We start from the raw sequence: 56,298 nt of genomic DNA, 5'->3' as shown, positions 1-56,298 counted from the left end.
CGAGATAAAAGGCACGTTTTCACTGGCGCTCACCAGGGCGTTGATGGGTGAAATATGCGGCATTTCAGACATGAAGCCCTGCAAATCCCCGATCACCAGCGCCGGTTTCCACTGCAGGATATGTTCCCTGGCAAGGTAGAGATTATTGAGGCCTGTTACCAGTAAAGAAAAAGGGAACAGACCGGAATGATTGAGCCATGCTTCTAAACCCATGCGGGTGTAATGACATCGGTCAATCAACAGAATTTTGAACATATTTTTTTCGCAGTTGGCAAAGGGTGATCGCTTCCTGCTTTCAGGAAACATCCCATAATAAGGAAGTCGGATGAGTTATAAATGCCTGAACTTCGCTGCTAACTGCGCCTATTTCTTGCTTTTAATCTGCCAAGTGTTACCTAAAAGAAATTCGTTGAAAAAAGCGTTACTGCTCATCACAATATGAAGTTCATCTGCCTTACAGGACGGCCTGTAAGCGCTTCTCTCATCGGGGACGGCCCCAGACTGTTAGTTAAGTTAAGGAGCCCGTAATGCCCTGGATTATTCTTTTGATTGCCGGTTTACTCGAAGTGGTATGGGCCATCGGCCTGAAATACACCCACGGGTTTACCCGTCTTACGCCAAGCATCATCACCGTTGCCGCGATGATCGTCAGTATTGTTCTGCTCTCCTGGGCAATGCGCTCGCTGCCGGTGGGCACGGCTTATGCCGTGTGGACGGGGATTGGCGCGGTGGGCGCGGCCATTACCGGCATTTTATTGCTGGGTGAGTCGGCGAGCCTGGCGCGTATTGCCAGCCTCGCACTGATTGTCGCCGGGATTATCGGGCTGAAGCTCAGCACCCATTAATGGGGCTGCTCAACCCAGATGAATTTGCTGACATCAAATCCCTGACGCGTCGCTGTATCCAGAAGCTGCTGTTTGACGTCATCTGAAATCGTCGGTGTGCGGGAGAGGATCCACAGATAATCATGGTCCGGCCCGCACACCAGCGCGTGTCGATAGGCGCTGTCGAGAGCGATTACGTTATACCCGCCATAGAAGGGACCAAAGAAAGAGACTTTCAGCGCGGCGCTATTGGGGCTACCCGTAAAGTATGCTTTTCCCGTGACCTTTTGCCACATACCACGCTCCGGGTTATAGCCCCGGTTGATGACCTGAATGCCGCCATCGCTCATGGGGCTATAGTTTGCTGTCACCTTCTGTAAACCGCGCTCAAAACGGTGGTCGAAGCGGGCAATTTCGTACCAGCTTCCGAGGAACTTCTGAGCATCAAAAGGGGTGACGACGGTTACGCCAGGAGGGGGCGTGGGGGAGCTACAGGCAACAACCAGAAACGCAGCGGCAACGGCGGCGATGACAGGCAGGATGCGCATAGGAGTTTCCTTACAGGCTTTTTGTTAAGTGTAGAGCCTGCGAGGAATTTTGCTCTCCTGCCGATGAGCAGGAGAGCGAGAGTTATTACATAAAGACGACGGCAACCAGTGTGACTACGCTCAGAATGGCCGCCAGACCATAGAACACCCATTTACCATTAGGGACATGGATCTTCAGGTCATGCATCGCGTGATGCATACGGTGCAAACCACACCACAGCGGCAGCACAATCATCAGGAAGATGAACACCCTGCCAACAAAGCTATGGGCGAAAGCCAGCACCCGCTCGTAGCTCAGTGCATCACCTGGATACAGGCCCAGCGGCAGCATAATGCCCACCAGCAGAATAATGACCGGCGCGATAATGGCGCACCACATGCCGCCTGCGCCAAAGAGTCCCCAGAAAACCGGTTCATCAGAACGTTTTGGATTTGGATTAATCACCGTGGTCTCCTTACCAGAACAAGGCTATGCCAAGAATCACGACGGTCACGACCGCAGTTACCACCCAGAGTCCTTTAATAATCGGCTCTGGCCCCAGTTTTTCGCCTTTCACAATAATATTTGCCGCTTTCGGCGCCAGCTCAAACCACGTTTTGGTGTGCAGTAACGCTGCCGCCAGCACGATGATATTGAGGATCACCACCACCGGATTTTGCAGAAATCCGACGAAACCCATCCAGGTCTCCGGGCCATGTTTAAGAGCAAACAGGCCATACATCAGCTCGATACTGAACCACACCGCCGGCACCGCCGTGCCTTCACGCAGCATATAGAAGCGATAAAACGGCAGATTCTTCCACCAGGTGGATGGCATCGGCCGGACATAGGCTTTGCGTTTAGTCGTCATCATGCACTCCTTAGCGTGGTTTCAGGGTGGCGATAAGAAAGTCTTTCGAGCTTTCCACTTTGCCCTGTTGGATCGCGGCGGCGGGATCGACGTGCTTCGGACACACTTCCGAGCAGTAGCCGACGAAGGTACAGGTCCAGACGCCGTTCTGGCCGTTAAGCTGGGCCATACGCTCTTTCTTACCCTTGTCGCGGCTGTCTTCGTTATAGCGATGCGCGAGGGTAATGGCTGCCGGCCCGATAAATTCTGGATTCAGACCAAACTGCGGGCAGGCGGAATAGCACAGACCGCAGTTAATGCAGCCGGAGAACTGGTGATACTTGGCCATTTGCGCCGGCGTTTGCGTGTTGGGTCCCTGGTCCGGGGTGCGTGAGTTGCCAATAATGTACGGCTTAATGGCTTCCAGGCTTTCGATAAAGTGGGTCATGTCGACCACCAGATCGCGCTCAATGGGGAAGTTCGCCAGGGCTTCGACCTTCATCCCTTTCGGGTACTCGCGCAGGAAGGTTTTACAGGCCAGCTTAGGTACCTTGTTGACCATCATGCCGCAGGAACCGCAGATTGCCATTCGGCAGGACCAGCGGTAGCTCAGGTCCGGTGCCAGATTGTCTTTGATGTAGCCGAGCGCATCCAGTAGGGAGGTCTGCTCGTCATAAGGCACATCATAGAACGTGCTGTGTGGCGCGCTGTCGACTTCCGGGTTATAGCGTACCACTTCCACTTTCAGGTTTTGCATTTCAGCCATGGGTCGTCTCCTTCTTCTCGGCGGCTTCCGCTTCTGCACCGTACACGCGTTTAGCCGGTGCCAGCGTGGTGATTTTCACGTCGCTGTAGTCCAGACGAGTGGAACCATCCGCGTCACGATACGCGAGGGTATGTTTGAGGAAGTTGACGTCATCGCGCTCCGTGCAGCCTTCGTCCAGACGCTGATGCGCGCCGCGCGACTCTTTCCGCGCCAGGGCGGAGTGTGCCATACATTCGGCCACGTTCAGGCCATGACCCAGCTCAATGGTGTAGAGCAGGTCGGTGTTGAACACGCTGGAGGTGTCAGTAATGCGCACGCGTTTGAAGCGTTCCTGCAGTTCAGCCAGCTTGTCGATGGTTTTCTGCATCAGTTCCGGCGTACGGTATATGCCGCAACCTTCCTCCATGGAAAGCCCCATCTCGTCGCGGATCGCCGACCATTTCTCATTGCCCTCCTGATTGACCAGTTTTTTCAGGCGCTGTTCGACATCCGCAACCTGCGCATCCAGCGCGGCGCTGTTGGCTGTACCGGCAGTCGCGGCGCGCGCCATGGCTTGTTCACCCGCCAGACGACCAAACACCACCAGCTCAGCCAGCGAGTTTGAGCCCAGACGGTTAGCGCCATGCAGGCCGACGGAGGAGCATTCACCCACTGCAAACAGGCCTTTGATACGGGTTTCACACTGCTGATCGGTTTCAATCCCACCCATGGTGTAGTGCGCGGTTGGGCGCACAGGGATCGGCTCTTTTACCGGATCCACGCCGACATAGGCTTTGGACAGCTCGCAGATAAACGGCAGGCGTTCCAGCAGTTTCTTCTCACCCAGATGACGCAGGTCGAGATAGACCACATCGCCGCGTGGGGTAGGGACAGTGTTACCTTTGCGCCACTCATGCCAGAAGGCCTGAGACACTTTGTCGCGCGGGCCAAGTTCCATGTATTTGTTCTTCGGCTCGCCCAACGGAGTTTCCGGGCCCATGCCGTAATCCTGCAGATAGCGATAGCCATCTTTATTGACCAGAATCCCGCCTTCGCCGCGGCAGCCCTCGGTCATCAGGATGCCGGAACCCGGCAGACCGGTTGGGTGATACTGAACGAACTCCATATCGCGCAGTGGGATCCCGTGCTGCAGCGCCATGCCCATCCCGTCGCCGGTGACAATCCCGCCGTTGGTGTTATAGCGGTAAACGCGTCCTGCACCGCCGGTGGCCATTACCACCGCGTTAGCGCGGATCTGAACCAGCGAGCCTTCCATCATGTTCATCGCCACCAGACCGCGCGCCTGGCCGTCATCCACCAGGATATCCAGCACGAAGTGCTCGTCAAAGCGTTGGATTTGCGGGAACTGCAGCGAGGTCTGGAACAGGGTATGGAGCATGTGGAAGCCGGTTTTATCGGCAGCAAACCAGGTGCGCTCAATTTTCATGCCGCCGAAACGACGCACGTTCACGCTGCCGTCTTCACGGCGGCTCCACGGGCAACCCCACTGCTCCAGCTGGGTCATTTCCGTCGGGCAATGATGGACGAAATAATCGACGACATCCTGTTCGCATAGCCAATCGCCACCGGCGACGGTGTCGTGAAAGTGGTAATCAAAGCTGTCATGATCCTGCGCAACGGCAGCAGACCCCCCCTCCGCGGCAACCGTATGGCTGCGCATAGGATAGACTTTTGAAATCAGGGCGATTTTAGCGTTTGGATTAGCCTGAGCTGCAGCAATTGCTGCGCGTAATCCCGCTCCGCCAGCGCCAATTATGGCAAGATCGGCTTGAAAGGTTTGCACGACATTCCTCCAGATTTTTGATATTTCGCATCCCGACACTCAACGGTTGTTCACCGCCTGGGAGGCCAAATGCGAAAGGGGTTCCACTGCTCCTTTATGGGTAACGCAGTATAGCCGTAGGGAGCTTAGGGAAATTTGACGTGTTCGATTTTTTTGCGGTTATTTGGTGGTGATTATCATCATAATTGATGAATTGCCTCGTGAAATTATTAGAGGTTATAAAAGCCACAAAATTACCTGCGCAAAATTTGTCTCTGTCCGGGGTTACGCGTAGACTTCGTCCCCTTGTCTGAAATCGGAGAAATTCACATGAGCGAAACGGCCACCTGGCAGCCGAGCGCATCCATCCCCAATCTGTTAAAACGCGCAGCAATTATGGCGGAAATTCGCCGCTTTTTTGCCGATCGCGGTGTGCTGGAGGTGGAAACGCCCTGCATGAGTCAGGCGACGGTAACGGATATTCATCTGTTCCCGTTTGAAACCCGTTTTGTCGGCCCTGGTCACTCCCAGGGGATGAATCTCTACCTGATGACCAGCCCGGAATACCACATGAAGCGCCTGTTGGCCGCGGGCTGTGGGCCGGTTTACCAGCTGTGTCGTAGCTTCCGTAATGAAGAGATGGGTCGCCACCACAATCCGGAATTCACCATGCTGGAGTGGTACCGCCCGCACTATGATATGTACCGCCTGATGAATGAGGTGGACGATCTGCTGCAGCAGGTACTCGAGTGCCCGGGAGCTGAAACGCTCTCGTACCAGCAGGTTTTCCAGCGTCATCTGGACATTGATCCGCTCTCGGCGGACAAAACTCAGCTGCGCGAAGCGGCGGCAAAGCTGGATCTCAGCAATATTGCCGATACCGAAGAAGACCGTGACACCTTGCTGCAGCTGCTCTTTGCGATGGGCGTCGAGCCGCACATTGGCAAAGACCGTCCGACCTTTGTGTACCACTTCCCGGCAAGCCAGGCGTCACTGGCGCAGATCAGCACGGAAGATCACCGTGTGGCGGAACGCTTCGAGGTTTATTTTAAAGGTATTGAGCTGGCAAATGGTTTCCACGAGTTGACCGATGCCCGTGAACAGCAGCAGCGTTTTGAGCAGGATAACCGCAAGCGTGCTGCCCGCGGCCTGCCGCAGCAGCCCGTTGATCACAATCTGCTGGGAGCGTTAAAAGCCGGTCTGCCCGATTGCTCCGGCGTGGCGCTGGGGGTTGATCGTCTGGTGATGCTGGCGCTGGGCGCTGAGCAGCTGGGCGACGTGATTGCGTTTACTGTCGATCGCGCCTGATAATTTGCCGGGTGGCGCGGCGCTTACCCGGCCTACAAAAACGTAGGCCCGTGCAAGCGCAGCGCCGCCGGGAACAAGCCGACTTACAAACTTCCCGCCGGGCGCTTCTTCGCCCCTGACGTTAAGGTTCTTCCCGTCTTACGCCCATCCAGTGTTTCCAGACGCATCTGGAACGGTGGGAATGGCAGATCGATACCGTGTTCACGGAAGCCCGCCAGGATCAGCTGGTGGATTTCGTGGCGCAGCGGCATGCGATGGCCCATTTCGGCCGCATAAATACGCAGCTCGAAAATCTGGATCCCCTGCTGGAGATCCACCAGGAACACTTCCGGCTCTGGGGTGTTGATCACCAGCGAGCAGCGCTCGGCCGCTGTATAAAGGATCTGCGTCACCTCTTCGCTGTTGGCATCAGACGGCGCAGGCACGGTTAGTACCACACGCGTGACGGAATCCGACAGCGACCAGTTTATAAACTGCTCGGTGATAAAAGCCTTGTTGGGGACGATGATCTCTTTGCGGTCCCAGTCGCTGATGGTAGTGGCTCGGGTATTGATTTTGGTGATGCTTCCGGTCAGATCGCGAATTGTCACGGTATCGCCAATACGAATCGGCTTTTCAAACAGGATGATCAGGCCGGAGATAAAGTTGGCGAAGATCTCCTGCAAACCAAACCCAAGGCCGACACCGAGAGCGGCAACCAGCCACTGCAATTTCGACCACTCAATTCCGATCATCGAGAAGCCCACCAGCCCGCCAAGCAGCAGCAGCAGGTATTTGGTGATAGTGGTAATGGCGTACCCGGTACCCGGTGTTAAATCCAGATGCTGCAACACGGCCAGCTCCAGCAGCGCCGGGAAGTTGCGGATCAGCTGCGTGGTGATGATAAAGACCAGAATCGCAATCAGCACCGCCCCGAGCGTGATCGGCTCCAGGCTCTCTACGCCCTGTACCGTCGAGGTCACGTCCCAGAGGGTGATATTTTCCAGGAAGCCAAACGCGGAGTGAATTTCAGACCACAGCACAATCACCGACAGCAGGGCGATCAGCATGAGAATAGAGCGGACCAGGCGCAGGGACTGGGTACTGATGGCATCCAGATCCAGCTCGGTATCATCGACATCCACCGTGCCTTCCGTGCTGAGCGAATGCGGCGGTTCTTCCTCACCGCGCGCACGCTGAGCGAGGATTTCTGCCCGGCGGTTTTTCGCCCTGTCGAAGGCCAGACGACGACGCTGAATCAGCATCCAGCGCCGAATCACGTGGTACACCACCAGCAGCAGGAACCAGATCGCTACCGAGGTTTCGAGACGCGCCAGCAGCGCCTGAGCGGTAGCCAGATACCCAACGGCGGCCGCCAGAATCCCCGCCAGCGGAGCGCTCAGCAGTAAATTCCACAGCATGCGGTTGGCCATGTTATCGCCGCTGCCCTCTTTATCGAGATACAGCGGGATCCCGGCTTTCTTCAGGCTCAGGGTCACCACTGCCAGCGCGCCGCAAATCAACATAAAGCACAGGCGGCCGAGCGATCCGGAAAACTCCCGATCGTTCAGGTTATCAAACATGATCAGCGCCATGATCAGCGGCACGATAAGCCCGATGCTCATCAGGTAATAGCGCATGGCCCGCGCCACGCGGTTACGCGGCCAGCCGAAGTGGGCAACAAACAGGCCGTTCGGACGGGCGAAGGTTGCACAGATCATTACCACCCACAGCAGCGGCACGGTGGCCGTCACTCCTGCGCCAATAGCGACCGCCAGCGGATAAGGCCAGGCTTCGCGCAGGCCATAGCCAAGCGTCATCCACAGCACCGGTAGTGGGGAGGCAACCAGAATTGACCAGAAGACCGTGCGCAGCGTGAGCCAGAAATGGTCCTGGGTCACTTTACCCACGCGGGCGCTGGAGCGGTCGAGGAAGCGGGTGAAATGCCTGCGCGAGTAGATGCTAAACCCGACCAGGATCAGTGCCCCCAGCAGCGGGAAGATGGTCTCTTTGTTGGTGAGCATCATCACGCTGGCTTTGCCTAACTGGCTGAAGGTATCCAGTGAAATCAACCGGCGCAGATCCTGCACAATATCAATCGGCCAGGAAATCGAGACCGGGCGCACGTCTGAGGTCCAGAACAGATAGCGGTGAGTCGCTTCATTGACCTCTTTTAACGCATCTTCCAGCTGGCTGTTGGAGACTTTCAGTTTGGTCAGTTCCAGCAGCAGGGTATCGCCACCCTGCAACAGCGAATTGAGCAGTTCACGCTGGGTGCGCAACTGAGCTTCCAGAATCCGGTTTTGCTCGGCAGTGAGCGCTTTGCCGTCCAACTGGTGGATCTGACGCAGCTGCGGCTGCTTGTTCAGCAGATCTTCAAAGCGCAGACGCTGCACGCGCAGCTGCGCCATTTCGGTATCGAGCTGCTGCGGTTTTGGCATCTCGGGCAGGCGTGCCACCTGGGCGCGCAGGGCCTCGCCAAGCAGGTTGGACGATCCCAGCCACTGCGACTGCTCGCGCAGCGTATTCAGCGCCTGTCTTACCTGCAGGGTTTGATTGGTGGCCTGACGCTGCTGCGAGGCCACCAGATCCATGCGCTGTGCCTGCTGGTTAAGCGCGGCAGAGAGTTCACGGTTGATCTTGAACTGATCGACGATGCCGGAAGGCAGGTTCTCGCTGTTTTCAGCCAACAGCTCGGTGCTTTCCAGCGCTTTCTCGGCTTCACGCTGGCGCTGGCTGTTAAGCTGATTGCGCAGGGCCTGCAGATACGCATCCAGCTGTTCGCCCTGTTTCTTCGCCAGTTCAGAGCGCATACGCGCCAGCTCCTGGCGGTTGTTGGCAGAGAGCTGCGCCAGTTCCAGCTCATCGACCAGTGCTTTCAGCCTGGCCGATTCAGCCTGCAAACCAAGATTTTGCGCCTGGTTGAGCGGGGTATTGCCGGTTTGTGCCCCGGCGCGTCGCTCAACGTCATTCAGCTGACGACGGGCATCGGTTTGCTGTTGCGGAAGCTGGTTCAGCGAGTCGGCTATTTCACGGGCGCGCTCCTGCTCCTGCTGGGCCTGGCGGGTTTTTTCCAGCAGTTGGCTGCTGACCTGCAGGATCTCCTGGTTAAGCGTGTCAGAGGTCATGCCGACAGGCACCTGACGCGGCTCTTCGCGCAGATCGTTGAGCTGCGCGCGGAGGGTTTGCGAGAGTTTGGGGAAGTTATCGATAACCTGCTGATACTGTGTCGCACGTTCGAGGGAGCCTTTACGCTCCTCAAGGGCGTTCAACGCAGCCTGGAGCACCTCTACGGTTTCGGGCTGGGCGGGTTTTGCCGCCTTTGCCTGCTCCAGTTCTTGCGAGATTTGTTTTGCATTGGGGGCGGTCGCTGCGTACGCCCCCATACTGAGGCACCAGGCCATCAGTAAAGTGATAATCAGGCGCACGTCAGTATACCTTTTGGTTAGCCTTGGTCTTTTTTGTCGTCAACCAGCGGACTGGCGTCGAGTTCTGCGGCGATCTCTTCTGCCGGCAGCGGGGCAGGCTCTGCATCCACGGTCACAAACGGCTCCGTCGACACCGCCAGCGGTTGGCCAAGTTTGGTCACCGACAGGCTTTCGAGTTGCTCAACCAGCTTCACTGAATTTGGTGCAAACAGGTTGATAACGGTCGAGCCCAGCTTGAAACGGCCCATTTCCTGACCTTTCAGCAGAGCGATAGAACCTTCGCTCTCGCCAGCAGGCCAGGTCCAGCGTTTGATCACGCCTTCACGCGGCGGGGTAATGGTGCCCGCCCAGACGGTCTCAATGCTGCCCACAATCGTAGCACCAACCAGAATCTGTGCCATCGGGCCAAACTCGGTATCAAACAGGCAGATCACGCGCTCGTTACGGGCGAACAGGTTAGGAACGTTCTGCGCGGTCAGGTGGTTTACTGAGAACAGATCGCCCGGCACGTAGATCATTTCGCGCAGAATACCGTTGCACGGCATATGTACGCGGTGGTAGTCGCGCGGTGACAGGTAGGTGGTGGCAAAAGAGCCGTTGCGGAACAGGTCCGCCATCAGGTAGTTACCTGCCAGCAGGGCTTCCAGGCTGTAGTTATGGCCTTTGGCCTGCAAAATCTTATCGCCTTCGATTTTACCCAACTGGCTGATAACGCCATCGGCAGGCATAACCAGCACGTTCGGGTCGGTATCCAGCGGCCGCACTTCATCGCGCAGTGGACGGACAAAGAAATCATTGAAAGTGCGGTAGCTGGCGGTGTCCGGCTTCTGCGCTTCTTTCATGTCGACCTTGTAGTACTTCACGAACAGGTCGATAACCAGCTTGGTCAGCCAGCCCGCTCGTTTGCTCGCGCCCCAGCCCGCCAGGCGAGTGAGCCACAGTTTTGGCAGAATGTATTGAAGCGAAAGTTTAAATGAGTTTAACAAGGTAGCCTCCAGGCCATTGTTTTGTCGTTCCTGATCCGGCTGTGAGCCGCCGGAACCTGAAAAAAGGGGACGATTTTAGCGACGCTTAGCTTAGTTGTCAGTTGTCAGAATCAGAAAAGTTTTTACGCGTCTTTACCTGGTCCATGCTTTCGAGAATGCGGTGATAGTTATAAAAACGGGTTTCAGCGATTTCACCGTTTTCTACCGCTGCGCGAATGGCACAGCCAGGGTCGTTATCGTGTTTACAGTCACGATATTTGCACGCGCCTAAATAGTCATGGAATTCGACAAAGCCGTTAAAGATTTGTTCCGGTTCGAGATGCCAGAGGCCAAATTCACGTACGCCAGGGGAGTCGATCACATCGCCGCCGTGCGGGAAGTGATACAGACGTGAAGCGGTAGTGGTGTGCTGGCCAAGACCCGAGTTATCAGAGACCTCATTGGTGAGGATCTCTTTTTGCAAACCAAGAAGGTTGTTCAGCAAACTGGATTTACCGACGCCTGACTGTCCGGCAAAAATGCTGATGCGGTCGGTGAGCGCTTCTTCAAGCGGCTGCAGACCATCTTTCTTATGGCTGGACACCATCAACACGCGATAACCAATCTTGCGGTAGATATCCATCTGCTCATTCACGAAGGCCATGCTGTCGTCGTCAAGCAGATCGATTTTATTCAGAACAATCAGCGGTTCAACCTCAAGGGTTTCGCACGCGATGAGATAACGGTCGATAATATTCAGCGACAGTTCGGGGAGGATTGCAGACACAATCACGATCTGATCGATATTGGCGGCAATCGGTTTTACACCGTCGTAGAAGTCAGGACGCGTCAGGACCGACGTGCGCTCATGCACGGCCTCAACGATGCCTTTAACCTTGACGCCTTCTGCTGCGGCTTTACCGGGACGCCAGACCACGCGGTCACCGGTGACCAGCGAGCGTATGGTGCGACGGATATTGCAGCGGTGAATCTCGCCACTGGCGGTTTCTACATCGGCATGCATACCAAAGCGGCTAATCACTACGCCCTCAGTGGCTTCGCCAAACAGATTGTCGTCGTAGTCAGGCTTATCCGCAGCGGTTTTAAGACGGCGCTCGTGGTTGGCACTCACACGGCGCTGTTGACCTTTGGAGAGTTTATTTTTACTCAATCGTGCTGGCTCCTGGTCGCCCATATCGGGCAAAACCTCTATGATACACACTAATTAATACTAGTTAACCTGCCACGGCCGGTTAAGCGAGAAGGGTGGAAAATAACATGAGCGCAGATGAAAACAACCTGATTTGGATCGATCTGGAGATGACCGGACTGGATCCCGAGCGCGATCGCATTATTGAGATCGCCACGCTGGTGACCGATGCGAACCTGAATATCCTGGCGGAAGGGCCGACGATTGCCGTTCATCAGTCTGACGCGCAGCTGGGGCTGATGGATGAATGGAACGTGCGTACCCATACCGGCAGCGGGCTGGTGGAACGCGTCAAAGCCAGCACCCAGGGCGATCGTGAAGCCGAGCTTGCCACGCTGGAATTCCTCAAGCAGTGGGTACCGCAGGGCAAATCGCCGATTTGTGGTAACAGCATCGGCCAGGATCGTCGCTTCCTGTTTAAGTACATGCCGGAGCTGGAGTCATACTTCCACTATCGTTATCTCGACGTGAGCACCCTGAAAGAGCTGGCACGCCGCTGGAAACCAGAGATGCTGGACGGGCTTAAAAAGCAAGGCACCCACCAGGCCATGGATGATATCCGTGAATCGGTGGCGGAGCTGGCTTACTACCGTGAACACTTTATTAAGTTATAAGAAAAGTGCCCGGCAGCACGCTGCCTGCCGGGGTATACGAGTGGAATAGGCGTAAAAGTGCGCAATGTGATCAATATTCAAGCGATTGAATTAAATTTCTAAAAAATCGCTTTCGGGGGGGTTGCAGCAGGTCGAATTTCTCGTATAATGCGCCTCCCGTAACGACAGAGAATTACACGTTACGACAGCACAGATTTTTGCGGGAATAGCTCAGTTGGTAGAGCACGACCTTGCCAAGGTCGGGGTCGCGAGTTCGAGTCTCGTTTCCCGCTCCAAATTTGAATATGCTAAGCAGTAAGACCACCCAAGCGGGAATAGCTCAGTTGGTAGAGCACGACCTTGCCAAGGTCGGGGTCGCGAGTTCGAGTCTCGTTTCCCGCTCCAAAATTTGAAAGGTATCGCAAGATACGCACCACCAAAATCGCAGGATTTCAAGTTGCAACAAGGCGGCAACTGAACGAATCCTTGGGAACTTGCTTAAGTAAGTGACTAAGGTGAGTGAAGGCAGTCAACGCAGTGGCAGCTTGAAAGACGAAGATTAAGCGGGAATAGCTCAGTTGGTAGAGCACGACCTTGCCAAGGTCGGGGTCGCGAGTTCGAGTCTCGTTTCCCGCTCCAAATTTTTTCTCCCCCAAACAGATATCCACAGCGGAAAGCCTCGCTGGGGACGAATTATTTCATTTCTGACAAACTCTTCTTAACAGACTTATCCACAGGTATGCGCCTGCCCTTGCTCTCTCTCAAAACTTCGCATGATGAATAGTATCTGCGTAACCATTTGAAATTAATGAATTAAATTTGATTTAAAACTGTTAAGTTGATCACTTGACCTCCCCGCCAGGCTTGATGCTTCCTGCCTCTGTAATTTTATTCACAGCCTGTGGAAATATCATGCGTCTCGGGGAAGGCCTTTTTCAATGACGCGTACCAGCCTGTTTTTCTGGGGTAATTGCACGTCCACCGCGCAGGCGTTTCGCTTCTCAATCTGCTGCGCAATCGCCCATTCTATGTGTTCATCAAGAAGTGGGTGCTCACCTCGGCGACTTTCCAGTGCCTGCAAATGGGCTTCATCCCAGGGGGCATTTCCCAGCGCGACGGCAATATTACGCAGCCAGCGCAGATGTCCGATGCGGCGAATCGCCGATCCCTCGGTCACTTTAAGGAACCAGGCTTCGCTCCAGGCAAACAGTTCGGTAAGCGGTGGGGCATGCAACGCCTTACGCGGGCTGAAGTCATCCTCTTCCGTGAGCTGCGAGTAGCGGTTCCACGGGCAAATCAGCTGGCAATCATCACAGCCGTAAATGCGGTTGCCTATCAGCGGGCGGAACTCTTCCGGGATTGCCCCTTCAAGTTCGATGGTGAGATACGAAATACAGCGGCGGGCATCGACGGTGTACGGTTCGACAATCGCCCCGGTGGGGCAGATAGTCATACACGCCACGCAGCGTCCGCAGCCATCTTCAACCGGGCCATCCACCGGCAGCGGGATATCAATCAGCAGTTCACCGAGGAAAAAGAACGAGCCTGCGTCGCGGCTGAGGATAAGTGAGTGCTTACCCGTCCAACCAAGCCCCGCTTTTGCCGCCAGCGGGCGCTCAAGAACAGGCGCGGAATCGACAAAGGGTCTAAAATTCAGCGTGGTGCAATGCTGCTGAATCATCTCCCCCAGCTTTTTGAGTCGGTTACGCAGTAGTTTGTGATAATCACGGCCCAGCGCGTAGCGGCTGACGTAGCCCAGAGACGGGTTTTTCAGCGTACTGGCAAATGCCGCACCGGCGGGGAGATAGTTCATGCGCACGCTGATGACGCGTAAGGTACCCGGCAGCAGCTCATGCGGACGGGCGCGCATCATGCCGTGCCGTGCCATCCACTCCATTTCGCCGTGATATTGATTATCCAGCCAGGCCTGCAGTTTCGGCTCGCTGGCAGAGAGATCGGTATCGGTAATACCCACGTGCTGAAAGCCTAGCTCGGCGCCCCATTGTTTAATGTTTTGCGCTAACTGATTGAGATCGAGGGGCTGTGACATGACGGACCATACTGTGAAGAAAAACCCTGCAAGTATACCACATTCCATCTGGCCTGCGGAGGCGCTGCGGCGCGCGGAAAAAGAGGCGGCGGATAGTCTCGGGCTCACCCTTTACGAACTGATGCTGCGTGCCGGCGATGCGGCATTCTCGGTGGCCCGCGCGGCTTATCCGCAGGCTCACCACTGGTTGATCCTCTGCGGGCACGGCAACAATGGCGGGGATGGTTATGTCGTCGCCAGACGGGCAGTCGCAGCAGGGATCCACGTGACGTTGCTGGCGCTCGAGAGCGACAAGCCCCTGCCCGAAGAGGCCGCCAGGGCACGAGACGCCTGGCTGGAGGCAGCAGGGACCCTTCATGCCGCCGATATCCCCTGGCCCGAAGGGGTAGACCTGATTGTCGACGGCCTGCTCGGCACCGGGCTGCATAGCGCCCCGCGCGAGAGGGTCAGCAACCTCATTACGCACGCCAACCATCATCCGGCGCCGGTTTTGGCGCTGGATATTCCGTCGGGGCTGATGGCCCAGACGGGTACGGCCCCTGGGGCGGTGATTCACGCTGACCATACGGTGACCTTTATCGGGCTAAAACCCGGTCTACTGACGGGTAAAGCGCGCGATGTGGTTGGCAGGTTGCACCATAACGCGCTGGGGCTGGAAGGCTGGCTGGCCGGACAGACAACGGCGATAACGCGATTTGATGCATCGCAGCTACCGGAGTGGTTTCCCCCTCGCCGCCCGACTTCGCATAAGGGCGATCACGGCAGGCTGGTGATTATCGGCGGCGACCACGGTACTGCAGGCGCCATCCGCATGACCGGCGAAGCGGCGCTGCGGGCGGGAGCGGGGCTGGTGCGGATTCTGACGCGCAGCGAAAATATTACGCCGATCGTCACCGCCAGACCTGAACTGATGGTGCACGCGCTCACGCCGCAGGCGCTGGACGACAGTCTGGAATGGGCGGATGTGGTGGTGATTGGACCGGGTCTGGGTCAGACGCCGTGGGGCAAGCAAGCCTTGCAGAAGGTCGAACAGTTCCGCAAACCGATGCTGTGGGATGCCGACGCGCTGAACCTTCTGGCAATCAATCCGGATAAACGTCACAATCGCATCCTGACGCCGCACCCCGGCGAGGCCGCGCGGCTGCTTAACTGCAGCGTTGCAGAAATTGAGAGCGATCGCTTACATTCTGCTCAGCGTCTGGTAAAACGTTACGGTGGTGTTGCGGTTTTGAAAGGGGCAGGCACTGTCGTCGCCAGTGAAACCGGCTGGCTTGGCATCGTGGATGCGGGCAATGCTGGCATGGCGAGCGGCGGAATGGGCGATGTGCTTTCCGGTATTATCGGCGCGTTGCTCAGCCAGAAGTTGGCCCTTTATGATGCCGCCTGCGCAGGCTGCGTGGCGCACGGCGCAGCAGCCGACCACCTGGCTTCCCGCTACGGTACGCGCGGGATGCTGGCAACCGATCTTTTTGACACGCTGCGGCGTGTCGTTAACCCGGACGTAATTGACCTAAAAAATGATTAATCGAGTGATTCCTCTACCCGACGAACAGGCAACGTTAGATCTCGGCCAGCGCATGGCGCAAGCCTGCGAGGGCGCGACCGTCATCTATCTGTATGGCGATCTTGGCGCGGGTAAAACCACCTTTAGCCGGGGCTTCCTGCAGGCGCTGGGTCATCAGGGAAATGTGAAAAGCCCAACCTATACGCTGGTTGAGCCCTATACCCTGGATAACCTGATGGTGTACCACTTCGATCTCTACCGCCTGGCGGATCCTGAGGAGCTGGAGTTTATGGGGATCCGCGATTATTTTGCCAACGATGCCATTTGCCTGGTTGAGTGGCCGCAACAGGGGACAGGCGTACTGCCTGAACCGGATGTTGAAATTCATCTGGAGTATCAGGCGCAAGGGCGTGAGGCCCGCGTCACTGCTGTCTCCTCATCAGGACATTCCATACTGGCGCGTTTAGCCGGTTAAGCTAAGAGACGACGGGATGATTAATCGCGTTAAAAGTTGGTTGATAGCTGCAACGGTGCTGTTTTGTTCGCAGGTCGGCGCGGCAAGTTTGTCCGATATCCAGGTCTCCAACGGGGACAATCAGGCCCGCATCACCTTTAGCTTTATGGGCGATCCGGAATACGCGTTTTCACAGGACGATAAGCGCAGCGTGGCGCTGGATATCAAACAGACGGGCGTCATCAAGGGTCTGCCGCTCCAGTTCAGCGGCAATAACCTGGTGCGCAGCATTCGTTCCGGCACGGCAAAAGACGATCAGTCCCTGCGTCTGGTGGTTGACCTGACGCAGAACGGCAAAACCCGGGCGGTGAAGCAACAAAATGGCGCGAATTACATGGTGATTTTTACCATTAACGCCGATGCCCCACCGCCGCCACCTCCACCACCGGTAGTGGCGAAGCGGGTAGAGGCACCGGTTATGACGCCGCGTCCGAGCGAGCCCGCGCGTAACCCGTTTAAATCCGGGAGCGATCGCATTACCAGCGTCACCAGCAGCAACACGGTGACGCGTCCGGCGGCGCAGGCGCGTGCGGTGAACGGCGAGAAAGTGATTATTGCCATCGACGCCGGACATGGCGGCGACGATCCCGGTGCGATCGGCCCTGGTGGCACGCGTGAGAAAAACGTGACCATCGCGATTGCCCGTAAGCTGCGAACGTTGCTGAATGACGATCCGATGTTTAAAGGTGTCCTGACCCGCGACGGTGACTATTTCCTGTCGGTGATGGGCCGCTCTGACGTGGCGCGCCAACAGAATGCCAATTTCCTGGTCTCTGTACATGCCGATGCCGCGCCGAATCGCGATGCGACTGGCGCATCCGTCTGGGTGCTCTCTAACCGTCGCGCCAACAGCGAAATGGCCAGCTGGCTGGAACAGCACGAGAAGCAGTCCGAACTGCTGGGCGGAGCGGGTGATGTGCTGGCGAACAGCCAGTCCGACCCCTACCTGAGCCAGGCGGTACTGGATTTACAGTTCGGCCATTCTCAGCGCGTCGGGTATGATGTGGCGACTAACGTATTGAATCAGCTGCAAAGCGTGGGTTCCCTGCACAAGCGTCGCCCGGAACATGCCAGCCTGGGCGTGCTGCGCTCGCCGGATATCCCGTCCATTCTGGTGGAAACGGGCTTTATCAGTAACAACGGTGAAGAGCGGCTGCTTAGCAGCGACAGCTATCAGCAGCGGATTGCCGAAGCAATTTACAAGGGGCTGCGTCAGTATTTTGATGCCCATCCGCTCCAGTCGGCACCGCAGGGTGGCGCGGGGCAGACCGCCAGCGCAGTGTTACCGGGCGAGTCAACCTCGACCAATTAAGGAGATCACATGCCGATTCAGGTTCTGCCGCCGCAGCTTGCGAACCAAATCGCCGCCGGCGAGGTGGTAGAACGTCCTGCGTCGGTGGTGAAAGAGCTGGTGGAAAACAGTCTCGATGCGGGTGCTACCCGGATCGAGATTGATATTGAGCGCGGCGGTGCGAAGCTTATCCGTATTCGCGACAACGGCTGTGGCATCAAAAAAGACGAACTGGCGCTGGCGCTGGCACGTCATGCCACCAGTAAAATTGCCTCCCTTGACGATCTGGAAGCCATCATCAGCCTCGGTTTTCGCGGCGAAGCGCTGGCCAGTATCAGCTCCGTCTCCCGCTTAACGCTCACCTCCCGCACGGCTGAACAGCCGGAAGCGTGGCAGGCTTACGCCGAAGGTCGGGACATGGACGTAACGGTCAAACCCGCCGCGCATCCGGTCGGCACCACGCTGGAAGTGCTGGATCTGTTCTACAACACGCCCGCCCGACGCAAGTTTATGCGTACTGAAAAAACCGAATTCGGCCATATCGATGAGATTATTCGCCGCATCGCGCTGGCGCGCTTCGATGTCACCATCAACCTGAGCCATAACGGCAAGGTGATGCGTCAGTACCGCGCTGTGGCCCAGGATGGGCAGAAAGAGCGTCGACTGGGTGCCATCTGCGGTACCCCTTTTCTTGAGCAGGCGCTGGCGATTGAGTGGCAGCATGGCGATTTGGCCCTGCGCGGCTGGGTTGCCGATCCAAAAGTCAGCAGTGCTGCCTTTGCTGAGATCCAGTACTGCTACGTCAACGGGCGCATGATGCGCGACCGCCTCATCAACCATGCGATACGTCAGGCCTGTGAAGATAAGCTGGGTGTCGGGCAGCAGCCCGCCTTTGTGCTCTATCTGGAGATCGACCCGCATCAGGTAGATGTCAATGTGCATCCGGCCAAGCATGAAGTCCGTTTTCATCAGTCGCGGCTGGTGCATGACTTTATCTACCAGGGCGTGCTGAGCGTACTGCAACAGCAGGACGACCCCGCACTACCGTTGAACGAAGAGATCAGCACTGCGCGTCCCATTCCGGAAAATCGCGTAGCGGCCGGGCGCAACCAGTTTGCTGAACCGGCTGTTGCGCGTGAACCTTCTGCCCCGCGCTACGCGAGCGGTGGCAGTACACCCCGACCTACGGGCGCTAACTATCCGCATGCGCAGCCAGGCTATCAAAAGCAGCAGGGGGCGGTGTATCGCAAACTGTTGGATACCCCAACAACCGAGCAGCGTGCGGACGATGTCACCCCGGCCACGGAAACGCTGGCCGGACACAGCCAGAGTTTTGGTCGGGTGTTGACGATCGTGGCCCCGGACGCCGCGCTGCTGGAGCGCGACGGCCAACTGACCTTGCTGTCTCTGCCGGTGGCCGAACGCTGGTTAAAGCAGGCGCTCCTGACGCCCGGCAGCCATCAGGCCTGTGCGCAGCCGCTGCTGATCCCGGTGCGGATAAAAATTACGCCGGAAGAAACCCAGGTTTTACAGCGTAATCAAGCTTCGCTCGCTGAAATGGGCATTGAAGTTGTGGTTGAGGCCCAGCACGTCACGCTTCGTGCGGTGCCTTTACCCTTACGCCAACAAAATTTACAAAACTTGATTCCTGAACTGATAGGCTACCTGGCGCAGCAAACGACGTTTGATGCCGCCAATACCGCGCAGTGGATCGCCCGCCATCTGGCCAGCGATCACCCTGTGTGGAGCATGGCGCAGGCCATCACCGTGCTGGCAGAGGTTGAACGCCTTTGTCCGCAGCTGGTGAAAGCGCCGCCGGGTGGTTTATTACAACTTGTCGATTTACAAACGGCTAAGAACGCCCTGAAAAATGAGTGACATAAGCAATACTAGCCTGCCAAAGGCGATTTTTTTGATGGGGCCAACGGCCTCGGGCAAGACCGCGTTAGCCATTGAGCTACGTAAAGTTTTGCCAGTAGAGTTGATTAGCGTTGATTCCGCCCTTATTTATCAGGGGATGGATATTGGTACGGCAAAGCCTAACGCAGACGAGTTACGCGCGGCTCCGCACCGATTATTGGATATTCTTGACCCAGCGCAGGCCTGGTCGGCGGCAGATTTTCGCCGCGATGCGCTGGCGCAGATGGCAGAGATCACCGCAGCAGGGCGCATTCCCCTGTTAGTGGGTGGAACAATGCTCTATTTCAAGGCCTTACTGGAAGGGTTGTCGCCGTTGCCCTCGGCGGATCCGGCGGTAAGAGCTAAGATTGAGCAACAGGCGGTAGAGCAGGGATGGGGGGCGCTGCATCAGCAACTGGCCGACGTCGACCCGGTTGCAGCAGCCCGGATTCATCCAAATGATCCGCAAAGGCTTTCCCGGGCACTGGAAGTTTTTTTCATTTCGGGTAAAACTTTAACGGAACTGACCCAAACGTCAGGAGAGGCTCTGCCGTATCAGGTGCATCAGTTCGCCATCGCCCCGGCGAGCCGTGAACTGCTCCATCAGCGAATTGAGCAGCGTTTTCATCAGATGTTGGCTTCAGGTTTTGAAGCAGAAGTGCGGGCGCTTTTTGCCCGTGGAGATTTGCATACGGATATGCCTTCCATTCGTTGTGTGGGTTATCGCCAGATGTGGTCATACATTGAAGGCGAGATTTCACATGATGAAATGGTTTATCGAGGTATTTGCGCCACGAGACAGTTGGCGAAGCGCCAGATAACCTGGTTGCGCGGTTGGGACGGTATTCACTGGTTAGACAGTGAAAAGCCGCAGCAGGCGTTACATGATGTATTACAGGTTGTTGGTGATATCGCAGACTGAATGTGTACAATTAAGCCGTATCGTGCGCAATTTTTCAGAATCGCAAGGTTCTAAGTACAAAACAAGCATATAAGGAAAAGATAGAATGGCTAAGGGGCAATCTTTACAAGATCCGTTCTTGAACGCACTGCGTCGTGAACGTGTTCCAGTTTCTATTTATTTGGTGAATGGTATTAAGCTGCAAGGTCAGATTGAGTCTTTCGATCAGTTCGTGATCCTGTTGAAAAACACGGTCAGCCAGATGGTCTACAAGCACGCAATTTCTACTGTTGTTCCGTCTCGCCCAGTCTCCCATCACAGCAATAACGCTGGCGGCGGCACCGGTAGTAACTATCATCATGGCAGCAACGCGCAGGGCTCTTCTGCTCCTGCGCAGGACAGCGAAGAAACCGAATAAGGTTACGGGCTGTTTATCCACACGGGGAGCCTGGTTTCCAGCGTTCCCCGCTGATTTATTTTGAGGATTATACGCTTGTTTGACCGCTATGATGCCGGTGAACACGCGGTGCTGGTACACATCTATTTTATGCAAGACAAAGATATGGAAGACCTCCAGGAGTTTGAAGCTCTGGTCTCTTCCGCTGGCGTCGAAGCATTGCAGGTGATTACTGGTAGCCGTAAAGCACCGCACCCGAAGTATTTTGTTGGTGAAGGTAAAGCAGTTGAAATTGCGGAGGCCGTAAAAGCAACCGGTGCGTCCGTCGTGCTGTTTGATCATGCGCTCTCTCCTGCTCAGGAACGTAACCTGGAAGCGCTGTGCGAATGTCGTGTCATCGATCGCACGGGTTTGATATTAGATATTTTTGCTCAACGTGCCCGTACCCACGAGGGGAAACTGCAGGTTGAGCTGGCGCAGTTGCGCCACCTGGCGACGCGTCTGGTACGCGGCTGGACTCACCTTGAAAGACAGAAAGGCGGGATTGGTTTGCGTGGCCCGGGTGAAACCCAGCTCGAAACTGACCGTCGCTTACTGCGTGGGCGTATAACCCAGATCCTCTCACGGCTCGAAAGAGTTGAGAAACAACGTGAGCAGGGACGTCGTTCCCGACAGAAAGCGGACATCCCAACGGTGTCGCTGGTCGGTTATACCAACGCCGGTAAATCCACCCTGTTTAACCTGATAACCGAGGCCCAGGTGTATGCCGCAGACCAGCTGTTTGCGACCCTGGACCCGACGCTGCGCCGCATTAACGTGACGGACGTAGGTGAAACTGTGCTGGCGGATACCGTAGGTTTTATCCGTCATCTGCCGCACGATCTGGTGGCTGCCTTTAAAGCCACCTTGCAGGAAACGCGTCAGGCGACGTTGCTGTTACACATCATTGATGCCGCCGATGTACGCGTGCAAGAAAATATTGACGCAGTGAATATCGTGCTGGAAGAGATAGATGCGCACGAAATCCCAACGCTGCTGGTGATGAACAAGATCGATATGCTAGATGACTTTGAGCCGCGTATCGACAGGGATGAAGAGAACATACCGATTCGGGTCTGGCTTTCTGCCCAGACCGGTGTCGGTGTACCACTGCTTTTCCAGGCTTTAACAGAACGACTTTCTGGTGAAGTGGCACAGCATACGCTGCGTCTACCGCCTCAGGAAGGCCGACTGCGCAGCCGTTTTTATCAGCTTCAGGCGATAGAAAAAGAGTGGATGGAGGATGACGGCAGCGTGGGGTTGCAAGTACGTATGCCAATCGTTGACTGGCGTCGCCTCTGTAAACAAGAACCTGCGCTGGTCGACTACGTCGTCTGACCGGAAAGGATAGCCTGAAGGTTTTTGCCCTTTGGGATACCTGAATGCGCTGTGGATGCTCCGGCATGCCTGGCGAAGGACGGTATATCACCGCATAACAAATATGGAGCACATACATGGCGTGGAATCAGCCCGGTAATAACGGACAAGACCGCGACCCGTGGGGGAGCAGCAATAATCAAGGCGGCAACTCCGGGGGAAATGGCAACAAAGGTGGTCGCGAGCAGGGGCCACCCGATCTGGATGATATCTTCCGCAAGCTAAGTAAAAAGCTGGGCGGACTTGGCGGTGGTAAAGGTACTGGTGGCGGTTCTGGCCAGGGGCCGCGTCCTCATATCGGTGGTCGCGTGGTGGGCATTGTGGCCGCCGCAGCGGTGATCATCTGGGCTGCAAGCGGGTTCTACACCATCAAAGAAGCCGAACGCGGTGTTGTGACCCGTTTTGGCAAATTCAGCCATCTGGTTGAGCCGGGTCTGAACTGGAAGCCGACCTTCGTTGATAACGTGCAGGCCGTTAACGTTGAATCGGTGCGCGAGCTGGCAGCGTCCGGCGTAATGCTGACGTCCGATGAGAACGTCGTTCGCGTTGAGATGAACGTGCAGTATCGTGTTACCGATCCGCAGCACTATCTGTTTAGCGTGACCAGCGCAGATGACAGTCTGCGCCAGGCGACAGACAGCGCCCTGCGTGGCGTGATCGGCAAATACACCATGGACCGTATTCTGACCGAAGGTCGTACCGTTATTCGTAGCGATACCCAGCGTGAGCTGGAAGAGACCATTCGTCCGTACAACATGGGGATCACCCTGCTGGACGTCAACTTCCAGGCTGCACGTCCGCCGGAAGAGGTGAAAGCCGCGTTTGACGATGCGATTGCTGCACGTGAAAACGAACAGCAGTACATCCGTGAAGCGGAAGCGTACATCAACGAAGTTCAGCCGCGTGCGAACGGTCAGGCACAGCGTATTCTTGAAGAAGCGCGCGCCTATAAGACCCAGACTGTCCTGGAAGCTCAGGGTGAAGTGGCGCGTTTTGCGCGACTGCTGCCGGAATATAAAGCCGCACCGGAAATTACCCGTGAGCGTCTGTATATCGAGACCATGGAGAAAGTGCTGAGCCACACTCGTAAGGTGCTGGTCAACGACAGCAAAAATGGCAACCTGATGGTTCTGCCGCTGGATCAGATGCTGAAAGGCGGAAATGCGGCCGGTGCCAAGGGCGATAACAGCGGAGCGAACAATCTGTTGCGCCTGCCGCCAGCGTCGACCGGGAAATCCAACGCCAGCAACACCTCTTCTTCGAACGATGGTGACATCATGGACCAACGCCGCGCCAACGCGCAGCGTAACGACAACCAGCGTCAGGGGGAATAACGATGCGTAAGTCAGTTATAGCGATTATCATCATCGTGCTGGTCGTGCTCTTTACCTCTATTTTTGTTGTTAAAGAGGGCGAGCGCGGCATTACCCTGCGTTTTGGTAAAGTTCTGCGTGACAGCGAAAACAAACCGCTGGTTTACGAACCGGGTCTGCACTTCAAGATCCCAATGATCGAATCGGTTAAAACGCTCGATGCCCGTATCCAGACCATGGATAACCAGGCCGATCGCTTTGTGACCAAAGAGAAAAAAGACCTGATCGTCGATTCCTACATCAAATGGCGTATCAGCGATTTCAGCCGTTACTATCTGGCGACCGGCGGCGGTGACGTCTCCCAGGCTGAAGTGCTGCTGAAACGTAAGTTCTCTGACCGTCTGCGTTCTGAAATCGGCCGTCTGGATGTGAAAGACATCGTGACAGATTCCCGCGGTCGTCTGACCCTGGAAGTCCGCGATGCCCTGAACTCCGGTTCTGCAGGTACCGAAGATGAAGTGACTACGCCAGCAGCTGACGATGCGATTGCCAAAGCGGCTGAGCGCGTTCAGGCTGAGACCAACGGTAAAGTGCCGGTGATCAACCCGAACAGTATGGCGGCCTTAGGTATCGAAGTGGTTGACGTGCGTATTAAGCAGATCAACCTGCCGACCGAAGTGTCCGAAGCGATCTACAACCGTATGCGCGCTGAGCGTGAAGCGGTAGCCCGTCGTCATCGTTCACAAGGTCAGGAAGAAGCGGAGAAACTGCGCGCAACGGCGGACTATGAAGTCACCAAGACACTGGCGGAATCTGAACGTCAGGGCCGCATTATGCGCGGTGAAGGCGATGCAGAAGCCGCGAAACTGTTTGCCGATGCATTCAGCCAGGATCCTGATTTCTATGCCTTTATCCGTAGCCTGCGTGCGTACGAAAACAGCTTCCAGAGCAATCAGGACGTGATGGTATTAAGCCCGGATAGCGATTTCTTCCGCTACATGAAATCTCCGGTCACTAACCGCTAATTCTTGTTGTTTTTCAATCAGATAAATGGCGCCTCAAGGGGCGCCATTTTTTTTGCTCTTTCCGCTATCCGATGCCCGAGTGCTGGCGTGTGGTATCAACCGCACCGCTTGTGATGTAAATCGTCTCGTCACACAACATATTGAGGTAATCGTTTAACTGACTATGAACCCGTCCATTTCGCCGAATTTTGTATACAAAAAAAGCTGAACATCATCAAAACCGATGGTAGAATCCATTTTTAAGCAATCGGTGATTTTGAAAATGGGTAACAACGTCGTCGTACTGGGCACCCAATGGGGTGACGAAGGTAAAGGGAAGATCGTCGATCTTCTGACTGAACGTGCTAAATTTGTTGTACGCTATCAGGGTGGTCACAACGCAGGCCACACTCTCGTAATCAACGGTGAAAAAACCGTCCTCCATCTTATTCCATCAGGTATTCTTCGTGACAATGTGACCAGCATCATCGGTAACGGTGTTGTGCTGTCTCCTGCTGCGCTGATGAAAGAGATGAAAGGCCTGGAAGACCGTGGGATCCCGGTTCGTGAACGTCTGCTGCTCTCTGAAGCCTGCCCGCTGATCCTCGACTACCACGTCGCCCTGGATCTGGCGCGTGAAAAAGCGCGCGGCGCGAAAGCGATTGGTACTACCGGTCGTGGTATCGGCCCGGCCTACGAAGATAAAGTTGCCCGTCGCGGTCTGCGCGTTGGCGACCTGTTCGACAAAGCCACCTTTGCTGAAAAACTGAAAGACGTGATGGAATATCACAACTTCCAGCTGGTCAACTACTACAAAACTGACGCGGTTGACTACCAGAAAGTGCTGGACGATGTGATGGCGATTGCCGACATTCTGACCGGTATGGTGGTGGATGTATCCGACCTGCTGGACCAGGCGCGCAAGCGTGGCGATTTCGTCATGTTTGAAGGTGCGCAGGGTACGCTGCTGGATATCGACCACGGTACCTATCCGTACGTAACCTCCTCAAACACCACCGCTGGTGGCGTGGCAACCGGCTCCGGCCTGGGTCCGCGTTATGTGGATTACGTTCTGGGCATCATCAAAGCTTACTCCACTCGCGTGGGTGCAGGTCCGTTCCCGACTGAGCTGTTTGATGAAACCGGCGAGTTCCTGTGCAAGCAAGGTAACGAGTTTGGCGCGACCACCGGTCGTCGTCGTCGTACCGGCTGGCTGGATGCAGTAGCTGTGCGCCGTGCGGTGCAGATCAACTCCCTGTCTGGCTTCTGCCTGACCAAGCTGGACGTGCTGGATGGCCTGAAAGAGGTGAAAATCTGCGTGGCTTACCGTATGCCTGATGGCCGCGAAGTCACCACCACGCCGCTGGCGGCTGATGACTGGCAGGGTATTGAGCCAATCTACGAAACCATGCCTGGCTGGTCTGAAACCACTTTCGGCGTGAAAGAGCACAGCGGTCTGCCACAGGCAGCGCTGGACTACATCAAGCGTATTGAAGAACTGACCGGTGTGCCGATTGATATTATCTCTACCGGCCCAGACCGTACTGAAACAATGATTCTGCGCGATCCGTTCGACGCATAATCCTTGTTAATGCTGGCCTGCGGGGGAACCCGTAGGCCGGATAAACGTAGTGCCATCCGACGATCGCCCTCTCTTTCCCGCTTTTATCCCTTTCAGTTCAAATAAATTCACCGTTAACTATCTGGCTGGTTTATCATCAGTAGTGAATATCTCCGCGGATATGCCGCGTTTTACCCTTTTCCTGAGGTTGATGTGCAGTTAACAAGTTTCACCGATTACGGATTGCGAGCGCTGATTTATATGGCGTCGTTACCCGATGGACGAATGACCAGTATCTCTGAGGTGACAGAGGTGTACGGTGTCTCCCGTAATCATATGGTCAAAATTATCAACCAACTTAGCCGTGCCGGTTACGTTACAGCCATCCGCGGGAAAAACGGCGGCATTCGCCTCGGTAAACCGGCGCAGAGTATTCGCGTTGGGGATGTGGTACGCGATCTGGAACCGTTGACGCTGGTGAACTGCAGCAGCGACTTCTGCCACATCACCCCCGCCTGTCGCCTGAAGCAGGCACTGTCTAAGGCCGTGCTCGGTTTTCTCAAGGAACTGGATAACTACACGCTGGCCGATTTGGTTGAAGAGAATCAACCGCTATATAAATTATTGCTGGTGGAATGAAGCAAATTTCCACTGGAGCTGACAACGGAGGAACCGCTATGTCACAAGATCCTTTCCAGGAACGCGAAGCCGAAAAATACGCAAACCCTATCCCAAGCCGTGAGTTCATCCTCGATCACTTATCAAAACGTGAAAAACCCGCCAATCGAGAAGAACTCGCCGTAGAACTGAACATTGAAGGCGAAGAGCAAATTGAAGGCCTTCGTCGTCGCCTGCGCGCCATGGAGCGCGACGGACAGTTAGTCTTTACCCGCCGTCAGTGCTATGCCCTGCCCGAACGTCTCGATCTGCTGAAAGGCATGGTAATCGGTCACCGTGATGGCTTCGGCTTCCTGCGCGTCGAAGGCCGCAAAGACGACCTGTATCTCTCGTCTGAACAGATGAAGATGTGCATCCACGGTGACCAGATCCTGGCCCAGCCGCTGGGTGCCGATCGTAAAGGCCGCCGTGAAGCGCGCGTCGTACGCGTGCTGGTGCCAAAAACCAGCCAGATTGTGGGCCGCTATTTCACCGATGCTGGCGTTGGTTTTGTGGTGCCGGACGATAGCCGCCTGAGCTTTGACATTCTGATTCCACCGGAAGAGGTGATGGGCGCGCGGATGGGCTTTGTCGTCGTCGTTGAGCTGAGCCAGCGTCCGACCCGCCGCACTAAAGCGGTCGGCAAAATCGTCGAAGTGCTGGGCGATAACATGGGCACCAGTATGGCCGTTGATATGGCGCTGCGCACCCATGAAATCCCGTACGTCTGGCCAAAAGAAGTTGAAGAGCAGGTCGCCGGGCTGAAAGAACAAGTGCCGGAATCGGCAAAAGTGGGCCGTGTCGATCTGCGCGATCTGCCGCTGGTGACCATTGATGGCGAAGACGCCCGCGACTTTGATGACGCGGTGTACTGCGAGAAAAAACGCGGTGGCGGCTGGCGTCTGTGGGTCGCCATTGCGGACGTGAGCTATTACGTGCGCACCCACACCCCGCTGGACGGTGAAGCGCGTAACCGCGGCACCTCGGTGTACTTCCCGTCGCAGGTAGTACCTATGCTGCCGGAAGTGCTCTCCAACGGCCTGTGCTCGCTGAACCCGCAGGTTGATCGCCTGTGTATGGTTTGTGAAATGACCATCTCCACCAAAGGGCGTTTAACCGGCTACAAATTCTATGAAGCGGTGATGAGTTCACATGCTCGCCTGACCTACACCAAAGTGTGGCATATGCTGCAGGGTGACCAGGAGCTGCGTGAACAGTATGCGCCGCTGGTGAAGCACGTCGAAGAGCTGCATAGCCTCTACAAGGTGCTGGATCAGGCGCGTGAAGAGCGCGGCGGAATCTCATTTGAGAGTGAAGAAGCCAAGTTCATCTTCAACGCTGAACGCCGCATTGAGCGTATCGAGCAGACGCAGCGTAACGATGCGCATAAGCTGATTGAAGAGTGCATGATCCTGGCGAACATCTCCGCCGCTCGCTTTGTCGAGAAAGCGAAAGAGCCTGCGCTGTTCCGTATTCACGATAAGCCGACCACCGAAGCCATCACCGCCTTCCGCACCGTCCTGGCCGAGCTGGGTCTGGAACTGCCGGGTGGCAACAAGCCGGAACCGCGTGACTACGCTGAACTGCTGGAATCTATCAGCGATCGTCCTGATGCAGAAATGCTGCAGACCATGCTGCTGCGCTCCATGAAGCAGGCGATTTACGATCCCGAGAACCGCGGTCACTTTGGTCTGGCGTTGCAGTCGTATGCCCACTTTACCTCGCCGATCCGTCGTTACCCGGACCTCTCCCTGCACCGTGCGATCAAGTATCTGCTGGCGCAAGAGCAGGGGCTGAAGGGCAATACCACCGAAACCGGTGGCTACCACTATTCAATGGAAGAGATGCTGCAGCTGGGTCAGCACTGTTCGATGGCCGAACGCCGCGCGGACGAAGCGACGCGTGATGTCGCCGACTGGCTGAAGTGTGACTTCATGCTGGATCAGGTCGGCAACGTGTTTAAAGGCGTTATCGCCAGCGTTACCGGCTTTGGCTTCTTTGTTCGCCTTGATGAACTGTTTATCGATGGTCTGGTTCATGTCTCCTCGCTGGATAACGACTACTACCGCTACGATCAGGTTGGGCAACGTCTGACCGGCGAATCCAGCGGCCAGACTTATCGTCTGGGCGACCGCGTTGAAGTGAAGGTCGAAGCGGTGAACATGGATGAGCGCAAAATTGACTTCAGCCTGATCTCCAGTGAACGTGCGCCGCGCAACGTGGGTAAAACCGCGCGCGACAATGCGAAGAAAGGGCCGGCAGGCAAATCTGGCAAACGTCGTCAGACGGGTAAGAAGGTGAACTTCGAGCCGGATAGCGCCTTCCGCGGTGACAACGGCAAGCCAAAATCACCGAAACCGCCTAAAGCGAAGAAAGAATCTGGCGCGAAGAAGGAGCCAGGCACGAAGAAGCCGTCGGCGAAGACTCAAAAAATTGCCGCCGCAACCAAAGCGAAACGGGCCGCGAAGAAGAAAACCGCGGAATAATGTTTCCCCTCTGACCCCTTCCCACCGGAAGGGGTTATTCTTTTTAGCCGTAAGTCATTCCAGAACAGAATAGATAATTCCCCGCCTGCCTGATATTTCCTGCTTAGTTATTTTACAGAAAACGTTATTTATTAATTTTGATTAGCCATCTCATCACGATGTGTATAGTGAATTTTACTTTTTAGATAAATTCATTTCCTGCTTTGCAAGGAGCGTATATGCATCTGGCTCGTTTCCCTCGCGTTTCTCTCGGTCATTTCCCGACGCCACTCGAACCGCTGGAAAATATATCCCGCTTATTAGGGGGGCCGAAAATATGGATTAAACGAGATGATGCTACCGGCCTGGCAACGGGGGGAAATAAAACCCGTAAACTTGAATTCCTGCTGGCGGACGCGCAGGCGAAAAACGCGGATGTGATTATTACCCAGGGCGCAACGCAGTCAAACCACGTGCGTCAGACCATCGCCGGGGCCGCTCGTCTGGGGCTGCAGGCCAAAGCACTGCTCGAACAGCGCGTTACCGACTTTGGCGAAGACTACCAGCATTCGGGCAATGTCCTGCTCGATAAAGTCCTGGGTGGGGAAATCGTTGCCCATCTTCCCGCCGGAACCGATATGCAGCAGGCCATGGAGGATTATGCGGCAACCCTGCGTGAGCAGGGCCATAACCCGTATGTGATACCCGGCGGCGGTTCCAACCCGATTGGCGCGCTGGGCTACGTGGCCTGCGCCGAAGAGCTGCTGTATCAATCCTCTGAACGTCGCCTGCGCATTGACCACGTGGTTCACGCCACGGGCAGTACCGGAACGCAGGCGGGGTTAGTGGCGGGTTTCACCGCGACCAACAGCCACGTGCCGGTGCTGGGTATTAGCGTGCGGGCACCCAAGGCGAAGCAGGAAGAGAACGTCTGGAATCTGGCGTCCCGCACGCTCGATTTACTCGGCGTGCCGGGTGAGTTGTCCCGCTATGCGGTGGTGGCGAACAGCGATTACGTGGGCGATGGTTACGGATTACCGACCGAGGGCACGCTGGAAGCGCTGTCGCTGCTGGCCCGCCATGAAGGCATCCTGCTTGACCCGGTCTATTCGGCAAAAGGAATGGCGGGGCTTATCGATCTGATCCGTAAAGGTCATTTCCGTCAGGATGAGAACGTGGTCTTTATCCACACCGGCGGGGCGGCCGGGCTGTTTGGCTACCGTCAGGTGCTGGAACATGTCTGAATCGTTTTTGCTTGGGGTGCTGGGCGGGATGGGGCCGCTGGCCACGCTGGATTTTCAGCGCAGGCTTTTTGACGCCACACCTGCCCAGCGCGATCAGCAGCAGCTGCCTTCGGTGGTCTGGAACGTGCCGCAAATTGCGGACCGGCAGCAGGCGCTGGCAGGCACTGGGCCTTCACCGCTCCCGCAGTTAATTCACGGTATTACCCGGCTTAACCAGGCAGGGGCGAGCCATATCGCTATTCCGTGCAACACCGCGCATCACTGGTATGACGCGCTCAGCGAGGCGAGTGATGCCCCTATTTTGCACATTGTGGATGCCACCCTTGCCGCCCTGAATCAGGCGGCGGACAAGCCGCAGCGAGTCGGCATCATCGCCACTCACGGCACGCTTGCAGCCGGCTGGTATCAGCAAAAACTGATTGCTCAGGGCATCGAGGTCATTGAACCGACGGCGCAGGAGCTGGCGGAGTGGTTTGTGCCGGGCTGCTATGCGGTCAAGCGCGGGGCGCTGGATGAAGGGGGCGCGCTGCTGGTCAGGCAGGCGCAGGCGCTGTTTGATCGGGGGGCGCAGACGTTGATTCTGGCCTGTACCGAGGTGCCCATAGCACTCGCGGCGGTTAACGCGCCGTTTCTGCCATTAACGTTCGATCCAGCCCAGGCGCTGGCGCAACGATGTTCGCAATTATGGCAAGGCATCTAATTACTACAATTAAACCTTATATTTAATGGGATAAATAAAATGAAGAAGAGTTTCTGCTTATTACTGGCAGTGGGTGGCTTATGGGCAAATTTCAGCTATGCAGCAAATCCTGCTGAAGTGCGCGTGGCATTTAGCGGTGGTTCTCAGGTATTAATGCTGGCAAAAGCCGATGGCTCTCTGGATAAAGCCTTAAACAGCAAAGTGAAGTGGGTGCAATTTGCCTCCGGGGCCGATGCATTAAATTATTTCGCCAGCAACGCGATTGATATTGCCAACTTTGGATCCAGTCCGGCGACGGCAGGTATTGTCAGAAAATTGCCGGTAGAGATTATTGGGGTGTCCGGCGTCATTGCCAGCTATGAGCGACTGATCGGCAAAGAGGGTATTTCCAGCATCAAGGATATCGAAGGCAAACGCGTGGCGTACCCGCCAAACTCAACCGCGCAGTACGCCCTCGAAGCCGCGATCAGCGTCAATAAACTTGATCGCAGCAAGATTACCCTGCTGCCGCTGCGCCCGGCCGAGATGGTTGCGGCCTGGAAGCGGGGCGACATTGATGCGGGTTACGTCTGGGCGCCGTTTGCCCAGGAGCTGGAGTCCTCTGGCGGGCATCAGGTATTTGCCACCAAAGATCTGCAAAAAGAGGGCTACCTGATCTACAACAACTACGTCGTGCGTAAAGCCTTTGCCGAACAGTATCCGCAGGCGGTGAGCGCTTTCCTGCGCGTTCACCAGCAAAAAGTGGATGAGTTCAAGAAAGACCCGGAACGCGCCGCCGGCATTGTCGCCAAAGAGGTGGGTGCCCCGGTGACCACCGCCGCCAATACCCTGGGTGGGCTGGAATACCCCACACTTGCCCAGCAGGGCACCGCAGAGTGGCTGGGTAACGGCACGCACACGACCGACAGCGGTATCGGCAAAGCGCTGACTAAAACCTCTAACTTCCTGGCGGGTATCGGTGAGATCCGCAAACGTGATATTCCGGCCAACTGGGATACGGCAATCGAGTCGCGCTACATCCGCGAAGCGGCGGTAACCGCGCAATGAGATTGAGTCAGCATATCGCCATCAGCATCCTGTCGGTGGCGGTGTTCTTTATTGTCTGGCAGGTGGCGGCCATGCGGCAGTGGGTGGATCCGCTGCTGCTGCCGTCGCTGACCGATATCGGCCTCACCACCGAAGAGCTGCTGGCCGATGGCTATCGCCAGGTGCCGCTCTGGGAACACATTGCCGTCAGCCTGGCGCGTGCCCTCGGCGCGTTTGCCGTGGCGATTATTATCGGTATTCCGCTGGGCCTGCTGATGGGGCTGTCGGATGGTCTGGCGGCGGTGCTCAACCCCTTTGTGCAGTTCCTGCGTCCGTTGCCCAAGATTGCGCTGATCCCGCTGGCCGTCGTCTGGCTGGGGATTGGTGAGGCCTCCAAATTCTTCCTGATCTTTATCGCCACGTTTCTGAGCGTGGTGGTCGGTGCCTCTGCCGCGGTGGATCGCATTGGCCGGGCGCGGATCCGCGTGGCGCAAACGCTGGGTGCATCGCGTCAGCAAATTTTTCTGCGCGTGGTGCTGCCGGATGCACTGCCGGATCTGTTCACCACCGTCAGGCTGTCGATTGGCATCGGCTGGACGTCGCTGATTGCGGCAGAGATGGTTGCGGCCAGCTCTGGCCTCGGCTGGATGGTGATTAACGCCAGTTCCTATCTGCGTACCGATATCGTGATGCTCGGCATTTTGCTGCTGGGCGGTATTGGCTATCTGCTGGATCTGCTGCTGCTGGGCTTGCAGCGGCTGGTTGTACCCTGGGCGGGGAAAGAATAATGAGTGCTATCACGCTGGAAAATGTCTCGCTCGCGTTTGCGGCGAAACCGCAGCCCTTCACGGTGCTGGAAGATATCAACCTCTCCCTGAGCAAGGGGGAGTTTGTGGTGCTGCTTGGGCCGTCCGGCTGCGGTAAATCCACCATTCTGAACCTGGTGGCCGGCTTCAATAAGCCGGATCGCGGGCGGGTAGTGGCGGGTGGAAAACCGGTGCGGGAACCGGGGCCGGACCGCGGGATGATCTTCCAGCAGCCGAATCTGTTCCCATGGCTGTCGGTGCTGGACAACGTCACCTTTGGCCCGCGCCTTGGCAAACACCGTAAAGACGAAACCAACGCGCTGGCGCATGACTGGCTGGCACGCGTGGGGTTGAAAGGATTTGAGCATCATGCCCCCTGGCAACTGTCCGGCGGCATGAAGCAGCGCGTGGCGCTGGCCCGCGCCTGGCTACCGGAGCCGGAAGTGCTGCTGTTAGATGAACCCTTCGGCGCGCTGGATGCGCAAACCCGCTTGATGATGCAGGAGCTGCTGCGTGAAGCCTGGCTGTCCACCGGTACCACGCTGCTGTTCGTCACGCACGATGTGGAAGAGGCGCTGTTTCTCGCCGATCGCATCCTGATCATGTCAGCAAAACCCGGAAAAATTGTCGAAGAGATCGCGCTGCCGTTTGGGCGCGAGCGCGATATCGAAACCCTTGCCGAACATCCGCGCTACAGCGAGATCAAGCATCACGTTCTGCACCGGGTGCGCCAGGAGGCGAAACGGCACTTAGGGTAAACGCCATTCCCGATGCCGGGAATGAATCAACTGTCATGACTGAGGTGGAAGCAATGAGCAGCAGCGAATTACAAGACCGTCTTGAAACCAGTATTCAGCAGCATCGGGAAGCGTATGTGGCGATAGCCAAAGATATTCATGCTCATCCTGAAACAGGCAATAACGAATATTACGCCAGCGGGCTGCTGACGCAGCTGCTGGAAAAACATGGCTTTAGCGTCACCGTCAACGTCGCCGGGCACGAGACGGCCTTCTACGCGGTCAAGGAGAGCGGCAAGCCCGGCCCGACCATCGCCTATCTGGCGGAATACGATGCGCTGATCGATATCGGTCATGCCTGCGGGCATAACATCATCGGCGTGACCAGCATTGCGGCGGCGATTGCGCTTGCCGACACGCTGGACAGCACCGGGGGCAAAGTGGTGGTACTGGGCACGCCAGCGGAGGAGGGTGGGCTGCGCGGCAAAGGTGGACCAAACGGCAACGTGAAGGCTCGCTTTGTGGAGCACGGCTTCCTGAAGGATGTCGACGTGGCGCTGATGGTTCACCCGGCGGGCAAAACGCGCCTCTCCGGCCCGTCGCTGGCGAATAACCATCTCTACTTCCACTTTTACGGCAAACCCTCTCACGCGGGGAGCTCGCCGCATAAAGGGGTGAATGCGCTGGATGCGCTGGTGCTGCTGTACAACGGTATCAGCGTGCTACGCCAGCAGCTGCCGGATGGGATTCGCGTGCACGGCATCATCACCAACGGCGGGCAAGCGCCAAACGTGATCCCGGAATACGCCTCCGCCCACTACTACATCCGCGCCCACACCCGGGAAGAGGTGCTGGCGCTGGAGCCACGCATTCGGGCGATTGCTGAAGGCGTTGCGCTGGCCACCGGCACCACCGTGAAAATTGAACACCAGGTCGGCCCGCGCGATTTCAATATCAACCACACACTCAATGGCGCCCTGCTGGAAGAGTTCACCGCCGCAGGCGAGCAGGTGGAACTGAAAGAGAAAGAGGGGCTGGGTTCGACCGACGCCGGTGACATCAGCCACGCCGTACCCACCGCGCACCCGTACATCAAGATTGGTCCGGACGATCTGATCGGTCATACCGTGGCGTTCCGCGAAGCGGCCAACTCTACGCAGGGGTACGACGCGCTGGTGACCGGGGCGCAGGTGCTGGCGCGCACCGGATTGCGCCTGCTGACGGATGCCGCGCTGCTGCAGGCAGCAAAAGATGAATTCGCCGGGCGCATCGTTGCGACCCAGGCCGCTTAACGTTGACCGGAGCAATACAATAATGAAAATGCTGTTTTCTGCCGCCACGCTGCTGCTGGCGGCGGTTTTACCCCTGGGAAGCGCACAGGCGCAAAGCGTGGATCGTAATGCGACCCTGAACATTGCCTACGGCAACCGTCCGGGTACGCTGGATCCCTATCTGACCACCAACAATGCCACCTCGGACGTGGACCGGCATATCTTCGAAACGCTGTTCACCATCAATGCTAAATTCGAGCCGGTCCCGGAGCTGGTGCAGAGCTACACCCTCAGCGAAGATCGCAAAACCTACACCTTTGTGCTGCGTGACGGGATCCATTTCCACGATGGCCAACCGCTAACCGCCGATGACGTGGTGGCCTCGATGAATCGCTGGCTGGCGGTTTCCACTCAGGGCAAAGCCAACCTGCCGGGCGTGCAGTTCAGCAAAGTGGATGACAAAACCGTCACCTTCACCCTGGCGGCTCCGTCGCTTATCACCCTCAACGTGCTGGCCGATGTGAAGAACATCGCCGCCATCATGCCAAAACGTATTATTGATGCGGCCAACAGCAGCAAGAAGCCGGTGACCGATCTCGTTGGCACCGGCCCTTATAAGCTGGCCGAATTTAAGCCTGGCGATTACCTGCACTTAACCCGTTATGATCAGTATCAGTCGCGCACCGAGCCTGCGAGCGGACTCTCCGGGCAGAAAAAAGCGGACGTGAAGGATATCTGGTTCCGTTACATTACCGACGAATCGACCCGTCTTGCCGGGGCGATGACCGGGGAGTATGACCTCGTCTTCCAGCTGCCGAAGGACAATATTGACACCCTGAGCAGCGCCCCGGATCTGTCTCTGTTCCAGCCGCAGGGCGGCGGATCCCTGATCACCTATCTGTTCAACAAAAACCAGGGGCCGTTTGCCAACGTGAAGCTGCGTCAGGCGTTTAATCTGGCGCTCGACGTGCATCAGACGCTGCTGGCTGGCTACAGCGATCCGCGCTTCTTCAAAGAGGATCCGTCGCTGGGCTTCCCGGATCAGGTGGACTGGTACAGCGAAGCGGGCAAGCCTTTCTGGAACCAGCACAAGCTGGATGAGGCGCGCGCGCTGGTCAAAACGTCGGGTTACAACGGCGAAGAGGTGGTGATCATCGCCACCAAAGAGTATGCCGAGCTGTATAACCTGGCGATTGTTGCCCAGCAGGTGCTGAAGCAGATCGGCGTCAAATCCCGGCTGGACGTGTACGACTGGCCGACCGTGCTGCAGCGCCGCCAGGATCCGAAAAACTTCGATCTCTGTGCGCTGGAGTTCTCCATGCGTCAGGTTCTGCACCAGTATCCGTTCCTTGACTCCCGCGCTAAATTCCCCGGCCTGAGTAACAGCCCGGAGATCGACAGCGTGCTGGATGCGATCAAGCAAGCGCCTTCCCTGCAGGAGGCAAAACCGCTGGTGGATAAACTCAACGTGCTCAGCTGGCAGTATCTGCCGGTGATCGTGCTGGGGCGCACCACGCCGGATGCGGTGGCGATCAAAAGCAACGTGAAGGGCTTCCAGGATCTGATTGGCCCGATTCTGTGGAATGTCAGCGTAACCCAACCCTGACGGGAGAAGGCGATGAAAAGATATCTGTTTCACCGCCTGCTGGCACTGCTACCGGTGCTGCTGGTGGTGTCGGTAGTGGTGTTTTGTCTGATTCATCTGGCGCCGGGCGATCCGGCGCTGGTTATTCTCGGTAACGATGCCAGCCCGCAGGACGTTGCGGCCATGCGCCAGCAGATGGGGCTGGACAGGCCGATGCTGGTGCAGTTTGTCAGCTGGTTTGCGGACATACTTACTGGCAATTTAGGCCATTCCCTGTTTCTCGATGCCAGCGTGATGAGCCTGTTTCTGCAACACCTTACCCCCACGCTGGCGCTGGCGTTGTATGCCCAGGCTATCGCGCTGGTGCTCGGCCTGGCCGGCGGGGTGCTGAGTGCATGGCAGCACGGCAGCCTGATGGATCGCGCTATCCGCATGCTGGCGACGGTTGGCATGTCGGTGCCGGGCTTTCTGCTCGGCCTGTTTCTGATCTTCTTTTTTGCGGTGCAGCTGCGCTGGTTTCCGGTGGTGGGGTATCGCTCGACCAACGATAACCTCTGGCTCAACGTCTGGTATTTGACCCTGCCGGCCATTGCGTTGGGGTTGCGCATTGCGGCGCTCATCGCCCGCATGACGCGGGCGGTGATGCTGGATGTGATGCAGGAGCCCTTTATCAGCACCGCCAGAGCCAAAGGGGTGCCGGAGCGGCTGGTACTGCTACGCCATACGCTGAAAAACAGCCTGATCCCGATCCTGACGATCTGCGGCGAATCCTTTGCCTCGCTGGTGACGGGCACCATCGTTATCGAAAGCGTGTTCGGTATTCCTGGCGTGGGATCGCTGATTGTCGATTCGATCGAGCGGCGCGACGTGACGGTGATCCAGGGCGTGGTACTGCTGATCACGGTCTGCTACGTGCTGATCAATCTGGCGGTGGATCTGCTGAGCTATCTCGCCGACCCGCGTCTTTCTGTCGACGGGGGTGAAAAATGATCCCGATCCGCAATCCTTCTCTGCTGATCTGGCCCGCCGTGCTGGCGGCAATCGTCCTGCTGTCGTTTTTTGCCAGCGGGTTAAGCCCTTACGATCCTTACAGCATCGACCCGTTAAGTCGCCTGAAAGCGCCTTCTGCCGCGCACTGGTTCGGCACGGATAATTTTGGTCGGGATCTGTTTGTGCGGGTGGCGCTGGCGGTAAGGGTGTCGTTCTCGGTTGGGGCAGCCGTCGCGGTGATTGCGGGCGTCACGGGAATGGTGGTCGGCCTGCTGTGCGCCTGGTATCGCCCCGTCGACCGGGTGTTAATGCGCATCTGCGACGGTTTGTTTGCCTTTCCCTCTCTGCTGCTGGCCATTGCCATTGTGGGCGTGCTGGGGCCAAATATTGCCAACGTGGTGCTGGCCCTGTCGCTGGTATATGTCCCGTCGATTGCCCGGGTGATCCGCGGTGCGGCGCTGGTCATCAAAGAGAAAAACTTTATCGAAGCGCTGCGGGCGCAGGGGGCGAGCTCCTCACGCATTATCTGGCTGCATCTGCTGCCCAACGTTATTTCGCCGTTTATCGTGCAGGTCAGCTGGGTCTTTTCAGTGGCCATTCTCACCGAAGCGGCGCTCAGTTTCCTCGGCTCTGGCGTGCCGGCCCCGATGCCCAGCCTCGGCAATTTACTGCTGGAGGGGAAAGCGGTGATCTTTACCGCCTGGTGGATGACCTTCTTCCCCGGCATCGCCATCGTGCTGCTGATCCTGGGACTCAATATCATTGGCGATGACCTGCGCGACAGCGCCGATCCCGGGCTTAAACCACTCCAGCGCCACATCTTACGGCTGTTAAAACAAGGGGGACGCCATGGCTGAGGCGCTGCTTCAGGTCAACGAGCTGGCGGTCGATTTCGCCACCCGCCAGGGCATTATCTCTCCGGTGCGCGGCGTCTCGTTTCAGGTTAACGCCCACGAAACGCTGGGCATTATTGGCGAGTCGGGCTGCGGTAAAAGCGTGACGGCGCAGGCGCTGATGGGGCTGCTCTCGCCGCGCACCAGCCGGGTTGAGGGCGAGGTATTTCTGGCGGGCAATGCGCTACATACCCTCTCTTCTAACGCCCGTCGGCAGATGAGCGGGCGCGACATGGCGATGATTTTTCAGGACCCGCTGGCCAGCCTGAACCCGGTAATGACCATTGGCGAGCAGATTGGCGAAAGCCTGCGGCTGCACACGTCCCTGACGCGCCCGCAGCGGCAGGCGAAAATCCTCGCGCTGCTCGATCAGGTGGGGATACCCGACCCGGAGCGCTGCGCCGGTGCCTGGCCGCATGAGCTCTCCGGTGGAATGCGCCAGCGGGTGATGATTGCGATGGCTGTCGCCACCTCGCCGTCGCTGCTGATTGCCGATGAACCCACGACGGCCCTTGATGCGACCATTCAGGCGCAAATCCTCGATCTGCTCGACGAACTTAAGCATGAAACCGGAATGGGGATCGTGATTATCACCCACGATCTGAGCGTGGTGGCCAGATTGTGCCAGCGCGTGGTGGTGCTGTACGCCGGTCAGGTGGTGGAAGAAACCGACGTCTATACGCTGTTTGAGCGCCCGCGCCACCCTTACACCCGCGCGCTGCTGGCGGCTAGACCCTCGGTGGATCACCCCCCCAAAACGCCGCTGGCAGAAATTGGCGGGCAAGTGCCGTCTCTGCACGCGCTGCCCCTGGGTTGTACCTATGCCGATCGCTGCCCGCTGGCACAGCCGCGCTGCCGGGGACAGGCACCCGAGCTGCGCACCGTTGAACGTGAGACGCATCGGGTTCGCTGCTGGCGAGCCGACGAGACAGGAGCCATCACATGACAACCCCCTTACTGAACGTGAATCAGCTGTCGAAAACCTTTCAGCGCCGCGGGCAATCCGTGCCTGCGGTGGATCGGGTGAGCTTTACCCTCAACGCGGGTGAAACCTGGGCGCTGGTAGGTGAGTCCGGCAGCGGCAAAAGCACCACCGGACGGCTGGTGCTGGGGCTCACCCCGGCAAGCGGGGGCGATATTCAGTTTGAAGGGCGCTCGCTGGCAGATTTAAACCCCAGCGGGTGGAAATGGGTGCGCCGCAATATGCAGATGATGTTCCAGGATCCGCTCTCTTCGCTCGACCCAAAGCGCACCGTCGGCTACAGCCTGGAGGAGCCGCTGATTATTCACGGTATTGGCAACCGCAAAACCCAGGTGGCCGACATGCTGGAGCATGTGGGCCTGCGCCCGCAGGATGCCGCCCGCTACCCGCATGAATTTTCCGGCGGCCAGCGCCAGCGCATTGGTATTGCCCGGGCGCTGATCCTCAAGCCAAAGCTGATTATCTGCGATGAGCCAGTCTCGGCGTTAGACGTGTCCATTCAGTCGCAAATCCTCAATCTGCTGATGAGGCTGCAGCGCGAGTACGGGTTGGCCTATCTGTTTATCTCTCATGACCTGAATGTCGTGCGCCACATTGCGGACCGGGTAGGGGTGATGCACCGGGGCAGGCTGGTGGAACAGGGTGAAACACAACGCATTTTTACGCACCCGCAGCATGACTATACCCGTTATTTACTCAACGCTATTTTGCCTGCGCACCCGGTCCCGGCAGGTACCGGGCAAGCGGTGGTGAACGGCTAGCGCCGACAAGGGTCGATTTGGGCGCAGTGTCGGTTATACTAGGCGCAAGTGACCTGTTTCACGGCCCAATTTAACCCGGCGCACCCCGCCTAAAACGAGTAAGTTTAATGAGTGATATGATTTACGGCATCCATGCGGTGCAGGCCCTGCTGGAGCGCGCCCCGGAGCGTTTTCAGGAAGTCTTTATTCTGAAAGGGCGTGAAGACAAACGTCTGCTGCCGCTGATCCACGCCCTCGAAGCCCAGGGCGTGGTGATCCAGCTGGCCAGCCGCCAGTTCCTCGATGAGAAAAGCGAGGGTGCGGTACACCAGGGGATCATTGCCCGCGCGAAACCGGGTCGTCAGTATCAGGAGAACGATCTTCCGGATCTGATTGCCACGCTGGAAAACCCGTTCTTCCTGATCCTCGACGGCGTAACCGATCCGCACAACCTCGGTGCCTGTTTGCGTAGCGCCGATGCGGCGGGCGTGCATGCGGTGATCGTACCAAAAGATCGCTCTGCGCAGCTGAACGCCACGGCGAAGAAAGTGGCCTGCGGCGCGGCAGAAAACGTTCCGCTGATCCGTGTGACCAACCTGGCGCGCACCATGCGTCAGCTGCAGGAAGAGAACATCTGGATCGTGGGCACCGCTGGCGAAGCCGACCATACCCTGTTCCAGAGCAAAATGACCGGCCGCATGGCGCTGGTGATGGGCGCAGAAGGCGAAGGTATGCGTCGCCTGACCCGCGAGCACTGTGATGAGCTGATCAGCATTCCGATGGCAGGCAGCGTATCCTCCCTGAACGTCTCCGTAGCTACCGGCATCTGCCTGTTCGAAGCGGTCCGTCAGCGCGGTTAATCATGCGCTGTGCCGGGTAAAGCGTCGCCTTTACCCGGCTGTATTCCTTACTCCTCCAGTGAACGTAGATGGTCGTCTTTATTCAGCGTCATCAGCGCCACGATACTCACCCCCGCCGTTGCCATCACGTAATAGGCCGGAATGTCCAGATTGCCCGTCTCTTTGATAAGCCCGGTAATGATCAATCCCGCACAGCCCGAGAAGATAGCGTTCGACAGGGAATAGGCCAGACCCAGCCCGGTATAACGTACCCGCGTTGGGAACATTTCGGACAGCATCGCCGGACCCGGACCTGCCAGCATCCCCACCAGACCCCCTGCAATCAGTACCACTGTCGCTTTCACCGCCAGAGTGCTGGACTCCGCCTGCAATATTTTCAGTAGCGGCAAGGCGAGGATCAGCAGCAGCGCGGCGGCGATCACCATCACCGTCCGGCGCCCGATGCGATCGCTTAGTATCCCCGACGGGATAATGGTCAGGGCGAAGCCAATATTGGAAATCACCGCAATCAGCAGTGCCTGATTAAAACCGGTGTGCAGGGCCGATTGCAGGTAGGCGGGCATGATAACCAGATAGGTATAGCCAGCGGCAGACCACACCATTACCCGACCGATGCCCATCACAATCGCTTTCAGCGTTGCCGCGGTCTGCGCTTTCACCGCCACCGGTTTTGCCTGTTGCTTCACGAAGCTCGGCGTCTCCTCCATGTTCACCCGCAGCCACAGGGCAACGGCTCCCAACGGCAGGGCAATAAAGAACGGAATACGCCAACCCCAGTCATGCAGCGCCTCTGGCGTCAGCAGTACTGAGAGCAGCGCCACAATGCCTGCCCCGGCCAGCAGGCCCAGCGCCACGGTAAAGGACTGCCAGGCACCGTACAATCCACGCTTGCCGCGCGGAGCGAACTCGGTCATCAGCGACACCGCGCCACCGTACTCGCCACCTGCGAACAACCCCTGCAGGATCCGCAGGCCGGTGATGATAAGCGGAGCGGCAATGCCGATGCTGGCATACACCGGCACCAGTCCGATGGCGGCTGTTGCCAGAGTCATCAACACCAGCACAATAATCAACGTGGGCTTACGCCCGATCCGATCGCCTATCCGGCCAAAGACGATGGCACCGAGCGGGCGAAAGAAGAAGGCGACGGCGAAGGAGGCGTAGGTGAGGATCAGACTGGTCAGCCCCGTTTCACCGTCCAGTTGAAAAAAGTTTTTCGCAATGACGGTGGCCATAAAACCGTACACCGCGAACTCATACCATTCGATGAAGTTACCAATCGATCCTGCAATTAACGCGCGCTTGTGGGCCTCTGGCGCAAGTTGAGTAGATTGCATCGTGATTCTCCCTGAGAAATGAGAATAAATTATTCACCATAAGCTGGCGGGGAAATTTATTATTCTTAGGTTGTGTGAGCTGTTTCACGCTTGCTGAGCGCAATACCTCCTCCCGTAGCGTCCATACTTACCTTCTTTGCCATTGAAGGAGGGACACACCATGCACTGGCAAACGCATACGGTTTTCAATCAGCCTTCACCCCTGACGAACAGCAATCTTTTCCTCTCCGACCGCGCCCTGTGTGAAGCGGTCAACCGCGAAGGTGCCGAGTGGGACGCCGAGCTGCTCGCCAGTATCGGTCAGCAGCTGGGCACCGCCGAATCACTGGAGCTGGGCAGACTTGCCAACGTTAATCCACCTGAACTGCTGCGCTATGATGCCAGCGGCACGCGGCTGGACGACGTGCGCTTTCATCCGGCCTGGCACCTGCTGATGCAGGGGCTTTGCGCTAACCGGGTGCATAACCTGGCGTGGGAAGAGGAGGCGCGAAAAGGATCCTTCGTGGCCCGGGCGGCACGTTTTGTCCTGCATGCCCAGGTGGAGGCGGGCACGCTGTGCCCCATCACCATGACCTTTGCCGCCACGCCGCTGCTGCAGCAGGCGCTGCCGCGCGCCTTCCACGACTGGCTGACGCCGCTGCTCAGCGACCGATATGACTCGCATCTGGCACCCGGCAACCAAAAGCGCGGCCTGCTGATTGGGATGGGGATGACGGAAAAGCAGGGCGGTTCAGATGTTCTCAGCAACACCACCCGGGCGGAGCGCTGCAGCGACGGCAGTTACCGGCTGGTGGGCCATAAATGGTTTTTCTCGGTGCCGCAAAGCGATGCGCACCTGGTGCTGGCGCAAGCCAAAGGCGGGCTGTCGTGCTTCTTCGTTCCGCGCTTTCTGCCCGACGGGCTGCGCAACGCCGTACAGCTGGAGCGGCTCAAAGACAAGCTGGGCAATCGCTCGAACGCCAGCAGTGAAGCCGAATTTCTCGACGCCACCGGCTGGCTGCTGGGTGAAGAAGGCGAAGGCGTGCGCCAGATCCTTAAAATGGGCGGATTAACCCGCTTTGACTGCGCCCTTGGCAGCCACGGGCAGATGCGTCGCGCACTCTCGGTGGCGCTGTATCACGCCCACCAGCGCCAGACCTTTGGCAAAAATCTGATCGAGCAGCCGCTGATGCGCGACGTGCTAAGCCGGATGGCGCTACAGCTCGAGGGGCAAACCGCGCTGCTGTTCCGTCTGGCGCGGGCCTGGGATCGCCGGGCGGATGAGCAGGAAGCGCTGTGGGCGCGGCTGTTCACCCCGGCGGCTAAATTTGCCATCTGCAAGGCGGGGATCCCGTTTGTCGCCGAGGCGATGGAGGTTCTGGGCGGGATCGGCTACTGCGAAGAGAGCGAACTGCCGCGTCTGTATCGTGAAATGCCGGTCAACAGCATCTGGGAAGGATCGGGGAATATCATGGGGCTGGACGTACTGCGGGTGCTGGCGAAGCAGCCTGGCGTGGCCGATATGCTGTATACGGATTTTGCCGAAGTAAAAGGACAGGACCGCCATTTCGACCGCAGCTGGCGGCAGTTGCAGCAAAAACTGCGTAAGCCGCAGGAGGCGCAGGGCAGGGAGATCGCCCGGCAGATCTTTCTGCTGGGCACGGGGGCGCAGATGTTGCGCCATACATCACCACCGATGGCGCAGGCCTGGTGCCGTGAAATGCTCGACGCCCGTGGGGGCTCTCTGCTCAGCGCGCAGGTGCAGGACGACCTGCTCCTGCGCGCCACGGGCGGCGTTGCCTGAGACTTACAGACGGAACAGGCTGACCAGATTGGTCAGGTGCGACCCTTTCCCCCGCAGGGTCTGCGCCGTCTGTTCACTGCGTGAAACGCGATCGGCGTTGATATGCGACGCTTCGCCGATATGCGCCATCGCCATGTTCACCTGACCGATGCCTGCCGACTGCTCGCGGGAGGCATGGTTAATCTCCGTGACCAGTTGGTTGATATTGTCGATGTGCCCGATGATGCTCTCCATCGCCTGACGGGTCTGCTCCGACAGGGCGTGACCCTCGCTCACTTTACTGAGCGTATCGCCAATCAGCAGTTCAATCTCCTTTACTGCGTTGGCGCTACGCGCTGCCAGGGCGCGGACTTCCTGGGCCACCACGGCAAAGCCCTTACCGTGTTCACCCGCCCGCGCGGCCTCTACGGCGGCGTTCAGGGCCAGAATATTGGTCTGGAAAGCGATACCCTCAATCACCCGCGTGATGGCTTCGATACGTTTCGATGCTTCGCGAATATCATCCATGGTAGCGACAGCATGGCTGACGGTCTCCCCGCCCTGATGCACCGCCCGGGAGGTTTCGCCGACCAGCTGCTGGGTCTGCTCCATATTGGCCGCATTCTGCTGCACGCTGGCCGCCAGTTGCTCCATACTGGCGGAAGTCTCTTCCACGCTGCTGGCCTGCTTATTGATCTGCTCGGAGATCTCGCCGGTATCCGCCGCCAGAGCGTTGGTTCCCAGATGGATATCTCCCGCCGCTTCACGCACCTGCAGCACGATTTTTTGCAGCCCGCCGCCAATGCCGTTGATGGCGTTGATCAGCTGCCCCACCTCATCCTGACGGGTGGCAGGCAGGGTGGCGCGCAGATCGCCTGCGGCATACTGTTGCGCAAGACCAATCACATCGCGCAGCGGGCGCGTAAGCCAGCGGCGGATGATAAACACGAACAGCATGGCGAAGAGTGCGGACAGGACGACTCCCGCCAGCAGGAAGCGATCGCGCAGGCTGGTCACATCGGCCAACAGAACGGTTTTATCCACCTGGCCCACTATCGTCCAGTTCCAGCCCGGGAGCGGCGTCCAGGCCATAATCAGCGTGCGACCTTCGGCGCTCTGGCGCTCCAGCGTGCCGGAACGATCCCCCAGCAGCTGTTGCTGAACGTCGTTCTCCCACTTCGGCAGTTGCCCCTCTTCTGTGCTATGGAACAGGTACTGGCCGTGATTTTTGCCATGACTGCGATCCAGCACGAAGAAGTGGCCGCTCTCGCCCAGACGGCGGCTGAGGATCTTCTCGCGCATAGCGTTCCATGAGTGGGTAATGTCGACCCCGACGAAGATAATGGCGATCACCTGTCCACCCGCGTCTTTTACCGGTTGATACTGGGTGATGTAGCGTTTGCCGAACAGGGGGGCGAGGCCGCGATACACCTCGCCCTGGGTGACCACCGCCCAGGCCGGACTGGCAGGGTCCAGTACCGTACCGATGGCCCGATCGCCGTTCTCTTTTCGCAGCGAGGTTGCCACGCGGACAAAGTCGTCGCCGCTGCGCACAAACAGCGTAGAGATAGCACCGGTGCGATTCAGGAAATCATCGGGTGTGGTGTTGTTCTCATGGAGTTCAGTATCACCGCCTTTCAACAACGGGACATTCTGGCCGTTGATGGTGCGGGTCTGGCTGGCATCAAGGCTCAGCGGCTGCGGCAAAAAGGTGGTAAACAGGCGGGTATAGCTCTCCACCTCTTCGGTGAGGCTGGTATTGAACATCTGCACCATATCCACCACGCCGGTGGACTGGTTATGCAGATCTTCTATGGCCAAAGATTTGAGTTTTTGACTGGTGTTATAGCTCAGAAGAAAAGTGAAAAGCAGAAAGAGTATGGCAACGCTCAAGCCGGTAAGCAGCGATAGCTTAGTGCCCAGACCTGCACGGCGAAAAAAATTGATCATAAATTGCTCATTGCTAAAAAGGTATCGCTTTTCAACGGCAGAGCGGGGATAACATTTATTGGGTTTATGTAACGAAATGTTGCAGGAAGGTCATGGGGTAGTAACAACAAGGATAATAGAATTGTAAATATTAAAAAGCCACTAAAAATGAGTGGCTTTTTATGGTTGCTTTTCAGGCATAAAGTATGGCTTGTACTCGCCAGCGATCAACATGGTTGTCTTCCTGCATTTTGATGATGCGATACCACGAGGCACCCTGTTCGTCAGCTTTTAGCGCAACCATGCGCTCTACATCCTGGGGACTCCCTGAGATATCACTCACGGAAATCAGTCCAATTTCATTTAAACCTGTTACGCAATCAGCGCTGGCAAATTCGGCTGACTGCGCGGCTGTACTCACCAGACCGGCTGAGAGCAACAGTGAGGTCAAAGCAAGAGATCGTTTCATCGTCAGCTCCATTTTACGTGTCCCCGGTACCCGCCGGGCAATCCTTCGCAAATAAACTCACTTCCATTGTCATAGGCACGGAGTTTATTGTGGACAGGAAAACGTCTATGGACGCAAAGCAGTGTAAATGTCGTTTAAATACCGGTCATTACTTTCGGTACAGAATGGCCTGCGAGTACCATTGCCCTGTTACGATAGTTTCATCGATAAGGATAATGACGTAGTAATCTGCTTTTGCGGCGACGGCTTTTGCTTTAATCGCATCCTCCACATCCGCTGGCGAGCCCCGCTCAAGTGCGGTGACCGTGGCCATTCGCTGTAATCCTTCCGTTTGATTACGACGAATCTCTTGTGGATGATCGGCCACTGGCGGCGCGGGTTGCGGCGTACCTTGCAGCGCGCTACACCCGCTCAACAGCAGCATCAGCATTAAAGCAGCAAACCTTCGCATAACCCAATCTCGTTTCCTGATAGCCATAGTGTAGATCTCTGTTAATTTGATTTTGGGGGAATGTTCCCAAACTGTTATCTGCGGCGTAATTTTCGAATGAAAATTTCGCGAAAGCGTAAGCCAGTTCTCAACATTATGAATCACCCTTTCGCATGAGGCTCAACAATGATTGAACTTGAAATACGGCAGTTTGGCGATCGTGAGATTGTACACGCCGTCCCGGCAGGAATGGGGGCGAAACCCTTGCCGGTGGTTATTTTTTACCACGGGTTTACCTCCTCTAAGCTGGTCTACAGTTATTTTGCGGTCGCCCTAGCGCAGGTCGGTTTTCGGGTGGTGATGCCAGATGCCCCGGATCACGGCGCGCGCTTTGCGGGCGATGAGCAGGCACGACTCGGGCAGTTCTGGCCGATTCTGCACGGGAATCTCAGCGAGTTCGCCGGACTGCGGGATGCGTTGTATCAGGCTGGACTGGTGCAGGACGAACGGCTGGCGGTGGCCGGCGCATCAATGGGAGGCATGACTGCGCTGGGGATCATGGCGCGTCATCCGGAGGTAACCTGCGTGGCGAGCCTGATGGGCTCCGGCTATTTCACGACCCTGGCCCGGACGCTGTTTCCGCCCCTGCTGCCCGGGGCGTTCGACGCCACCCTGGCACCGCTTGCCGACTGGGACGTGACGACGGCGCTGCCGCGTCTGGGCGATCGCCCGCTGCTGCTCTGGCACGGTGAAGAAGATGACGTGGTGCCTGCCGCAGAGACGTTCCGTTTACAGCAGGCGTTACAGCGGGAAGGGCTGGATAAACAGCTGACCTGTTTATGGGAAGCGGGGGTGAAGCATCGCATCACGCCGACCGCTCTTGATGCCACGGTGGCGTTTTTCCGTCAGCATCTCTAAACGCGCAGGACCTTCACGCCCTGATCTTCCAGCTTCTGGAGGATCTGGGGGTTAGCGCTTTTACCGGTAATCACCAGGTCTATCTGCTCCGCGCGGCTGAATAACATCCCGGCCCGCTCGCCGACCTTGCTGCTGTCGACCAGCACCACCAGTTTGCCGACCACGTTCAGCATGTTCTGCTCGGCCATCGCCGTCAGCATATCGGTTTTATACAATCCCTCGGCGGTCAGCCCTTTACCGCTGGTGAACATCCAGTGTCCGGCGTACAGCGTGTTCTCGCTGTCCTGCGGACTTAAGGTGATGGACTGGCTCTTGTTGTACTGACCCCCCATGATCACCACGCTCTCGTGTTCCTGATCGATAAGGTAGTTAGCCAGCGGCAGATAGTTAGTGATGATCTGCACCGGCTTTCCGCACATCTCGCGGCCCAGCAAAAAGGCGGTTGAGCCGCAGTTGATGACCACGCTTTCGCCCGGATTGACCAGCTGCGATGCCGCGCGGGCAATACGTACTTTCTCGTCGTGATTCTGCGCCTGATGAATATTCATCGGCGACCAGCGCGGACGCTGCTGGCTGATGCCTTCTGCACCGTTGCGCACTTTCTTTAGCTTGCCGCTTTCATCCAGCTTGTTGATGTCCCGGCGTGCGGTGGCGGGGGAAACGCCCAGCCTGGCAATCACCTGTTCGACGGTGACAAACCCCGTCTGCGCCAGGAGTTCCAGTAATATTTGGTGTCGCTGTGCTTCTGTCATGAGCTATTCCGAAATAAATTGATTTCAAAAGATGATATTTGAAATAGCCTGAAAATACTAAGCAAAAGATGGAATCGCCGGGCGCATTGCCCGGCGATAGCGTGGCCAACTACAGGAACGATTTGAACGGCAAATCCGGTTCAATCGTAAAGCAGTCGTCAAAGCCGCGCGGATAATGGTACTCAAAATTATCCTTGTCCAGCGGCCAGGTAAACTTGCCGCCCACTTGCCAGATAAACGGCTTAAAGCCATATTTCAGCCGGTCTTTTTTCATCTCCCACAGCACGCGGATTTCCTGCGGATCCGCCTGGAAGTTCGACCAGATATCATGGTGGAACGGGATAACCACTTTCGTGTTCAGCGCTTCCGCCATGCGCAGCATATCGGCGCTTGTCATTTTATCGGTAATCCCGCGCGGGTTCTCACCATACGAGCCCAGCGCCACGTCGATATGATGCTCGTTGCCGTGTTTTGCATAGTAGTTGGAGTAGTGTGAATCGCCGCTGTGGTACAGCGTGCCGCCGGGGGTTTTGAACAGGTAGTTCACCGCGCGCTGGTCCATGCCGTCCGGCAACACGCTCGCCGCTTTTTGCTCTACGGGAAGGGTGATTAAAGCCGTACGATCGAACGCGTCAAGGGCATGAATTTCAATGTCTTTGATCTTCACCACATCGCCCGGTTTCACCACGATGCAGCGCGACGGCGGTACGCCCCAACCGATCCAGATATCCACGCAGGTTTGCGGGCCGATGAAGGGCACATCGTCGCCGCAATTTTGCATAACGGCGGCCGCAACGTTCACATCGATGTGATCGTTATGGTCGTGCGTAGCCAGCACGGCGTCAATCTGGCGTATAGCAAACGGATCGAGCACAAACGGGGTGGTGCGCAGGTTAGGCTGCAGCTTTTGTACCCCAGCCATGCGCTGCATCTGATGCCCTGTTTTCATCAGCGGATTACCGTGGCTTTGCTTGCCCGTCCCGCACCAAAAATCGACGCATATATTCGCGCCGCCTTCTGATTTCAGCCAGATCCCTGTACAGCCCAGCCACCACATCGCAAAGGTGCCGGCAGCGACCTGCTCCTGTTCAATCTCCTCATTCAGCCAGCTCCCCCACTCCGGGAACGTACTCAGGATCCATGATTCACGGGTGATGCTGTTCACTTTACTCATTTTGCGGACTCCATTTTTCTCATAATTAATCAAATGGTGATGTATTTTGATTTATGTTGACACCGGGGAAGCAACATTGCAACGGCATTTTGCCAAGCGAAATTCTTGTGCGAAGTCCGTTCCAGACGTCGTCAGCCCTACTTGTTGTTACATTGAGTTTAATTAATTAATTGAATTATAAGATTTTATATAGATGTCAGTTGTTGAGGGTAAAGTCACTGCGCGGCGTGTGGAAATAATTTGCGTGATACATCACAAATAATCAAATGCAATCTTGTAGTGATTATTTGTGATTACTAGAGTGGGGGCACTTTCGCACAAGCCTCGCGCACCGTGCTTCCTTTACCGGAGAGTGTTATGGAGATCCTCTACAGCGTCTTTACCGTGTTTTTTAATCAGGTAATGACTAACGCCCCGCTGCTGCTGGGTATTGTGACGTGTCTGGGCTACATCCTGCTGCGCAAAAGCGTGAGCGTGATAGTCAAAGGCACCATCAAAACCATCATCGGCTTTATGCTGCTTCAGGCGGGTTCGGGCATTTTAACCAGCACCTTTAAGCCGGTGGTCGCCAAAATGTCGGAGGTGTACGGCATTAACGGTGCCATATCAGACACCTATGCATCGATGATGGCCACCATCGAACGGATGGGCGACGCCTACAGTTGGGTGGGCTACGCGGTGTTGCTGGCGCTGGCGCTGAATATTATTTATGTTCTGCTGCGCCGGATTACCGGCATCCGCACCATCATGCTCACCGGCCACATCATGTTCCAGCAGGCCGGGCTGATAGCTGTATCCTTCTACATCTTCGGCTACCCGATGTGGACCACCATTATCTGTACCGCAGTGTTGGTGTCGCTTTACTGGGGGATCACCTCCAACATGATGTACAAACCCACTCAGGAAGTGACTGACGGCTGCGGTTTCTCAATCGGCCATCAGCAGCAGTTTGCGTCCTGGATTGCCTACAAAGTGGCGCCGTTCCTCGGCAAGAAAGAAGAGAGCGTTGAAGACCTTAAGCTGCCCGGCTGGCTGCATATTTTCCACGACAATATCGTCTCCACAGCGATTGTGATGACGGTGTTCTTTGGCGCTATCCTGCTTTCCTTCGGTATTGACGTTGTGCAGGCGATGGCCGGTAAAACTCACTGGACAATTTACATCCTGCAAACGGGCTTCTCATTCGCCGTGGCGATTTTCATCATCACCCAGGGCGTGCGTATGTTCGTCGCCGAATTGTCAGAAGCTTTCAACGGTATCTCTCAACGTCTGATTCCCGGTGCTGTGCTTGCTATCGACTGTGCGGCTATCTATAGCTTTGCACCTAATGCCGTGGTGTGGGGCTTTATGTGGGGCACCATCGGCCAATTGATTGCGGTTGGCATCCTCGTGGGCTGTGGCTCTTCCATTCTGATCATTCCTGGCTTTATCCCAATGTTCTTCTCCAACGCCACCATTGGCGTGTTTGCTAACCACTTTGGCGGCTGGCGCGCGGCGCTCAAGATTTGCCTGGTGATGGGCATGATTGAAATCTTCGGCTGCGTCTGGGCGGTAAAACTCACCGGGATGAGTGCCTGGATGGGGATGGCGGACTGGTCGATTCTGGCCCCGCCAATGATGCAAGGATTTGCCTCGGTCGGCATCGTCTTTATGGCCGTCATTATCCTGATTGCACTGGCTTATATGGTCTTCGCCGGGCGAGCTCTACGCGCTGAAGAAGACGCAGAAAAACAACTGGCAGAGCACTCTGCTTAATAAGGAGTTCCGATTATGACCGTACGTATTCTGGCTGTATGTGGCAACGGACAAGGCAGCTCCATGATCATGAAAATGAAAGTGGATCAGTTCCTCACCGAGCAGGGTGTGAATCACACGGTGAACAGCTGCGCCGTCGGTGAGTACAAAAGCGAACTCAGTGGGGCGGACGTGATCATTGCCTCGACCCATATCGCCGGCGAAATCACGGTGTCAGGCAATAAATACGTGGTGGGCGTGCGCAATATGCTCTCCCCCGCAGATTTTGGCCCAAAACTGATGGAAGTGATCGCTGCGCACTTTCCAGCAGATGTGAAATAAGGTTGCGCCATGAAATTACGTGATTCACTGGCCGAGAACCACTCCATCACGCTGCAGGCAGACGCCAGCAGCTGGCAGGAAGCGGTAAAAATCGGTGTCGATTTACTGGTCGCGGCCGACGTGGTCGAGCCGCGTTATTACCAGGCCATCCTCGATGGCGTTGCGCAGTTTGGCCCGTACTTTGTGATTGCCCCAGGGTTGGCTATGCCGCATGGCCGCCCGGAAGAGGGCGTAAAGAAAACGGGCTTTGCGCTGGTGACGCTAAAAACGCCGCTGGTGTTTAACCATGACGACAATGACCCGGTCGATATCCTGATCACCATGGCGGCGGTGGATGCCAATACCCATCAGGAAGTGGGGATCATGCAAATCGTTAATCTGTTTGAAGATGAAGCCAATTTCGACCGTTTACGCGCCTGCCGCAGCGAGCAGGACGTACTGGATTTAATTGATCGCGCCGATGCGGCCGCCGTCTAAGAGGGAATATCTATGTCACAGTTACCGATGCTCCAGGTTGCGCTGGATAACCAGACCTTGTCTCACGCTTATGACACCACACGGCTTATCGCCGATGAGGTCGACATTATTGAAGTGGGCACCATCCTCTGCGTGGGGGAGGGCGTGCGCGCCGTTCGCGATCTGAAAGCCCTGTATCCGCACAAAATTGTGCTGGCGGACGCCAAAATTGCCGATGCGGGCAAAATCCTGTCGCGGATGTGTTTTGAAGCCAACGCCGACTGGGTCACGGTGATCTGCTGCGCAGACATCAACACCGCCAAAGGGGCGCTGGACGTCGCCAAAGAATTTAACGGCGACGTGCAGATCGAACTGACCGGCTTCTGGACCTGGGAACAGGCGAAAGCGTGGCGCGACGTCGGTATTCAGCAGGTGGTGTATCACCGCAGTCGCGATGCTCAGGCGGCGGGCGTAGCCTGGGGTGAAGCGGATATCAACGCCGTTAAGCGTCTGGCCGACATGGGCTTTAAAGTCACTGTCACGGGCGGTCTGGCGCTCGAGGATCTGCCGCTGTTCGCCGGTATTCCGATTCACGTCTTTATCGCCGGTCGCAGCATTCGCGATGCCGCCTCGCCGGTTGAAGCCGCACGTCAGTTCAAACGTTCCATCGCCCAGCTGTGGGGATAAGGAGCGGCTATGTTAAGCAAACAGGTTCCGCTCGGGATCTATGAAAAGGCCCTCCCCGCCGGGGAGGACTGGCTTGAGCGACTCCAGCTCGCCAAAAAGCTGGGCTTTGATTTTGTCGAAATGTCGGTGGATGAAACCGATGCGCGCTTGTCGCGTCTCGACTGGTCGCGTGAGCAGCGGCTGACGCTGGTGTCCGCTATCGCTGAAACTGGCGTACGCGTGCCGTCGATGTGCCTGAGTGCCCACCGTCGTTTTCCGCTCGGCAGCCAGGACAATGCGGTGCGTCGCCAGGGGCTGGAGATCATGGCGAAGGCGATTCGCCTGGCTCAGGACGTGGGGATCCGCGTTATCCAGCTCGCGGGCTATGACGTTTACTATCAGGAAGCGAACGATGAAACACGCCGCCGCTTTCGCGAAGGGCTGAAAGAGAGCGTCGAGATGGCAAGCCGCGCGCAGGTGACGCTGGCGATAGAGATCATGGACTACCCGCTGATGAACTCCATCAGCAAAGCGCTCGGCTATGCCCACTATCTGAATAACCCGTGGTTCCAGCTCTATCCCGATATTGGCAATCTTTCTGCGTGGGATAACGACGTGCAGATGGAGCTGCAGGCCGGGACAGGGCACATCGTGGCGATACACGTCAAAGACACGAGACCGGGGGTGTTTAAAAACGTCCCCTTCGGTAGCGGGGTAGTGGATTTTGAACAGTGCTTTACCACGCTTAAACAGAGCGGCTATTGCGGACCGTATCTGATTGAGATGTGGAGCGAAACCGCTGAAAATCCGGAGCGAGAAGTTGTAAAAGCACGCGACTGGGTGCTTGAACAGATGGCGCGTGCCGGGCTGACAGGAGGCGAACATGCAGCAGCTTAAGCAGCAGGTGTATGAGGCGAACATGGATTTGCCGCGTTACGGTCTCGTCACCTTTACCTGGGGAAACGTCAGTGCCATTGACCGCGCGCGCGGGTGGGTAGCGATCAAGCCCAGCGGCGTGGCCTATGACAGCATGGGCGTGGACGATATCGTGGTGGTGGATCTCAGCGGCAAGGTCGTCGAGGGGAAATGGCGACCCTCTTCCGATACCGCAACTCATCTTGCGCTCTATCAGCGTTATCCCTCAATCGGCGGGGTGGTGCATACCCACTCGACGCACGCGACTGCCTGGGCGCAGGCCGGGCGGGCGATCCCCGCGCTGGGGACCACCCATGCGGACTACTTCTTTGGCGATATCTCTTGTACACGGGGATTAAGTGAAGAGGAGGTGCAGGGCGAGTACGAGCTCAACACTGGCAAGGTGATCATTGAAACGCTGGGTGATGCTGAGCCGCTGCACAATCCGGGGGTTGTTGTCTGGCAGCACGGTCCTTTCGCCTGGGGTAAAGATGCCCACGATGCGGTGCATAACGCCGTGGTGCTGGAAGAGGTAGCAAGAATGGCGTGGATTGCCCAAGGTATCAATCCGCAGCTGCAGCCGGTCGACCGCTATCTGCTCAACAAGCACTTTATGCGTAAGCATGGTCCGAATGCCTATTACGGGCAAAAATAAAAAAAGCCCCCGGGCAGGGGGCTAATCTCACTATGACAATATTCTCGTTGTTGGCTTTCCTGGTGCTAGCGTCAAAGCATTACCGATAGATATCTGCGCTGACGTGCATATTGCCGTTGCTGCCCGGTTCACGGGTGAGCATGACGTGATAGTAGCGGGCATCCCGCGCATCGGCTTCTGCGTTAATCGCTTCTGTAGCTTCACTTTCCGTGGCGAAGTTATGGTTGATATAAATGACGCCCAGACTTTGCACATCATCCATATTTCTGGCCTGTCGGCTATCAACCTTTATGGCTGCTGTCGCGTTTGCACTGAGCAATAGCGCAGCCAGAATGGCCAGGGTGATCTTTTTCATGATATGCGCTCCACGACAACCTTCGGTGCGACGATATTCACGTCTACTGGTTAAAGTGTAACCACTAATCTGGTGGGCAATCGCGACCATTTCTGATGCTGTTGTTCAAAAAAACGTCGCGATCGCCTGTGACTAATGGTAAATCACCCACTTAGACTGGCTTTACGCTTTGTGCGAATTATTTGTGCAATCAACTTGAGTTTTCTGGGGGGTGCAATTAGAATGGCGCGTCAATTTTTCAGCCGCCCTTTAATCACGTTCCTTGCCTCCATGGGCCGCGGCTGACCCAGACAGGAGGCTGAATAATCCGTAAGGAGCAATTCGATGCGTCATTACGAAATCGTTTTTATGGTCCATCCTGACCAGAGCGAACAGGTTCCGGGTATGATCGAACGTTACACTACTGCAATCACTGCAGCAGAAGGCACGATTCATCGTCTGGAAGACTGGGGCCGCCGTCAGCTGGCTTACCCGATCAACAAACTGCACAAAGCTCACTACGTTCTGCTGAACGTTGAAGCTCCGCAGGAAGCGATCGATGAGCTGGAAACTAACTTCCGCTTCAACGACGCCGTTATCCGCAGCATGGTAATGCGTACTAAGAACGCAGTTACTGAAGCATCTCCGATGGTTAAAGCGAAAGACGAGCGCCGTGAGCGTCGCGATGACTTCGCAAATGAAACCGCAGATGATGCTGATGCTGGGGATTCTGAAGAGTAATTTCTGATGACCAACCGTCTGGTGTTGTCTGGCACTGTGTGCAGGACCCCCCTTCGTAAGGTCAGCCCATCAGGAATTCCTCACTGCCAGTTCGTGCTTGAGCATCGTTCAGTGCAGGAGGAAGCCGGGTTTCACCGGCAGGCGTGGTGCCAAATGCCCGTTATTATTAGCGGACACGAAAACCAGGCCATTACTCACAGTATAACGGTCGGTAGCGCAGTAACCGTTCAGGGGTTCATTTCTTGCCACAAGGCAAAGAACGGCCTGAGCAAGATGGTTCTGCATGCCGAGCAGATTGATTTGATAGATTCTGGAGACTAGCCATATGGCACGTTATTTCCGTCGTCGCAAGTTCTGCCGTTTCACCGCGGAAGGCGTTCAAGAGATCGACTATAAAGATATCGCAACGCTGAAAAACTACATCACCGAAAGCGGTAAGATTGTCCCAAGCCGTATCACCGGTACTCGTGCAAAATATCAGCGTCAGCTGGCTCGCGCTATCAAACGCGCTCGCTACCTGTCTCTGCTGCCGTACACTGATCGTCATCAGTAATCGGGCACGGTCCATTAATACGACTTTAAGAGGATAAGGTAATGCAAGTTATTCTGCTTGATAAAGTAGCAAACCTGGGCAGCCTGGGTGATCAGGTTAACGTTAAAGCGGG

55 protein-coding genes, 3 tRNA genes and 1 pseudogene (1 of these 59 only partly in view) are annotated in these 56,298 nt (G+C 56.7%); 42 read left to right on the top strand and 17 right to left on the bottom strand.

Annotated features, from left to right (window positions below):
- Positions 1-255, bottom strand: partial view of a helix-turn-helix transcriptional regulator gene (locus tag ACRDD5_RS17890; RefSeq protein ID WP_271283324.1) — the 5' portion only. 345 nt of this gene lie to the left of the window's left edge; 255 of the gene's 600 nt are visible here — the first part of the coding sequence; its start codon is at positions 253-255; the stop codon falls past the left edge of the window.
- A 272-nt stretch (positions 256-527) separates the two neighbouring features.
- On the opposite strand from ACRDD5_RS17890, the gene sugE reads away from it, so the two are divergent.
- Positions 528-845 (top strand): quaternary ammonium compound efflux SMR transporter SugE, encoded by a 318-nt coding sequence (gene sugE, locus ACRDD5_RS17885; protein ID WP_271283323.1) that lies wholly within the window; start codon positions 528-530, stop codon positions 843-845.
- Here the strand turns inward: sugE and blc are convergent.
- From blc to frdA, 5 genes are all read right to left on the bottom strand, one after another.
- Entirely contained in the window at positions 842-1,372 is a 531-nt protein-coding gene (gene blc / locus ACRDD5_RS17880) for an outer membrane lipoprotein Blc (protein WP_271283322.1), read from the bottom strand. The genes sugE and blc overlap by 4 nt on opposite strands.
- Before the next feature lie 85 nt (positions 1,373-1,457).
- Positions 1,458-1,817, bottom strand: a complete 360-nt coding sequence (gene frdD / locus ACRDD5_RS17875) for a fumarate reductase subunit FrdD (protein ID WP_438677545.1) — start codon at positions 1,815-1,817, stop codon at positions 1,458-1,460.
- A gap of 10 nt (positions 1,818-1,827) precedes the next feature.
- Positions 1,828-2,223, bottom strand: coding sequence for a fumarate reductase subunit FrdC (frdC, locus tag ACRDD5_RS17870; protein WP_271283320.1), 396 nt, complete (start codon positions 2,221-2,223; stop codon positions 1,828-1,830).
- A gap of 10 nt (positions 2,224-2,233) precedes the next feature.
- On the bottom strand, positions 2,234-2,968 hold the full coding sequence (locus ACRDD5_RS17865) for a succinate dehydrogenase/fumarate reductase iron-sulfur subunit (protein ID WP_271283319.1): 735 nt from the start codon (positions 2,966-2,968) through the stop codon (positions 2,234-2,236).
- Entirely contained in the window at positions 2,961-4,751 is a 1,791-nt protein-coding gene (gene frdA, locus ACRDD5_RS17860; RefSeq protein WP_438677544.1) for a fumarate reductase (quinol) flavoprotein subunit, read from the bottom strand. Before frdA ends, ACRDD5_RS17865 begins: the two co-directional genes overlap by 8 nt.
- A 309-nt stretch (positions 4,752-5,060) precedes the next feature.
- Here frdA and epmA point away from each other — a divergent pair, with 309 nt between their 5' ends.
- Positions 5,061-6,038 (top strand): elongation factor P--(R)-beta-lysine ligase, encoded by a 978-nt coding sequence (gene epmA, locus ACRDD5_RS17855; protein WP_271283317.1) that lies wholly within the window; start codon positions 5,061-5,063, stop codon positions 6,036-6,038.
- 83 nt (positions 6,039-6,121) lie between these two features.
- On the opposite strand, the gene mscM is transcribed toward epmA, so the two are convergent.
- The 3 genes from mscM to rsgA form a co-directional block, all read right to left on the bottom strand.
- The gene (gene mscM / locus ACRDD5_RS17850; protein WP_438677543.1) at positions 6,122-9,445 is read right to left on the bottom strand and encodes a miniconductance mechanosensitive channel MscM; all 3,324 of its coding nucleotides are present in this window, start codon (positions 9,443-9,445) and stop codon (positions 6,122-6,124) included.
- A 17-nt stretch (positions 9,446-9,462) separates the two neighbouring features.
- A complete protein-coding gene (gene asd, locus ACRDD5_RS17845; protein WP_271283315.1) occupies positions 9,463-10,431 on the bottom strand; it encodes an archaetidylserine decarboxylase in 969 nt (322 codons plus the stop codon).
- Positions 10,432-10,528: 97 nt separating this feature from the next.
- Positions 10,529-11,581: a small ribosomal subunit biogenesis GTPase RsgA gene (gene rsgA / locus ACRDD5_RS17840; protein WP_271283314.1), complete on the bottom strand. Its 1,053-nt coding sequence runs from the start codon at positions 11,579-11,581 to the stop codon at positions 10,529-10,531.
- 107 nt (positions 11,582-11,688) lie between these two features.
- Between rsgA and orn the strand changes: the two genes are divergently transcribed.
- The 4 genes from orn to ACRDD5_RS17820 all read left to right on the top strand — a co-directional run bounded on the left by orn (position 11,689) and on the right by ACRDD5_RS17820 (position 12,852).
- On the top strand, positions 11,689-12,234 hold the full coding sequence (orn, locus tag ACRDD5_RS17835; RefSeq protein ID WP_271283313.1) for an oligoribonuclease: 546 nt from the start codon (positions 11,689-11,691) through the stop codon (positions 12,232-12,234).
- Between the two features lie 199 nt (positions 12,235-12,433).
- A tRNA-Gly gene (locus ACRDD5_RS17830) sits at positions 12,434-12,509 on the top strand.
- Between the two features lie 33 nt (positions 12,510-12,542).
- Positions 12,543-12,618, top strand: a tRNA-Gly gene (locus tag ACRDD5_RS17825).
- 158 nt (positions 12,619-12,776) lie between these two features.
- Positions 12,777-12,852 (top strand) — tRNA-Gly (locus ACRDD5_RS17820).
- A gap of 271 nt (positions 12,853-13,123) precedes the next feature.
- Here ACRDD5_RS17820 and queG read toward each other — a convergent pair.
- Positions 13,124-14,263, bottom strand: coding sequence for a tRNA epoxyqueuosine(34) reductase QueG (queG, locus tag ACRDD5_RS17815; RefSeq protein ID WP_438677542.1), 1,140 nt, complete (start codon positions 14,261-14,263; stop codon positions 13,124-13,126).
- Between queG and nnr the strand changes: the two genes are divergently transcribed.
- From nnr to rlmB, 24 genes are all read left to right on the top strand, one after another.
- Positions 14,262-15,788, top strand: coding sequence for a bifunctional ADP-dependent NAD(P)H-hydrate dehydratase/NAD(P)H-hydrate epimerase (gene nnr / locus ACRDD5_RS17810; protein WP_438677541.1), 1,527 nt, complete (start codon positions 14,262-14,264; stop codon positions 15,786-15,788). The genes queG and nnr overlap by 2 nt on opposite strands.
- A complete protein-coding gene (gene tsaE / locus ACRDD5_RS17805) occupies positions 15,781-16,242 on the top strand; it encodes a tRNA (adenosine(37)-N6)-threonylcarbamoyltransferase complex ATPase subunit type 1 TsaE (protein WP_271267888.1) in 462 nt (153 codons plus the stop codon). Before nnr ends, tsaE begins: the two co-directional genes overlap by 8 nt.
- 16 nt (positions 16,243-16,258) lie before the next feature.
- Positions 16,259-17,593, top strand: coding sequence for an N-acetylmuramoyl-L-alanine amidase AmiB (amiB, locus tag ACRDD5_RS17800; RefSeq protein WP_438677540.1), 1,335 nt, complete (start codon positions 16,259-16,261; stop codon positions 17,591-17,593).
- Between the two features lie 9 nt (positions 17,594-17,602).
- Entirely contained in the window at positions 17,603-19,450 is a 1,848-nt protein-coding gene (gene mutL, locus ACRDD5_RS17795) for a DNA mismatch repair endonuclease MutL (RefSeq protein WP_438677539.1), read from the top strand.
- The gene (gene miaA, locus ACRDD5_RS17790; RefSeq protein WP_438677538.1) at positions 19,443-20,393 is read left to right on the top strand and encodes a tRNA (adenosine(37)-N6)-dimethylallyltransferase MiaA; all 951 of its coding nucleotides are present in this window, start codon (positions 19,443-19,445) and stop codon (positions 20,391-20,393) included. The genes mutL and miaA overlap by 8 nt, the downstream gene beginning before the upstream one ends.
- A gap of 85 nt (positions 20,394-20,478) precedes the next feature.
- Positions 20,479-20,790, top strand: a complete 312-nt coding sequence (gene hfq, locus ACRDD5_RS17785) for an RNA chaperone Hfq (RefSeq protein WP_006810391.1) — start codon at positions 20,479-20,481, stop codon at positions 20,788-20,790.
- A gap of 75 nt (positions 20,791-20,865) precedes the next feature.
- Entirely contained in the window at positions 20,866-22,146 is a 1,281-nt protein-coding gene (gene hflX / locus ACRDD5_RS17780; protein WP_438677537.1) for a ribosome rescue GTPase HflX, read from the top strand.
- Between the two features lie 116 nt (positions 22,147-22,262).
- Positions 22,263-23,519, top strand: a complete 1,257-nt coding sequence (gene hflK, locus ACRDD5_RS17775; protein WP_271283306.1) for an FtsH protease activity modulator HflK — start codon at positions 22,263-22,265, stop codon at positions 23,517-23,519.
- A gap of 2 nt (positions 23,520-23,521) precedes the next feature.
- Entirely contained in the window at positions 23,522-24,523 is a 1,002-nt protein-coding gene (gene hflC / locus ACRDD5_RS17770; RefSeq protein ID WP_438677536.1) for a protease modulator HflC, read from the top strand.
- A gap of 262 nt (positions 24,524-24,785) precedes the next feature.
- Positions 24,786-26,084 carry an adenylosuccinate synthase gene (gene purA, locus ACRDD5_RS17765; protein ID WP_271283304.1) on the top strand — a complete coding sequence of 433 codons (1,299 nt, stop codon included), beginning with the start codon at positions 24,786-24,788 and terminating at the stop codon, positions 26,082-26,084.
- Between the two features lie 192 nt (positions 26,085-26,276).
- Entirely contained in the window at positions 26,277-26,702 is a 426-nt protein-coding gene (gene nsrR, locus ACRDD5_RS17760; protein WP_271267897.1) for a nitric oxide-sensing transcriptional repressor NsrR, read from the top strand.
- 38 nt (positions 26,703-26,740) lie between these two features.
- Complete coding sequence (gene rnr / locus ACRDD5_RS17755; RefSeq protein WP_271283303.1) at positions 26,741-29,206, top strand: ribonuclease R; 2,466 nt, start codon at positions 26,741-26,743, stop codon at positions 29,204-29,206.
- Positions 29,207-29,424: 218 nt separating this feature from the next.
- Entirely contained in the window at positions 29,425-30,429 is a 1,005-nt protein-coding gene (locus ACRDD5_RS17750) for a D-cysteine desulfhydrase (RefSeq protein ID WP_438677535.1), read from the top strand.
- Positions 30,422-31,129 (top strand): aspartate/glutamate racemase family protein, encoded by a 708-nt coding sequence (locus ACRDD5_RS17745; protein WP_438677534.1) that lies wholly within the window; start codon positions 30,422-30,424, stop codon positions 31,127-31,129. The genes ACRDD5_RS17750 and ACRDD5_RS17745 overlap by 8 nt, the downstream gene beginning before the upstream one ends.
- Positions 31,130-31,168: 39 nt before the next feature.
- The gene (locus tag ACRDD5_RS17740) at positions 31,169-32,176 is read left to right on the top strand and encodes a taurine ABC transporter substrate-binding protein (RefSeq protein WP_271283300.1); all 1,008 of its coding nucleotides are present in this window, start codon (positions 31,169-31,171) and stop codon (positions 32,174-32,176) included.
- Positions 32,173-32,943 (top strand): ABC transporter permease, encoded by a 771-nt coding sequence (locus ACRDD5_RS17735; protein WP_438677533.1) that lies wholly within the window; start codon positions 32,173-32,175, stop codon positions 32,941-32,943. Before ACRDD5_RS17740 ends, ACRDD5_RS17735 begins: the two co-directional genes overlap by 4 nt.
- Positions 32,943-33,719 (top strand): ABC transporter ATP-binding protein, encoded by a 777-nt coding sequence (locus tag ACRDD5_RS17730; protein WP_271283298.1) that lies wholly within the window; start codon positions 32,943-32,945, stop codon positions 33,717-33,719. Before ACRDD5_RS17735 ends, ACRDD5_RS17730 begins: the two co-directional genes overlap by 1 nt.
- 53 nt (positions 33,720-33,772) lie before the next feature.
- Complete coding sequence (locus tag ACRDD5_RS17725) at positions 33,773-34,990, top strand: M20 family metallopeptidase (protein WP_438677532.1); 1,218 nt, start codon at positions 33,773-33,775, stop codon at positions 34,988-34,990.
- Positions 34,991-35,012: 22 nt separating this feature from the next.
- A complete protein-coding gene (locus ACRDD5_RS17720; RefSeq protein ID WP_438677531.1) occupies positions 35,013-36,575 on the top strand; it encodes an ABC transporter substrate-binding protein in 1,563 nt (520 codons plus the stop codon).
- A gap of 12 nt (positions 36,576-36,587) precedes the next feature.
- Positions 36,588-37,544, top strand: a complete 957-nt coding sequence (locus ACRDD5_RS17715) for an ABC transporter permease (RefSeq protein ID WP_271283295.1) — start codon at positions 36,588-36,590, stop codon at positions 37,542-37,544.
- Complete coding sequence (locus tag ACRDD5_RS17710; RefSeq protein ID WP_438677530.1) at positions 37,541-38,401, top strand: ABC transporter permease; 861 nt, start codon at positions 37,541-37,543, stop codon at positions 38,399-38,401. Before ACRDD5_RS17715 ends, ACRDD5_RS17710 begins: the two co-directional genes overlap by 4 nt.
- Positions 38,394-39,383, top strand: a complete 990-nt coding sequence (locus tag ACRDD5_RS17705; RefSeq protein ID WP_438677529.1) for an ABC transporter ATP-binding protein — start codon at positions 38,394-38,396, stop codon at positions 39,381-39,383. The genes ACRDD5_RS17710 and ACRDD5_RS17705 overlap by 8 nt, the downstream gene beginning before the upstream one ends.
- Positions 39,380-40,180, top strand: a complete 801-nt coding sequence (locus ACRDD5_RS17700) for an ABC transporter ATP-binding protein (RefSeq protein WP_438677528.1) — start codon at positions 39,380-39,382, stop codon at positions 40,178-40,180. Before ACRDD5_RS17705 ends, ACRDD5_RS17700 begins: the two co-directional genes overlap by 4 nt.
- A gap of 107 nt (positions 40,181-40,287) precedes the next feature.
- A complete protein-coding gene (rlmB, locus tag ACRDD5_RS17695; RefSeq protein WP_271283291.1) occupies positions 40,288-41,019 on the top strand; it encodes a 23S rRNA (guanosine(2251)-2'-O)-methyltransferase RlmB in 732 nt (243 codons plus the stop codon).
- Positions 41,020-41,066: 47 nt separating this feature from the next.
- On the opposite strand, the gene ACRDD5_RS17690 is transcribed toward rlmB, so the two are convergent.
- The gene (locus ACRDD5_RS17690; RefSeq protein WP_271283290.1) at positions 41,067-42,356 is read right to left on the bottom strand and encodes an MFS transporter; all 1,290 of its coding nucleotides are present in this window, start codon (positions 42,354-42,356) and stop codon (positions 41,067-41,069) included.
- A 160-nt stretch (positions 42,357-42,516) separates the two neighbouring features.
- On the opposite strand from ACRDD5_RS17690, the gene ACRDD5_RS17685 reads away from it, so the two are divergent.
- Positions 42,517-44,139, top strand: a complete 1,623-nt coding sequence (locus ACRDD5_RS17685; RefSeq protein WP_438677527.1) for an isovaleryl-CoA dehydrogenase — start codon at positions 42,517-42,519, stop codon at positions 44,137-44,139.
- A gap of 3 nt (positions 44,140-44,142) precedes the next feature.
- Here the strand turns inward: ACRDD5_RS17685 and ACRDD5_RS17680 are convergent, their stop codons facing one another.
- The 3 genes from ACRDD5_RS17680 to bsmA all read right to left on the bottom strand — a co-directional run bounded on the left by ACRDD5_RS17680 (position 44,143) and on the right by bsmA (position 46,994).
- Positions 44,143-46,068, bottom strand: coding sequence for a methyl-accepting chemotaxis protein (locus tag ACRDD5_RS17680; RefSeq protein WP_438677526.1), 1,926 nt, complete (start codon positions 46,066-46,068; stop codon positions 44,143-44,145).
- Positions 46,069-46,240: 172 nt separating this feature from the next.
- On the bottom strand, positions 46,241-46,528 hold the full coding sequence (gene yjfN / locus ACRDD5_RS17675) for a DUF1471 family protease activator YjfN (protein ID WP_418939613.1): 288 nt from the start codon (positions 46,526-46,528) through the stop codon (positions 46,241-46,243).
- Positions 46,529-46,664: 136 nt separating this feature from the next.
- Positions 46,665-46,994, bottom strand: a complete 330-nt coding sequence (bsmA, locus tag ACRDD5_RS17670; RefSeq protein ID WP_271283341.1) for a biofilm peroxide resistance protein BsmA — start codon at positions 46,992-46,994, stop codon at positions 46,665-46,667.
- 138 nt (positions 46,995-47,132) lie between these two features.
- Here bsmA and yjfP point away from each other — a divergent pair, with 138 nt between their 5' ends.
- The gene (gene yjfP, locus ACRDD5_RS17665; protein WP_438677525.1) at positions 47,133-47,864 is read left to right on the top strand and encodes an esterase; all 732 of its coding nucleotides are present in this window, start codon (positions 47,133-47,135) and stop codon (positions 47,862-47,864) included.
- Here the strand turns inward: yjfP and ulaR are convergent.
- Both ulaR and ulaG read right to left on the bottom strand, forming a co-directional pair.
- Positions 47,861-48,616, bottom strand: a complete 756-nt coding sequence (gene ulaR / locus ACRDD5_RS17660; RefSeq protein WP_271283285.1) for an HTH-type transcriptional regulator UlaR — start codon at positions 48,614-48,616, stop codon at positions 47,861-47,863. The two genes, yjfP and ulaR, sit on opposite strands and share 4 nt — an antisense overlap.
- A gap of 109 nt (positions 48,617-48,725) precedes the next feature.
- Positions 48,726-49,790, bottom strand: coding sequence for an L-ascorbate 6-phosphate lactonase (gene ulaG, locus ACRDD5_RS17655; RefSeq protein ID WP_438677524.1), 1,065 nt, complete (start codon positions 49,788-49,790; stop codon positions 48,726-48,728).
- Positions 49,791-50,147: 357 nt separating this feature from the next.
- Here ulaG and ulaA point away from each other — a divergent pair, with 357 nt between their 5' ends.
- From ulaA to ACRDD5_RS17625, 6 genes are read left to right on the top strand one after another with little or no spacing between them, the layout of a single operon-like run.
- Positions 50,148-51,545, top strand: coding sequence for a PTS ascorbate transporter subunit IIC (ulaA, locus tag ACRDD5_RS17650; RefSeq protein ID WP_438677523.1), 1,398 nt, complete (start codon positions 50,148-50,150; stop codon positions 51,543-51,545).
- A 15-nt stretch (positions 51,546-51,560) separates the two neighbouring features.
- Positions 51,561-51,866, top strand: a complete 306-nt coding sequence (gene ulaB / locus ACRDD5_RS17645; RefSeq protein WP_271283282.1) for a PTS ascorbate transporter subunit IIB — start codon at positions 51,561-51,563, stop codon at positions 51,864-51,866.
- A 9-nt stretch (positions 51,867-51,875) separates the two neighbouring features.
- Entirely contained in the window at positions 51,876-52,343 is a 468-nt protein-coding gene (gene ulaC / locus ACRDD5_RS17640; RefSeq protein ID WP_271283281.1) for a PTS ascorbate transporter subunit IIA, read from the top strand.
- 12 nt (positions 52,344-52,355) lie between these two features.
- Positions 52,356-53,009 (top strand): 3-keto-L-gulonate-6-phosphate decarboxylase UlaD, encoded by a 654-nt coding sequence (locus ACRDD5_RS17635; protein ID WP_438677522.1) that lies wholly within the window; start codon positions 52,356-52,358, stop codon positions 53,007-53,009.
- A gap of 9 nt (positions 53,010-53,018) precedes the next feature.
- Positions 53,019-53,885 carry an L-ribulose-5-phosphate 3-epimerase gene (locus ACRDD5_RS17630; RefSeq protein WP_438677521.1) on the top strand — a complete coding sequence of 289 codons (867 nt, stop codon included), beginning with the start codon at positions 53,019-53,021 and terminating at the stop codon, positions 53,883-53,885.
- On the top strand, positions 53,872-54,558 hold the full coding sequence (locus ACRDD5_RS17625) for an L-ribulose-5-phosphate 4-epimerase (protein ID WP_438677520.1): 687 nt from the start codon (positions 53,872-53,874) through the stop codon (positions 54,556-54,558). The genes ACRDD5_RS17630 and ACRDD5_RS17625 overlap by 14 nt, the downstream gene beginning before the upstream one ends.
- 79 nt (positions 54,559-54,637) lie before the next feature.
- Here the strand turns inward: ACRDD5_RS17625 and yjfY are convergent, their stop codons facing one another.
- On the bottom strand, positions 54,638-54,913 hold the full coding sequence (gene yjfY, locus ACRDD5_RS17620) for a DUF1471 family protein YjfY (protein ID WP_271267925.1): 276 nt from the start codon (positions 54,911-54,913) through the stop codon (positions 54,638-54,640).
- A 324-nt stretch (positions 54,914-55,237) separates the two neighbouring features.
- On the opposite strand from yjfY, the gene rpsF reads away from it, so the two are divergent.
- The 4 genes and pseudogenes from rpsF to rplI form a co-directional block, all read left to right on the top strand.
- Positions 55,238-55,633 carry a 30S ribosomal protein S6 gene (rpsF, locus tag ACRDD5_RS17615; protein ID WP_271267926.1) on the top strand — a complete coding sequence of 132 codons (396 nt, stop codon included), beginning with the start codon at positions 55,238-55,240 and terminating at the stop codon, positions 55,631-55,633.
- A gap of 6 nt (positions 55,634-55,639) precedes the next feature.
- On the top strand, positions 55,640-55,954 hold the full coding sequence (priB, locus tag ACRDD5_RS17610) for a primosomal replication protein N (protein WP_006178996.1): 315 nt from the start codon (positions 55,640-55,642) through the stop codon (positions 55,952-55,954).
- A gap of 4 nt (positions 55,955-55,958) precedes the next feature.
- Positions 55,959-56,186 (top strand): 30S ribosomal protein S18, encoded by a 228-nt coding sequence (gene rpsR / locus ACRDD5_RS17605; protein WP_000135199.1) that lies wholly within the window; start codon positions 55,959-55,961, stop codon positions 56,184-56,186.
- A 41-nt stretch (positions 56,187-56,227) separates the two neighbouring features.
- Positions 56,228-56,298, top strand: a pseudogene (gene rplI / locus ACRDD5_RS17600) (50S ribosomal protein L9); the annotation flags it as partial.

The organism is Silvania sp., from assembly GCF_051656365.1.
In the GTDB taxonomy this organism is placed as follows: domain Bacteria; phylum Pseudomonadota; class Gammaproteobacteria; order Enterobacterales; family Enterobacteriaceae; genus Enterobacter; species Enterobacter hatchlandensis.
Note: the sequence above shows the minus strand (reverse complement) of the source record. Positions and strands in the feature narration are given on the sequence as shown.

Coding starts and splice junctions, on each gene's coding strand:
- sugE (WP_271283323.1), top strand. CDS start 528: ATGCCCTGGATTATTCTTTTGATTGCCGGTTTACTCGAAGTGGTATGG.
- blc (WP_271283322.1), bottom strand. CDS start 1,372: ATGCGCATCCTGCCTGTCATCGCCGCCGTTGCCGCTGCGTTTCTGGTT.
- frdC (WP_271283320.1), bottom strand. CDS start 2,223: ATGACGACTAAACGCAAAGCCTATGTCCGGCCGATGCCATCCACCTGG.
- ACRDD5_RS17865 (WP_271283319.1), bottom strand. CDS start 2,968: ATGGCTGAAATGCAAAACCTGAAAGTGGAAGTGGTACGCTATAACCCG.
- epmA (WP_271283317.1), top strand. CDS start 5,061: ATGAGCGAAACGGCCACCTGGCAGCCGAGCGCATCCATCCCCAATCTG.
- orn (WP_271283313.1), top strand. CDS start 11,689: ATGAGCGCAGATGAAAACAACCTGATTTGGATCGATCTGGAGATGACC.
- nnr (WP_438677541.1), top strand. CDS start 14,262: ATGACGGACCATACTGTGAAGAAAAACCCTGCAAGTATACCACATTCC.
- queG (WP_438677542.1), bottom strand. CDS start 14,263: ATGTCACAGCCCCTCGATCTCAATCAGTTAGCGCAAAACATTAAACAA.
- tsaE (WP_271267888.1), top strand. CDS start 15,781: ATGATTAATCGAGTGATTCCTCTACCCGACGAACAGGCAACGTTAGAT.
- amiB (WP_438677540.1), top strand. CDS start 16,259: ATGATTAATCGCGTTAAAAGTTGGTTGATAGCTGCAACGGTGCTGTTT.
- mutL (WP_438677539.1), top strand. CDS start 17,603: ATGCCGATTCAGGTTCTGCCGCCGCAGCTTGCGAACCAAATCGCCGCC.
- miaA (WP_438677538.1), top strand. CDS start 19,443: ATGAGTGACATAAGCAATACTAGCCTGCCAAAGGCGATTTTTTTGATG.
- hfq (WP_006810391.1), top strand. CDS start 20,479: ATGGCTAAGGGGCAATCTTTACAAGATCCGTTCTTGAACGCACTGCGT.
- hflK (WP_271283306.1), top strand. CDS start 22,263: ATGGCGTGGAATCAGCCCGGTAATAACGGACAAGACCGCGACCCGTGG.
- hflC (WP_438677536.1), top strand. CDS start 23,522: ATGCGTAAGTCAGTTATAGCGATTATCATCATCGTGCTGGTCGTGCTC.
- purA (WP_271283304.1), top strand. CDS start 24,786: ATGGGTAACAACGTCGTCGTACTGGGCACCCAATGGGGTGACGAAGGT.
- rnr (WP_271283303.1), top strand. CDS start 26,741: ATGTCACAAGATCCTTTCCAGGAACGCGAAGCCGAAAAATACGCAAAC.
- ACRDD5_RS17750 (WP_438677535.1), top strand. CDS start 29,425: ATGCATCTGGCTCGTTTCCCTCGCGTTTCTCTCGGTCATTTCCCGACG.
- ACRDD5_RS17745 (WP_438677534.1), top strand. CDS start 30,422: ATGTCTGAATCGTTTTTGCTTGGGGTGCTGGGCGGGATGGGGCCGCTG.
- ACRDD5_RS17740 (WP_271283300.1), top strand. CDS start 31,169: ATGAAGAAGAGTTTCTGCTTATTACTGGCAGTGGGTGGCTTATGGGCA.
- ACRDD5_RS17735 (WP_438677533.1), top strand. CDS start 32,173: ATGAGATTGAGTCAGCATATCGCCATCAGCATCCTGTCGGTGGCGGTG.
- ACRDD5_RS17730 (WP_271283298.1), top strand. CDS start 32,943: ATGAGTGCTATCACGCTGGAAAATGTCTCGCTCGCGTTTGCGGCGAAA.
- ACRDD5_RS17725 (WP_438677532.1), top strand. CDS start 33,773: ATGAGCAGCAGCGAATTACAAGACCGTCTTGAAACCAGTATTCAGCAG.
- ACRDD5_RS17720 (WP_438677531.1), top strand. CDS start 35,013: ATGAAAATGCTGTTTTCTGCCGCCACGCTGCTGCTGGCGGCGGTTTTA.
- ACRDD5_RS17715 (WP_271283295.1), top strand. CDS start 36,588: ATGAAAAGATATCTGTTTCACCGCCTGCTGGCACTGCTACCGGTGCTG.
- ACRDD5_RS17710 (WP_438677530.1), top strand. CDS start 37,541: ATGATCCCGATCCGCAATCCTTCTCTGCTGATCTGGCCCGCCGTGCTG.
- ACRDD5_RS17705 (WP_438677529.1), top strand. CDS start 38,394: ATGGCTGAGGCGCTGCTTCAGGTCAACGAGCTGGCGGTCGATTTCGCC.
- ACRDD5_RS17700 (WP_438677528.1), top strand. CDS start 39,380: ATGACAACCCCCTTACTGAACGTGAATCAGCTGTCGAAAACCTTTCAG.
- rlmB (WP_271283291.1), top strand. CDS start 40,288: ATGAGTGATATGATTTACGGCATCCATGCGGTGCAGGCCCTGCTGGAG.
- ACRDD5_RS17690 (WP_271283290.1), bottom strand. CDS start 42,356: ATGCAATCTACTCAACTTGCGCCAGAGGCCCACAAGCGCGCGTTAATT.
- ACRDD5_RS17685 (WP_438677527.1), top strand. CDS start 42,517: ATGCACTGGCAAACGCATACGGTTTTCAATCAGCCTTCACCCCTGACG.
- ACRDD5_RS17680 (WP_438677526.1), bottom strand. CDS start 46,068: ATGATCAATTTTTTTCGCCGTGCAGGTCTGGGCACTAAGCTATCGCTG.
- yjfN (WP_418939613.1), bottom strand. CDS start 46,528: ATGGAGCTGACGATGAAACGATCTCTTGCTTTGACCTCACTGTTGCTC.
- bsmA (WP_271283341.1), bottom strand. CDS start 46,994: ATGGCTATCAGGAAACGAGATTGGGTTATGCGAAGGTTTGCTGCTTTA.
- yjfP (WP_438677525.1), top strand. CDS start 47,133: ATGATTGAACTTGAAATACGGCAGTTTGGCGATCGTGAGATTGTACAC.
- ulaR (WP_271283285.1), bottom strand. CDS start 48,616: ATGACAGAAGCACAGCGACACCAAATATTACTGGAACTCCTGGCGCAG.
- ulaG (WP_438677524.1), bottom strand. CDS start 49,790: ATGAGTAAAGTGAACAGCATCACCCGTGAATCATGGATCCTGAGTACG.
- ulaA (WP_438677523.1), top strand. CDS start 50,148: ATGGAGATCCTCTACAGCGTCTTTACCGTGTTTTTTAATCAGGTAATG.
- ulaB (WP_271283282.1), top strand. CDS start 51,561: ATGACCGTACGTATTCTGGCTGTATGTGGCAACGGACAAGGCAGCTCC.
- ulaC (WP_271283281.1), top strand. CDS start 51,876: ATGAAATTACGTGATTCACTGGCCGAGAACCACTCCATCACGCTGCAG.
- ACRDD5_RS17635 (WP_438677522.1), top strand. CDS start 52,356: ATGTCACAGTTACCGATGCTCCAGGTTGCGCTGGATAACCAGACCTTG.
- ACRDD5_RS17630 (WP_438677521.1), top strand. CDS start 53,019: ATGTTAAGCAAACAGGTTCCGCTCGGGATCTATGAAAAGGCCCTCCCC.
- ACRDD5_RS17625 (WP_438677520.1), top strand. CDS start 53,872: ATGCAGCAGCTTAAGCAGCAGGTGTATGAGGCGAACATGGATTTGCCG.
- yjfY (WP_271267925.1), bottom strand. CDS start 54,913: ATGAAAAAGATCACCCTGGCCATTCTGGCTGCGCTATTGCTCAGTGCA.
- rpsF (WP_271267926.1), top strand. CDS start 55,238: ATGCGTCATTACGAAATCGTTTTTATGGTCCATCCTGACCAGAGCGAA.
- priB (WP_006178996.1), top strand. CDS start 55,640: ATGACCAACCGTCTGGTGTTGTCTGGCACTGTGTGCAGGACCCCCCTT.
- rpsR (WP_000135199.1), top strand. CDS start 55,959: ATGGCACGTTATTTCCGTCGTCGCAAGTTCTGCCGTTTCACCGCGGAA.